At 59.1% G+C, this 57,671-nt stretch carries 52 protein-coding genes, 1 tRNA gene and 1 riboswitch (2 of these 54 running past the window's edge); of the genes, 42 read left to right on the top strand and 11 right to left on the bottom strand.

Annotation, left to right across the window (positions count from 1 at the left end):
- The 4 genes from OA90_RS02290 to OA90_RS02275 all read left to right on the top strand — a co-directional run.
- On the top strand, positions 1-576 hold the 3' portion of the coding sequence (locus OA90_RS02290; RefSeq protein WP_068406453.1) for a 5-formyltetrahydrofolate cyclo-ligase. It extends 3 nt beyond the left edge of the window; 576 of the gene's 579 nt are visible here — the last part of the coding sequence; the start codon falls outside the window, past its left edge; the stop codon is at positions 574-576.
- Positions 577-617: 41 nt separating this feature from the next.
- Positions 618-1,448: a TIGR00282 family metallophosphoesterase gene (locus OA90_RS02285; RefSeq protein ID WP_068406451.1), complete on the top strand. Its 831-nt coding sequence runs from the start codon at positions 618-620 to the stop codon at positions 1,446-1,448.
- A gap of 102 nt (positions 1,449-1,550) precedes the next feature.
- On the top strand, positions 1,551-2,297 hold the full coding sequence (locus tag OA90_RS02280) for a YebC/PmpR family DNA-binding transcriptional regulator (RefSeq protein ID WP_068406445.1): 747 nt from the start codon (positions 1,551-1,553) through the stop codon (positions 2,295-2,297).
- Between the two features lie 103 nt (positions 2,298-2,400).
- Positions 2,401-2,697, top strand: coding sequence for a MazG-like family protein (locus OA90_RS02275; RefSeq protein WP_068406443.1), 297 nt, complete (start codon positions 2,401-2,403; stop codon positions 2,695-2,697).
- On the opposite strand, the gene OA90_RS02270 is transcribed toward OA90_RS02275, so the two are convergent.
- Positions 2,686-3,447: a sulfite exporter TauE/SafE family protein gene (locus OA90_RS02270; RefSeq protein WP_068406440.1), complete on the bottom strand. Its 762-nt coding sequence runs from the start codon at positions 3,445-3,447 to the stop codon at positions 2,686-2,688. The two genes, OA90_RS02275 and OA90_RS02270, sit on opposite strands and share 12 nt — an antisense overlap.
- A 191-nt stretch (positions 3,448-3,638) precedes the next feature.
- On the opposite strand from OA90_RS02270, the gene ruvC reads away from it, so the two are divergent.
- The 4 genes from ruvC to ruvB are packed head-to-tail and all read left to right on the top strand — an operon-like array spanning position 3,639 to position 6,057.
- Positions 3,639-4,154 carry a crossover junction endodeoxyribonuclease RuvC gene (gene ruvC, locus OA90_RS02260; RefSeq protein ID WP_082836789.1) on the top strand — a complete coding sequence of 172 codons (516 nt, stop codon included), beginning with the start codon at positions 3,639-3,641 and terminating at the stop codon, positions 4,152-4,154.
- Positions 4,155-4,167: 13 nt separating this feature from the next.
- Positions 4,168-4,785 (top strand): Holliday junction branch migration protein RuvA, encoded by a 618-nt coding sequence (ruvA, locus tag OA90_RS02255; protein ID WP_068406436.1) that lies wholly within the window; start codon positions 4,168-4,170, stop codon positions 4,783-4,785.
- A complete protein-coding gene (locus tag OA90_RS02250) occupies positions 4,782-5,027 on the top strand; it encodes an endonuclease (protein ID WP_068406435.1) in 246 nt (81 codons plus the stop codon). The genes ruvA and OA90_RS02250 overlap by 4 nt, the downstream gene beginning before the upstream one ends.
- Entirely contained in the window at positions 5,017-6,057 is a 1,041-nt protein-coding gene (gene ruvB / locus OA90_RS02245) for a Holliday junction branch migration DNA helicase RuvB (RefSeq protein WP_068406429.1), read from the top strand. The genes OA90_RS02250 and ruvB overlap by 11 nt, the downstream gene beginning before the upstream one ends.
- Before the next feature lie 199 nt (positions 6,058-6,256).
- Here the strand turns inward: ruvB and OA90_RS02240 are convergent, their stop codons facing one another.
- A complete protein-coding gene (locus tag OA90_RS02240) occupies positions 6,257-7,951 on the bottom strand; it encodes a cache domain-containing protein (RefSeq protein ID WP_068406427.1) in 1,695 nt (564 codons plus the stop codon).
- A 574-nt stretch (positions 7,952-8,525) separates the two neighbouring features.
- Between OA90_RS02240 and OA90_RS02235 the strand changes: the two genes are divergently transcribed.
- From OA90_RS02235 to serA, 15 genes are all read left to right on the top strand, one after another.
- A complete protein-coding gene (locus OA90_RS02235) occupies positions 8,526-10,637 on the top strand; it encodes a methyl-accepting chemotaxis protein (protein WP_068406423.1) in 2,112 nt (703 codons plus the stop codon).
- 65 nt (positions 10,638-10,702) lie between these two features.
- Positions 10,703-11,095 (top strand): GFA family protein, encoded by a 393-nt coding sequence (locus tag OA90_RS02230; RefSeq protein ID WP_068406421.1) that lies wholly within the window; start codon positions 10,703-10,705, stop codon positions 11,093-11,095.
- An 84-nt stretch (positions 11,096-11,179) separates the two neighbouring features.
- Complete coding sequence (gene ybgC / locus OA90_RS02225) at positions 11,180-11,647, top strand: tol-pal system-associated acyl-CoA thioesterase (protein ID WP_068406414.1); 468 nt, start codon at positions 11,180-11,182, stop codon at positions 11,645-11,647.
- Between the two features lie 265 nt (positions 11,648-11,912).
- Positions 11,913-12,620, top strand: a complete 708-nt coding sequence (gene tolQ / locus OA90_RS02220) for a protein TolQ (RefSeq protein WP_068406412.1) — start codon at positions 11,913-11,915, stop codon at positions 12,618-12,620.
- 3 nt (positions 12,621-12,623) lie between these two features.
- A complete protein-coding gene (tolR, locus tag OA90_RS02215; RefSeq protein ID WP_068406409.1) occupies positions 12,624-13,073 on the top strand; it encodes a protein TolR in 450 nt (149 codons plus the stop codon).
- 6 nt (positions 13,074-13,079) lie between these two features.
- A complete protein-coding gene (locus OA90_RS02210; protein ID WP_068406406.1) occupies positions 13,080-14,036 on the top strand; it encodes a TonB C-terminal domain-containing protein in 957 nt (318 codons plus the stop codon).
- A 111-nt stretch (positions 14,037-14,147) separates the two neighbouring features.
- Positions 14,148-15,431: a Tol-Pal system beta propeller repeat protein TolB gene (tolB, locus tag OA90_RS02205; protein WP_199823571.1), complete on the top strand. Its 1,284-nt coding sequence runs from the start codon at positions 14,148-14,150 to the stop codon at positions 15,429-15,431.
- Between the two features lie 205 nt (positions 15,432-15,636).
- Positions 15,637-16,122, top strand: coding sequence for a peptidoglycan-associated lipoprotein Pal (gene pal / locus OA90_RS02200; RefSeq protein ID WP_068406403.1), 486 nt, complete (start codon positions 15,637-15,639; stop codon positions 16,120-16,122).
- A 273-nt stretch (positions 16,123-16,395) separates the two neighbouring features.
- On the top strand, positions 16,396-17,346 hold the full coding sequence (gene ybgF, locus OA90_RS02195; protein ID WP_068406394.1) for a tol-pal system protein YbgF: 951 nt from the start codon (positions 16,396-16,398) through the stop codon (positions 17,344-17,346).
- Positions 17,318-18,718 carry a tRNA lysidine(34) synthetase TilS gene (gene tilS / locus OA90_RS02190; RefSeq protein WP_068406393.1) on the top strand — a complete coding sequence of 467 codons (1,401 nt, stop codon included), beginning with the start codon at positions 17,318-17,320 and terminating at the stop codon, positions 18,716-18,718. Before ybgF ends, tilS begins: the two co-directional genes overlap by 29 nt.
- Before the next feature lie 168 nt (positions 18,719-18,886).
- On the top strand, positions 18,887-20,806 hold the full coding sequence (gene ftsH / locus OA90_RS02185; RefSeq protein ID WP_068406388.1) for an ATP-dependent zinc metalloprotease FtsH: 1,920 nt from the start codon (positions 18,887-18,889) through the stop codon (positions 20,804-20,806).
- A gap of 206 nt (positions 20,807-21,012) precedes the next feature.
- On the top strand, positions 21,013-22,356 hold the full coding sequence (gene glmM, locus OA90_RS02180; RefSeq protein WP_199823559.1) for a phosphoglucosamine mutase: 1,344 nt from the start codon (positions 21,013-21,015) through the stop codon (positions 22,354-22,356).
- A 211-nt stretch (positions 22,357-22,567) separates the two neighbouring features.
- Positions 22,568-23,389, top strand: coding sequence for an outer membrane protein (locus tag OA90_RS02175; RefSeq protein ID WP_068406380.1), 822 nt, complete (start codon positions 22,568-22,570; stop codon positions 23,387-23,389).
- A gap of 155 nt (positions 23,390-23,544) precedes the next feature.
- Entirely contained in the window at positions 23,545-24,723 is a 1,179-nt protein-coding gene (locus OA90_RS02170) for a phosphoserine transaminase (RefSeq protein WP_068406377.1), read from the top strand.
- A gap of 75 nt (positions 24,724-24,798) precedes the next feature.
- The gene (gene serA / locus OA90_RS02165; protein WP_068406374.1) at positions 24,799-26,385 is read left to right on the top strand and encodes a phosphoglycerate dehydrogenase; all 1,587 of its coding nucleotides are present in this window, start codon (positions 24,799-24,801) and stop codon (positions 26,383-26,385) included.
- Between the two features lie 102 nt (positions 26,386-26,487).
- Here the strand turns inward: serA and OA90_RS02160 are convergent, their stop codons facing one another.
- On the bottom strand, positions 26,488-27,378 hold the full coding sequence (locus OA90_RS02160; protein WP_068406371.1) for a DMT family transporter: 891 nt from the start codon (positions 27,376-27,378) through the stop codon (positions 26,488-26,490).
- A 353-nt stretch (positions 27,379-27,731) separates the two neighbouring features.
- Between OA90_RS02160 and OA90_RS02155 the strand changes: the two genes are divergently transcribed.
- From OA90_RS02155 to OA90_RS02140, 4 genes are all read left to right on the top strand, one after another.
- Positions 27,732-29,024: an adenylosuccinate synthase gene (locus OA90_RS02155; RefSeq protein WP_068406369.1), complete on the top strand. Its 1,293-nt coding sequence runs from the start codon at positions 27,732-27,734 to the stop codon at positions 29,022-29,024.
- A 414-nt stretch (positions 29,025-29,438) separates the two neighbouring features.
- Positions 29,439-31,196: a hypothetical protein gene (locus OA90_RS02150; RefSeq protein ID WP_068406367.1), complete on the top strand. Its 1,758-nt coding sequence runs from the start codon at positions 29,439-29,441 to the stop codon at positions 31,194-31,196.
- Positions 31,197-31,273: 77 nt separating this feature from the next.
- Positions 31,274-31,380: riboswitch (TPP riboswitch) on the top strand.
- Positions 31,381-31,527: 147 nt separating this feature from the next.
- Positions 31,528-32,283, top strand: a complete 756-nt coding sequence (locus OA90_RS02145) for an ABC transporter permease (protein ID WP_068406362.1) — start codon at positions 31,528-31,530, stop codon at positions 32,281-32,283.
- A gap of 22 nt (positions 32,284-32,305) precedes the next feature.
- Positions 32,306-33,247 (top strand): ABC transporter substrate-binding protein, encoded by a 942-nt coding sequence (locus tag OA90_RS02140; RefSeq protein ID WP_068406359.1) that lies wholly within the window; start codon positions 32,306-32,308, stop codon positions 33,245-33,247.
- 126 nt (positions 33,248-33,373) lie between these two features.
- Here the strand turns inward: OA90_RS02140 and rpoH are convergent, their stop codons facing one another.
- Complete coding sequence (rpoH, locus tag OA90_RS02135) at positions 33,374-34,258, bottom strand: RNA polymerase sigma factor RpoH (RefSeq protein WP_068406358.1); 885 nt, start codon at positions 34,256-34,258, stop codon at positions 33,374-33,376.
- A 174-nt stretch (positions 34,259-34,432) separates the two neighbouring features.
- On the bottom strand, positions 34,433-35,458 hold the full coding sequence (locus OA90_RS02130; protein WP_068406357.1) for an RluA family pseudouridine synthase: 1,026 nt from the start codon (positions 35,456-35,458) through the stop codon (positions 34,433-34,435).
- Between OA90_RS02130 and OA90_RS02125 the strand changes: the two genes are divergently transcribed.
- Positions 35,457-35,813, top strand: a complete 357-nt coding sequence (locus tag OA90_RS02125) for a hypothetical protein (protein ID WP_068406355.1) — start codon at positions 35,457-35,459, stop codon at positions 35,811-35,813. The genes OA90_RS02130 and OA90_RS02125 overlap by 2 nt on opposite strands.
- A gap of 157 nt (positions 35,814-35,970) precedes the next feature.
- A tRNA-Glu gene (locus OA90_RS02120) sits at positions 35,971-36,046 on the top strand.
- 152 nt (positions 36,047-36,198) lie between these two features.
- Here OA90_RS02120 and OA90_RS02115 read toward each other — a convergent pair.
- From OA90_RS02115 to OA90_RS02100, 4 genes are all read right to left on the bottom strand, one after another.
- Positions 36,199-36,801: a hypothetical protein gene (locus OA90_RS02115; RefSeq protein ID WP_156510353.1), complete on the bottom strand. Its 603-nt coding sequence runs from the start codon at positions 36,799-36,801 to the stop codon at positions 36,199-36,201.
- Between the two features lie 158 nt (positions 36,802-36,959).
- Positions 36,960-37,754, bottom strand: coding sequence for a DeoR/GlpR family DNA-binding transcription regulator (locus OA90_RS02110; RefSeq protein WP_068406350.1), 795 nt, complete (start codon positions 37,752-37,754; stop codon positions 36,960-36,962).
- Positions 37,755-37,836: 82 nt separating this feature from the next.
- A complete protein-coding gene (locus OA90_RS02105) occupies positions 37,837-39,198 on the bottom strand; it encodes a hypothetical protein (RefSeq protein WP_156510352.1) in 1,362 nt (453 codons plus the stop codon).
- Positions 39,199-39,503: 305 nt separating this feature from the next.
- The gene (locus OA90_RS02100) at positions 39,504-40,109 is read right to left on the bottom strand and encodes a DUF1134 domain-containing protein (RefSeq protein WP_082836786.1); all 606 of its coding nucleotides are present in this window, start codon (positions 40,107-40,109) and stop codon (positions 39,504-39,506) included.
- A gap of 156 nt (positions 40,110-40,265) precedes the next feature.
- Between OA90_RS02100 and OA90_RS02095 the strand changes: the two genes are divergently transcribed.
- The 8 genes from OA90_RS02095 (at position 40,266) to OA90_RS02060 (ending at position 48,997) form a co-directional block, all read left to right on the top strand.
- Positions 40,266-40,721, top strand: coding sequence for a YHS domain-containing (seleno)protein (locus OA90_RS02095; protein ID WP_068406339.1), 456 nt, complete (start codon positions 40,266-40,268; stop codon positions 40,719-40,721).
- Positions 40,722-41,166: 445 nt separating this feature from the next.
- Positions 41,167-41,811, top strand: a complete 645-nt coding sequence (locus tag OA90_RS02090) for a histidine phosphotransferase family protein (protein ID WP_068406336.1) — start codon at positions 41,167-41,169, stop codon at positions 41,809-41,811.
- 133 nt (positions 41,812-41,944) lie between these two features.
- A complete protein-coding gene (locus OA90_RS02085) occupies positions 41,945-44,740 on the top strand; it encodes a hybrid sensor histidine kinase/response regulator (RefSeq protein ID WP_068406333.1) in 2,796 nt (931 codons plus the stop codon).
- Positions 44,737-45,228 carry a chemotaxis protein CheW gene (locus OA90_RS02080; protein WP_156510351.1) on the top strand — a complete coding sequence of 164 codons (492 nt, stop codon included), beginning with the start codon at positions 44,737-44,739 and terminating at the stop codon, positions 45,226-45,228. The genes OA90_RS02085 and OA90_RS02080 overlap by 4 nt, the downstream gene beginning before the upstream one ends.
- Positions 45,229-45,265: 37 nt before the next feature.
- A complete protein-coding gene (locus OA90_RS02075) occupies positions 45,266-45,631 on the top strand; it encodes a response regulator (protein WP_068406330.1) in 366 nt (121 codons plus the stop codon).
- Positions 45,632-45,645: 14 nt separating this feature from the next.
- On the top strand, positions 45,646-46,866 hold the full coding sequence (locus tag OA90_RS02070) for a chemotaxis response regulator protein-glutamate methylesterase (protein WP_068406327.1): 1,221 nt from the start codon (positions 45,646-45,648) through the stop codon (positions 46,864-46,866).
- Positions 46,863-47,747: a protein-glutamate O-methyltransferase CheR gene (locus OA90_RS02065; protein ID WP_068406324.1), complete on the top strand. Its 885-nt coding sequence runs from the start codon at positions 46,863-46,865 to the stop codon at positions 47,745-47,747. The genes OA90_RS02070 and OA90_RS02065 overlap by 4 nt, the downstream gene beginning before the upstream one ends.
- A gap of 278 nt (positions 47,748-48,025) precedes the next feature.
- Positions 48,026-48,997, top strand: coding sequence for an MBL fold metallo-hydrolase (locus OA90_RS02060; protein ID WP_068406320.1), 972 nt, complete (start codon positions 48,026-48,028; stop codon positions 48,995-48,997).
- A gap of 112 nt (positions 48,998-49,109) precedes the next feature.
- Here the strand turns inward: OA90_RS02060 and ctrA are convergent, their stop codons facing one another.
- Positions 49,110-49,802 carry a cell cycle two-component system response regulator CtrA gene (gene ctrA, locus OA90_RS02055; RefSeq protein ID WP_068406317.1) on the bottom strand — a complete coding sequence of 231 codons (693 nt, stop codon included), beginning with the start codon at positions 49,800-49,802 and terminating at the stop codon, positions 49,110-49,112.
- 374 nt (positions 49,803-50,176) lie between these two features.
- Here ctrA and fliI point away from each other — a divergent pair, with 374 nt between their 5' ends.
- From fliI to OA90_RS02040, 3 genes are all read left to right on the top strand, one after another.
- Complete coding sequence (fliI, locus tag OA90_RS02050) at positions 50,177-51,502, top strand: flagellar protein export ATPase FliI (protein ID WP_068406311.1); 1,326 nt, start codon at positions 50,177-50,179, stop codon at positions 51,500-51,502.
- Between the two features lie 28 nt (positions 51,503-51,530).
- Positions 51,531-51,932 carry a flagellar export protein FliJ gene (gene fliJ / locus OA90_RS02045; RefSeq protein ID WP_068406308.1) on the top strand — a complete coding sequence of 134 codons (402 nt, stop codon included), beginning with the start codon at positions 51,531-51,533 and terminating at the stop codon, positions 51,930-51,932.
- Positions 51,933-52,157: 225 nt separating this feature from the next.
- A complete protein-coding gene (locus tag OA90_RS02040) occupies positions 52,158-52,643 on the top strand; it encodes a paraquat-inducible protein A (RefSeq protein ID WP_347876826.1) in 486 nt (161 codons plus the stop codon).
- A gap of 148 nt (positions 52,644-52,791) precedes the next feature.
- On the opposite strand, the gene OA90_RS02035 is transcribed toward OA90_RS02040, so the two are convergent.
- Positions 52,792-53,907 carry a DUF2336 domain-containing protein gene (locus OA90_RS02035; protein ID WP_068406306.1) on the bottom strand — a complete coding sequence of 372 codons (1,116 nt, stop codon included), beginning with the start codon at positions 53,905-53,907 and terminating at the stop codon, positions 52,792-52,794.
- 416 nt (positions 53,908-54,323) lie between these two features.
- Here OA90_RS02035 and OA90_RS02030 point away from each other — a divergent pair, with 416 nt between their 5' ends.
- Together OA90_RS02030 and glpD are read left to right on the top strand one after the other, a co-directional pair.
- Positions 54,324-56,651 carry a mechanosensitive ion channel domain-containing protein gene (locus tag OA90_RS02030; RefSeq protein ID WP_068406302.1) on the top strand — a complete coding sequence of 776 codons (2,328 nt, stop codon included), beginning with the start codon at positions 54,324-54,326 and terminating at the stop codon, positions 56,649-56,651.
- 172 nt (positions 56,652-56,823) lie between these two features.
- Positions 56,824-57,671 carry the 5' portion of a glycerol-3-phosphate dehydrogenase gene (glpD, locus tag OA90_RS02025; RefSeq protein WP_068406635.1) on the top strand. It continues 673 nt past the right edge of the window, so only the first 848 of its 1,521 coding nucleotides appear in the window; it begins with the start codon at positions 56,824-56,826; its stop codon lies beyond the right edge, outside the window.

Genomic DNA, 57,671 nt, shown 5'->3' with positions numbered 1-57,671 from the left:
AGAGTTTTGTCTTCGCTCGCCGCTGAAAAAGATGCCCTTCGCAAGGAAGCTCTCGCGCGCCGCGCTGCGCTGGGCGGCATAATCCGCATAGAGAAGAGCCTGTCTCTGGTGGATCATACCGACGAACTGCCGTTGCCGGATGCCGCCGTGGTGGCAGGCTTCTGGCCTATTCGCGATGAAGTGGATCCAAGGCCACTTATGGACCGCCTGCGCCAAAAAGGGCATCCGCTGTGCCTGCCGGTCGTTGCCGAACCGCATCTTGTCTTCAGAACGCTGGAACGCGGCGCGGACCTTGTGGATGCCGGTTTCGGCACGATGGGGCCGGGGCCAGATGCCGTGGCCGTGCGGCCTCAGGTGCTGCTGATGCCGCTTGCCGGTTTTGACGCGGTCGGCAACCGGATCGGCTACGGCAAGGGGCATTACGATACGGCCATCGCGGCGCTGGAAAAGACGGGGCTTCTTTTGTGTATCGGCCTTGCCTTCGCCGCGCAGGAGGTTGACCGCGTGCCCGCGGAAGAGCATGACAAGCCGTTGAATGGAATTTTGACCGAACAGGGCTACAGGGCGTTCGGCTGACCGGCCGGAAGGGCCGCGGCGGATCGTTCAATGAGGATTTGATGCGTATTCTGTTTCTGGGCGATCTCGTCGGCCGCGTCGGCCGAACCGCCGTTATTGAGAAATTGCCGAGTCTGGTGGAGGCCAACCAGCTCGATTTCGTGATTGTCAACGGAGAGAATTCCGCCTCCGGGTTCGGCATCACCGAAGCTATTCTTCAGGACGTTCTGGATGCCGGGGCCGACGTGGTCACGACGGGCAATCATGTCTGGGACCAGCGCGACACGCTTGTCTATATCGAGCGGCAGGACCGTCTGCTGCGGCCGGTCAACTACCCGGCCGGCACGCCGGGCCGGGGCGCGCATCTGTTCACCGCACGCAACGGTGCGCAGGTCATGGTCGCGAATGTGATGGGCCGGGTCTACATGGATGCCCTGGACGATCCGTTCGCCGTCATCGACAAGGTGGTCGACAGTTGTCCGCTCGGGCAGGTGGCCGACGCCGTCATCATCGACATGCACGCGGAGGCGACCAGCGAAAAACAGGCCATGGCTCATTTTCTCGATGGCCGGGTGAGCCTCGTTGTCGGAACGCATACCCACGTGCCGACCGCCGATCACCAGATCCTGGAGAACGGGACGGCCTATATGACCGATGCCGGCATGTGTGGTGCCTATGACAGCGTTCTGGGCATGGATAAGGAAGAACCGGTCAACCGGTTCCAGCGCAAGATTCCGGGTGGCCGCTTTACGCCGGCAACCGGCGAGCCGACCATAAGCGGCGTGGCCATTGAAACCGACGACCGGACCGGGCTGGCCGAGAGAATCGCTCCTGTCAGGATCGGCGGACGGCTGCAGCCGGTGCTCCCGGAATTCTGGCCGTCAGGCGGCTGAAAGCGCGGGCGCGCAATTCTCCGATCTGGATTTTCCCCGTCAAGTTGCCTATAAGCGGCGCAGTTTTTCATCGAAATCATCCGCAGAGAACCGGAAAGAGCCATGGCAGGCCATTCAAAATTCAAGAATATCATGCACCGCAAGGGACGCCAGGATGCGGCCCGGTCGAAGATGTTCTCCAAACTCTCCAAGGAAATCACTGTTGCCGCCAAGATGGGCGACCCTGACCCGGATGCAAATCCGCGCCTGCGCCTCGCCGTGCAGAACGCCAAGGGGCAGTCCATGCCCAAGGACAATATCCAGCGCGCGATCAACAAGTCACAGACGGGTGACGCCGACAACTACGAGGAAATCCGCTACGAGGGTTACGGCCCGGCGGGAGTTGCCGTCGTTGTCGAGGCCCTGACCGACAATCGCAACCGCACCGCCTCGAATGTTCGCTCCTATTTTACCAAATGCGGCGGTTCGCTGGGCGAAACCGGTTCAGTCTCCTTCATGTTCGACCGGGTCGGAGAAATTGTCTACAAGCCGGAGGCCGGTGAAGCCGACGCGGTGCTGGAAGCTGCGATCGAGGCCGGGGCGGAAGACGTCCAGTCCGACGAAAACGGTCACACGATCTACGCGGCCTTCGAGGATCTAAACGATGTTGCCGCGGCGCTGGAAGCAGCGCTGGGTGAGGCGGAGTCCACCAAGATCATCTGGAAACCGCAGAACCTGACACCGGTCGATACGGACAAGGCCCAGACCCTTTTGAAACTTATCGACATGCTGGAAGATGACGATGACGTCCAGAACGTCTATTCGAATTTCGATGTTGACGAGGACACCATGGCGGCATTGGCTTCCTGAGCGGTTTTGAGTTTATCTGGATTTGGAAACCCCGGCCCGGCCGGGGTTTTTGTTTGTAAGGGGTGGGGGCAACAACCTTGCCGCAAAAACCGGAGACGCTGCGATGTTCAATATCTTCGAACTCACCCGTAAAGATCCGAAAACCCTGCAGGAGCGTGCGTTGAAACTGGCAGAAGAAGCCGGGGAGCTGGCGCAGGCGGTTCTTTCGGCGACCGGCGCGCCGGGCAGCGGATACAAGAACCACTCGCTTGAAGACGTGCGCGAGGAAGCGGTGGATGCGGCAATCGTTTCCCTCAGCATTCTGGCGCAGGCGTCTTCCAGCCGTGCGGAGTTCGACGCCGAACTGGAGCGCCTGATGGAGCAGAAATGCGCCAAATGGCAGGAGAAGCTAGCGGAATAGCGGGTCCAGGGCGGGCATGCTGGTGAGCGCCGCCAGTGCGATCAGCACATAAGCCAGCTTCCGGTAGTGCTTCGGACTTGCCTTGCTGAAGCCTTTCGAGCCGGCATAGATCGCCAGCGCATAAACCGGGGTCGCCATGATCAGCAGGTGGAAGACCTGCAGGGTGAAGAAGCCGTTCACGATATAGGCGAAAAAGGTGCCGACGCTGGCAAGCGCGAGGAAGACGATCAGGTTGGCGCGCACGATCGCCGGTTCCCGGGCGCTGGAGAGCCAGAAGGCGACTACGGGTGGTCCGGACAGCTGTGAAACACCGCCGAGAACGCCGCTGACCGCGCCGACGCCGAGAGATACCGGCCAGGTGGCCTTGCGGTGGTAGCGCCATCCGGAGATCAGCAGCAGAAGCAGGCCGGTGACGATGGCGAAGATTGTCCAGCGCAGCACGAGAACGTCGGTGTTGGCGAGGAGCCATGCGCCGAAGTGGACGAACACCACCGCGCCGATCACTGCGGGAAGGACGGTCGACCAGTCGCACAGTCTCAGCGCGCGAACGACCAGCGGCAGGGCCACGATCCCGTCGATGAACAGGAACGAGGCGGCTGCGGTGGATGGTAGCATGACGCTGGCGGCTATGGGCATGAAGATCATCCCGGCACCGAACCCTGCAAAGCCACGCACGCATCCGGCGACGAAAAGGACGGCGGCGAGAAACATCAGCAAGCCGGGTGAAAATGAGCTGAAAATATCAAACATGGAAACTCTCGGTGCGCGCATCGGGGGCACGGCAGGCGGCAGAGCGCCATGTGGAAATGAAGAGAACCGATGGAGAAACCGTCGTCTCCCCGTCAAAAGGAGCGGATTCCGGTTCAAACTTGACAAGCATTCCGGTCGTAAGCTGCGCTTTGTCTGGCGTCAACGCAGAAGTTTTGTTACCGATTTGTTCCATGACACACACGATTCGTTTGCTGGGCATCGACCCGGGGCTGCGACGCACCGGCTGGGGCATCATTGAGGCGGCCGGCAACCGGCTGTCCTTCATCGGCTCCGGTACCGTCACCTCGGACAACAAGAAGAGCCTGGCGGAGCGCCTCGTGGAGCTTCACGAAGGGCTGAGCGACGTTGTGAGGCAGCACGAACCGGCTGAGGCCGCGGTCGAGCTTACCTTCGTCAACAAGGACGCGGGCGCGACGCTGAAACTGGGGCAGGCGCGCGGCATCGCCTTGCTGGTGCCTTCGCTTGCCGGCCTGCCGGTCGCCGAATACGCGCCCAATCTGGTGAAGAAGACCGTGGTCGGGACCGGCCATGCGGAAAAGGGTCAGATCCGGGCGATGGTGAAAGTTCTCATGCCGCGGGCTACATTCAATTCCGACGATGCGGCCGATGCGCTTGCGATTGCAATCTGTCACGCGCAGCATCGGGCAAGCACGGCCGCGCGGGTCGCGGCGATGGGGGCGGCATGACCGGGAAACTCAGATGATCGGGAAACTCAAGGGAACGATCGACAGCTACGGCGAAGATCATGTCATTCTGGATGTGCACGGGGTCGGCTATCAGGTTCATTGTCCGTCGCGCATCCTGCAGGGCCTGCCAAGAGCGGGTGAGGCCGCGGTTCTATTCATCGAAACGATCGTTCGCGAAGACATGATCCGGCTTTACGGATTTGGCGTCGAGGCGGAGCGGGAATGGTTCCGCATGCTGATGACGGTTCAGGGCGTCGGCGCCAAGGTGGCGCTCGGTGTTCTGGGTATCCTCAAGGCGGGGGAAGTGGCCAACGCCATCGCACTCGGCGACAAGGCAACGATTTCGCGGGCGCCGGGTGTCGGAAAACGGGTGGCCGAGCGTATTCTCGCGGAACTGAAGGACAAGGCGCCGGGTCTTGCCAGCGTCGACGAGGCGACGATCTCCGTGTCGCAGTCGGTTGCCGATAATGTCGCCGCGCGGCCTGTCGCCGAAGCCGTTTCCGCGCTGACGAACCTTGGATACGGCCAACCGCAGGCAAGCGCGGCCGTGGCCAAGGCGATGCAGTCGGCCGGAGAGAACGTCACCACGGAGCAGTTGATCCGTCTGGGCCTGAAGGAACTTGCCGGATGATTGTCGCTTTTTATGCCGTCCTTGCCGTTGGGTTCGTCGTTCTGGGTATCGGCGGGATCATGTTTCTCGATCACCGTTTCTCCCAGGCGGTCGGTGACAGGTCGTTTGCCATGAAAGGCCGGCGGCTGGAGACGGATGACCCCTTCGTGCGGCGCCAGTTCAGAAAGTATCACGCGATCAGGGTTGCTTATTGCGCGCTGCTTCTGGTGCTGCTGTTTACGGTCGTAAGCAATGTCGGATGACACTCGCATCGTAACACCCGAGATCCGGGGCGACGAGATCGACGGCACAATGCGCCCGCAGGTGCTGGATGATTTTGTTGGCCAGGCACAGGCGCGTGCGAATCTGAAGGTCTTCATCGGCGCGGCGAAAGCACGCGGTGAAGCGCTCGATCATGTATTGTTCGTCGGTCCGCCGGGACTGGGAAAGACGACGCTGGCTCAGATCATGGCGCGCGAACTCGGCGTGAACTTTCGGGCAACCTCGGGTCCTGTGATCGCCAAGGCCGGCGATCTGGCGGCGCTTCTAACCAACCTCGAAGAGCGCGATGTCCTGTTCATAGACGAGATTCATCGGCTCAGTCCGGCGGTCGAGGAAGTGCTCTACCCGGCCATGGAGGACTATCAGCTCGATCTGATCATCGGGGAAGGGCCCGCGGCCCGATCCGTGAAGATCGATCTGGCGAAATTCACGCTTGTCGCTGCGACCACCCGGCTCGGACTTCTGACGACCCCGCTCAGGGACAGGTTCGGGATACCCGTCCGCCTGCAGTTCTATACGGTTCCGGAGCTGGAACACATCGTCAAGCGCGGGGCGTCGATCCTGGGCCTGGGCATCGCCGAGGACGGGGCACATGAAATCGCGAAACGCTCGCGCGGAACACCGCGCATCGCCGGGCGCCTGCTGCGGCGGGTCCGCGATTTCGCGATTGTCGCCGGTATCGAGCGAGTGGACAGGGCTCTGGCGGACAAGGCGCTGCTGCAGCTCGAGGTGGATGGCGCGGGGCTGGACAGTCTGGACCGGCGTTATCTTACCCAGATCGCGGTCAATTTCGGTGGCGGACCCGTGGGCATCGAGACTATCGCCGCCGCTCTCTCAGAACCCAGGGACGCGATCGAGGAGATCGTTGAGCCGTATCTGATCCAGAACGGCTTCCTGCAGCGGACACCACGCGGCCGGATCCTGACGCCGATGGCCTTCGATCACATGGGCTTTGCGGTGCCGTCCAGGGCCGACACGCCGCAGATGGGCCTGTTTCTGGATCCGGAGTAAGACGCGAATCTGTTGTTTTTTGAGGTGCCTGAAACGCACGTACAGCCATCAGGACCCGCAGATGCTTGAAACCGCGCGTCCTCGTTCAAAGATCTAGACTTTTGTCTTGGGATTACAGGGATAGCAAAAGGCAGCCTGCCCAAAAAACGAGGCCGCCCGAAAAGGCGGCCTCATTGGGGTGTGATACTTCAGAGGGCGGTCAGGCAGCCTCTGCGGAGTTTTCCTTGATGCCCTTGAGGAAAGTCCCGACACTTGCGCTCAACTCATGGGCTTCCTTGTCCAGGCTTTGGGCTGCAGAGTAGACCATGTCCGCCGCCTCGTTGGTAATGCCGGCGGCGGAGGAAACGCCTCCGATGTTGTCGGTTACCTCTTGCGTACCGGCTGCAGCCTGCTGGATGTTGGAAGCAATCTCGTTGGTGGCAACGCCCTGCTGTTCGACCGCAGCCGAGATGTTGGTCGTGATCTCGTTGATCTTGCTAATGGTGCTTGTGATGGTGCCGATGGCTTCGACCGCGTGACTGGTTTCACCCTGAATGCTGGAAATCTGCGAGGAAATTTCCTCGGTGGCCTTGGAGGTCTGGGTCGCCAATTCCTTCACTTCGGCCGCGACCACCGCAAAGCCCTTGCCCGCCTCTCCGGCACGGGCAGCCTCGATGGTCGCATTCAGCGCCAGCAGGTTGGTCTGCTCGGCAATGGCCTGGATGAGCGTGACGACTTCGCCGATTTTCGCGGCCGCTTCGGAAAGCCCCTGGATGCGTTCGTTCGTCGAGGATGCCTGCTGCGCCGCCTGGGATGCGATCTCGCTGGAGGAGGACACCTGTCGGCTGATTTCGGCAACCGAAGTGGCAAGTTCTTCCGCGGCTGCGGCAACCGTTTCCGTATTGGCAGACGCGGTTGCAGCTGCGGAAGCAACCGCCTCGCTCTGGTTCGTGGTCTGCTGGGCGCCAGAGTTCAGGTTTGTGGAGGCATGTTGCAGACTTTCCACCGAATTGGTGATCGTGTTCAAAAGGCCGGTGATCTGGACGTCGAACTCCGAGGAAAGTCCCTGGATGTTGCTCGAGCGCCGCAAGTCCATTTGCTGGCGTTCGTTCTGGGTGCGCTCGAGCTCCCGGCGCGTGTTTTCGTTGGCAACGAAGGTTTCCATGGCTTCCGCCATTTCACCGATCTCATCCCCGCGACGCATTCCTGTAATCTCGACGTTGGTGTCGCCGTCCGCCAATACCTTCATGCTCAGGGTCAGGCCCTTCAGCGGAACAACGATGTTACGGATCGCGGCGATGGCGATCACGGTGGCGATCAGGCCACCTATGGCCAGGACGCCTATCATCGTGCTGACCTTGGACCAGAAGGCGGCAGACACATCGTCAACATAAACGCCAGTGGCCGTCACCCAACCCCAGGGCTCGAAGGCTTCCGACCAGGTGGACTTGGGGATCAGCGCGTCCTCGCCCTTGCGGTTCCACATGTACGTCACGACGCCGCCGCCGTTGCGGGCGGCGTCGATCATTTCGCGTACGTGGTACTTGCCGGTCTTGTCCTGCGAATTCCAGGCGCTCTTTCCTTCGCTGGCCTTGTTGGCGCTGACGATGCGTGTTCCTTCATAGTTCTGAATGAAGGCGTAGTTGTTCCCGTCGAATTGTATCGCACGCACAACGTTGCGCGCCCACTCCTGGGCTTCTTCCCTGCTCAGTTCCCCTGACGTCTCCAACTCATGGAAGTACTTCAGTACGGAGTTTGTGATCTCAACGACCGTCTGAGTTTTTGCAGTGCGTTCGCCGTAAAGGATCGTCCGTAGCGACCAGAGATCGTAAGTAATGATCGCAAGTGTGAATACGGCAAGGCTGATGACCGGAATCCAGATCTTGAAGCCAATACGAAATTTATCGAGAAGCATTTTCGAGGTCCTAATCAGGATGAATTTCTTGTATAATTGATTGATATTGTTAATTTAGTTTGAATGAGAAGATATTTGGGGGGCGTTTGGAAATCTACTTGTTTTTGCTTTCTCTCCGTTTGTTGAAAGTAAATCTCCGAAGGAATTTTCTGTATAATTTTGTCAAGTTCTGAAAAATAATTCTCTGCAGGTTTTCGTATTTCATTTAGTCGGTCAGAGAGAAATTGCACACGTTCTTTTCGCACTTGCACAATATCTTTGGTGCCTCGAGTTCACGAGCCTTTACTACTCCATGACCGGCAATTTCATATTGGCGGTACTACCTATACAGGCAAGGGCGAAGTCCGCATTTGGAAACGCCGGAAACTGATTTCCTGATGTGATTGATACCAGCCTCATCAAAGAGGGTCTTGTTTGTTGAAATTGGTATGCCTGTTCGATCTTCTGGAACAACCTGGAAGAACAAAGAGCGCCTTGGTGGAAGCTTGTAATTTTTGTCAGGTTCAAGGCCCTATATTAAGTATTTGTTTGTCAATGTGTCCGTATCGTCCCGCGATCTTTTTGGGGGGATTTTATGCGCAAGCGGCTGTCATCTAAACTGGCTCTCATGTTTTTTGCCGGCGCACTGGTTATGTGCGTGGCAATCGTGGCTGTCACATCCAAGGTTTCGCGCGATGTCGCCAACGGTCAGGCCGATAACGGCCTGACCAGTGCGACAAGGGCGAAACAGAAGGTGCTCGAACTGGCTCTGAACCAGGTGATCTACAGCGCCCGGTTCTTCGTCTCTCTCGATGAAGCCAAGGACAGTCTGATGAAGTCGATGGTCGGCTGGAAGAACCTGAAGGAGGGACAGACAGAAACCCTTCGACGGATCTTTGTCACCGACAATCCGCATGCGCCGCACGAGCGCCATTTGCTCAGTGAACCGGCTGAAACGAATTATTACGTGAACAACCACAAGGCCGTGCATCCAGTCTATCAGGACGTGATCGGTCAGGGTCTGTTTTCAGATGCCGCCCTGGCGAACCCGGAAGGGTTCATAACCTATACCTACGGTAAAGGTCACGAATTCGCCCATCATGTGGATGCACCCGAGATTGAGGGCCACCCGGTCCAAAACGCATTCGGCGCTCTGTATGCTGCTGCAAAAAACGAGACGCTGGCCGCAGGACAGATCTTTTCCTCCGGTTTCGTCACCGCAGAGGACGGGGCTGTTTCACTGGTTCTTGCGGCTCCCATATTCTATCTCGACCGCTTTTTCGGAGCGCTCGCGTTCTCGGCGGACATGAGCCACCTGGCTAAACTTCTGAACGAGCCGGCGGGCCTAGGCGAGAGCGAGCAGGTTTTCCTGGTCGATTCGACGGGCAAGCTGGTCCAGCTTGATGCCGCAGGACGCGCAAGCGCAACCTATTCACTGGCGGATATCAGCGCGGGAGACCATTTGATCCGGCTGGGCGGCGAGGACTACCGGTTTGCCGACACGGAAAGCACGTTTGAAAACAAAGCCTATGGTGTTGTCGAAGCCGTCCGGCAGACCGAACTCTCGGCCGCCGCGAACCGCATCACCTACGGCGCGGTTCTCTCCGGTTTCCTGTGCCTCGTCCCAATCGTCGGTCTCATCTGGTGGATCACCAGGCGCATGTTCTCTCCGATGGAACGCCTGTCGGTTGCCGCGCGCGCGATTGCCGACGGCGATCTGGAGGTCATGGTGGAAGCGACCGAGCGTCAGGACGAGATCGGCCGCATGGCGCGCTGCATTGAAGTCTTCAAGGAGAACTCCGTCGAGCGAGAGCGGCTGGCGGAAGAGCGCAAGGTCGGCCATATCGCCCGCGAGACCCGGGAAAAGAGGATCGATTCACTGATCGCGTCGTTCCGGGCTGAATCCCAGTCGGTGCTTGAACTGGTGGAAAGCAACATCGCCCGTGTCGAGGATGTTTCCGCTGCCCTCAGCCAGAGATCGGCTTCGGCGACCGATCACGGGCAGACTGCGGTGTCCACGTCCCAGAACGCCTCCTCCAATGTCCAGGCGGTTGCTTCCGCCACAGAAGAACTCAACGCCTCCATCGCGGAAATCTCCCGCCAGGTCGAGACGACCGCGTCCATCGTGGGACAGACGACTACGGCGGCGCAGAGTTCCAACGCCAAGATCTCCGGGCTTGCGGAAGCGGCCAAGAAGATCGGCCACGTCGTGTCGCTAATCTCTGAAATCGCCGAACAGACCAACCTCCTGGCTTTGAACGCGACCATCGAAGCTGCTCGCGCAGGTGAAGCGGGCCGTGGATTTGCCGTTGTTGCCTCGGAAGTGAAGTCCCTTGCCGGCCAGACCGCGAAGGCGACGGAAGAGATTTCGACTCAGGTCTCTGCCATTCAGGCCTCCACGACCGAAGCGGTGGAAGAAATCGCTCGCGTCTCGGGGTCCGTTGAAGAGGTCAATTCCTATACGGTGACGATTTCCGAAGCCGTTCAGCAGCAGGGTGCCGCAACGGGTGAAATCTCCCGCAATGTTTCGGAAGCGGCCGAGGGGACGCGCAGCGTTGCGACAACGGTCGCGTTGCTGAACGAGGGCGTTGCAGAAAACTCCGAGGCGGTCGGCGATGTGCTGACGGCAACCATCGAGATGAAACAGCAGGCGGAACAGCTTCGTGCCTCCGTCGAGACTTTCCTTGCCGAGGTTGCCGCAGCCTGAGTGTGAAGCCTCGCCCGGTTGTCCCGGTTGAGGCTGCTTGAGCTCTGGTTTAACGGAGGAACGGCATGGACCGGTTCACGGGTGGCTGCGTGTGCGGCAACGTCCGTCTTGTGGCGTCGGGACGTCCATACCGGGTCGGTCTGTGTCATTGTCTCGAGTGCCGCAAGCACCATGGGGCTCTTTTCCATGCTTCCGCGATATTCCCTCAGGAAGCGGTGACAATAGAAGGTGAAACCCGCGACTATGCCGGGCGGTTTTTCTGTCCCCGATGCGGCTCTTCCGTCTATGCGCGCACGGGAGACGAAATCGAAGTGAACCTGGGGTCCCTGGATGCCACGGACCAACTGATGCCAACCTACGAAAGCTGGACGATCCGCCGCGAAAGCTGGTTGCCACCGTTTCCGCTCATGAAACGATACGATCGCGACCGTGATGCCACGAGCCGCTTCGTGGAATAGGTCACTTGCGCCGTACACGCTAGGCGCGGGCGGTGGCAGGCGATAAGCTCCAGCCTTCATAAATGCAAAGAAAAGGACGCTGCGGTGACTGATTGGCCGGATCTTGCCGGACGCCTGGAAGAGGGCGGCCACGTGCTGCCCATTCGCGTCTATTATGAAGACACGGATTTCACCGGCATTGTCTATCACGGGGCTTACGTGCAGTTTTTCGAACGCGCGCGCACCGATTTTCTTCGCATGATCGGTATTCATCATTCGGAACTGGCGGGAGGAAACCATGGCGTTCCGCTTGCCTTCGCCGTACGGTCCATGACGCTCGATTTTCAAAAGCCCGCCCGTATCGACGATGTTCTTCTGGTTCGCAGCAGCGTTTCGGATGTCAGGGGCGCCCGGGTGAAGCTTGATCAGGTCGTCTTCCGGGGCGAAGACTTGCTGGTTTCGGCCGCAGTCACCGTCGCGGTGATCACCGCTCAGGGGCGTGCGACCCGAATGCCACCGATTCTTGCAGAAAAACTTCGTCTTCACGCGCCGGGTGAAACGTCTGTCGGATGAACACCTTGGGCAGGTTGTCCTCATCACGGCTGCGTGTTGCCGCGAAAATGAATCAAATGAGGTTTATGCGTTAAGCTCGCAGTAACCTTAATTGATTCCTTTAGAGATGGACTTGCTTTGATTGGTTAAGTCCCAGTTTTGACAAAATCAAACGTCAGAGAGGCGGCAGAACAACAGGAGCCGGTCCGTATTTCCGGTCCAATTCTGCAACTGCCGGAGATTTGAATGCACAACGGTTTCGTACCGCCAAGAGGTCATTGAGATTATGGAAACACTTGTCCAATCGACATTGACAGCTCCCGACAGCGGTATTTCGTTTTTCTCGCTGTTCTGGCAGGCGCATATCGTCGTCAAGATCGTCATGCTCGGCCTCCTCCTGGCATCGGTGTGGTGCTGGGCCATCATCGTCGATAAATTCATGCTCATCGGCCGCACCCGGCGGCAGATGAGCCGATTCGAGACGGTGTTCTGGTCCGGCCAGTCGCTCGAGGAGCTTTATGGTACGCTTCACAATCGGGTCAACCATTCCATGGCGGCCCTGTTCGTTGCGGCCATGCGCGAGTGGAAGCGAAGCCATGAAGGCGCGCGCCCTGCAATCGCCAGCTTGCAGCAACGTATCGACAGGGTGATGGATGTCACCATCCAGCGCGAAGCCGAACGGCTTGAAAGCCGGCTGCTCATACTGGCGACCGTCGGTGCGGCGGCACCCTTCATCGGTCTGTTCGGCACGGTCTGGGGCATCATGACGGCGTTTCAGGCGATCGCGGCTTCCGAGAGCACAAACCTTGCAGTTGTCGCACCGGGGATCGCGGAAGCGCTGTTTGCGACCGCGCTCGGTCTGCTGGCGGCGATCCCGGCCGTTATCGCCTACAACAAGTACTCCCACGATGTCGGCAAGGCGGTCTCCCGCATGGAAGGGTTCGCCGACGAGTTTTCAGCGATCCTGTCCCGCCAGATCGACGAGAGGGGCTGAACCATGGCCATGCAGGTCAGTTCAGGCCAGTCGGGCGGACGGCGCGGACGGCGCCGGCGGCGGAATGCGCCGATGAGCGAAATCAACGTGACGCCCTTCGTGGACGTCATGCTGGTTCTGCTGATCATCTTCATGGTGGCCGCACCGCTGCTGACCGTAGGTGTGCCGATCGACCTTCCGGAAACCCGCGCCAAGGCGCTTGAAGGGGATACGGAGCCGATAACGATCTCGGTGAACGCCGCCGGAGAGATCTTCATTCAGGATACACCGATCGGACTGGACGAAGTGGTGCCGAAGCTCGAGGCCATCGCATCCAACGGCTACGAGGAACGGATCTACGTGCGCGGCGATCAGGATGCCGACTACGGCACGGTGATGAAGCTTATGGGACGGATCAACGCGGCCGGGTTCAAACGCCTCGGTCTTGTCACTCTGGAAGAACGGGACTCGTAACGCGTCATGCGCGCAGGTCTCATCGCGTCTTTGGCCGGTCATACGGCCATCCTGCTCTGGGGCATTGCGGCCTTTCCGGACGCGGAGAGTTATTCTGTGCCCGCAGTGGATTCCCTCCCGGTCGATCTGGTGCCGATTGAAGAATTCACGCGGCTGAGGATCGGTGAGAAAACCGCCGAGATCCGGGAAGTCGCAGCGGTGGAACCCAGCAAGACACCTTCGGAAAAGCCGACCGAACCCGACGAGACGCCGGGCGAGAGCAACGTTCAGCAGCCGACGCCGCCGACCCCGGCTCCCACGCCCGCACCCGAGCCGACGCCTGCTCCCGAGCAGGTTGCGGAACCAGAACCTGAGCCTGAACCGGCACCCGCTCCGGAGCCTGAGCCCGCCGAGACGGCCGAACCGGTGCCCGCGGCTGAACCCGCGCCGGAACCGGAACCGCAGCAGGAAGCCGCGCCGGCCCCGCAACCGATCGTCACGAGCGTGGCTCCGCGGTCGAAACCTGCTGCGCCGAGAAGAACGCCCGAACCACCGGACGAAAACTTCGACAGCACACAGATCGCGGCTCTTCTGAACAAGGTCGAACCGGCGAAACAGTCCGGAGCGTCGTCGCAGCAGCCGGCCTCGCTCGGATCCAACAGGGGCCAGCAGGATGTGCGCATGAGCCAGTCGGAACTCGACGCGCTCAGAGGCCAGGTGGCGCAATGCTGGAGCCCGCCGGTCGGTGCGGTCGGTGCGGAAGATCTCAAGGTCAGGGTCCGCTTCAACCTTTCGCGCGCCGGAGACGTTTCAGGCAGTCCCGAGGTGCTCAATTCAAGCGGAAATCCGGCCTTCGGGGCGGCCGCGAGCAGTGCCGTACGCGCCGTCATGCGCTGCCAGCCATATTCCCTGCCGGTTGCGAAATACGACGCATGGCAGGAAGTCATCATAAACTTTGACCCGAGAGAGATGCTTGGGGGATAGTCCGGCTTGGCCGAACTGATTGTCGATAAGGGAGCTGTTGTGCTCATGCGTGGAATACTGAAAAAACTTTCTGTTCTCGCTGACCGGAGATCCGTCGGACTTGCCGTCCTGATGGTTTTGGCGACCGTCATCGCACCACGACCGGCATCGGCGCTTGTTGAAATCGATATAACCCAGGGAAACATCGAGCCGCTGCCGATTGCCCTGCCGTCATTTTCCGCCGACGGAGGCGACAGCAAGCTGGCTGCCGACATGACGTCGGTGATCTCAGCCGATCTGAAACGCTCCGGGCTGTTCAATCCTCTGGATCCGGCCAGTTTCATCCAGAAGAACATGAGCGTGAATTCCACACCGCGCTTCGGCGACTGGCGGCAGATTTCGGCGCAGGCGCTGGTCACGGGGACCGTCATCAAGCAGGCGGACGGGCGGCTGCGTGCCGAATTCCGCCTCTGGGACGTGTTCGCGCAGGAGCAGATGCTTGGACAGCAGTTCTACACGACGCCGGAAAACTGGCGCCGCCTGGCGCATATCATCTCGGACGCGATCTACGAGCGGCTGACCGGCGAAAAAGGCTATTTCGATACGCGCATCGTTTTCGTCGACGAAACCGGCCCCAAGGACAAAAGGGTCAAGCGTCTGGCGATCATGGATCAGGACGGCGCCAATGTCCGTTATCTGACGCGTGGCGAGGATCTGGTGCTTACTCCCCGGTTCTCGCCGACGAGCCAGGAAGTCACCTACATGTCCTATGGCGGTGCGGATCCGAGCGTCTATCTTCTCAACATCGAGACCGGACAGCGCGAAATCGTCGGTAACTTTCCCGGCATGACCTTCGCACCCCGGTTCTCACCGGACGGGCAAAGCGTCGTCATGAGCCTTCAACAGGGTGGCAACGCGAATATCTTCAAGATGGATCTCAGGTCCCGCCAGACCACGCGGCTGACCAATTCGGCCGCCATCGACACGAGCCCCTCCTTTTCACCGGACGCACGGCAGATCGTCTTCGAATCCGACCGGGGCGGCTCGCAGCAGCTCTATGTCATGAACGCGGGCGGAGGTGAGGCAAAGCGAATTTCGTTCGGCCCCGGCCGGTATTCGACGCCGGTCTGGTCACCGCGCGGCGACCTGATTGCCTTCACCAAACAGCATCAGGGGCGGTTCATGATCGGTGTCATGCGGCCGGACGGCAAGGGCGAGCGCATCCTGACCGAGGGATATCATAACGAGGGGCCGGCCTGGTCTCCCAACGGGCGGGTGCTGGTGTTCTTCCGCGATACGCCTGGCGCCAACGGTGGGCCGCAGGTCTGGACGGTCGACCTGACCGGATACAATGAACAGCGGGTTGAAACCCCGGCCTTCGCGTCGGATCCGTCCTGGTCGCCGCTGATCGACTGAGACATCATGCGGCCTGCCTTGCCTGATGTCATGGAAAGGCAGACCGCGCGGGACTTTCGATACAGGCTTGACAGACAGGCCGTGTTAGGAAGTTGTTAACCATGTTTGCAAAGACGGTTTTAACCAGGTTTGGCTAGAAAGCGTTTACCAAAGACCAGACGATCCATGAGGTCAGGTTGGCGGGGCTGGGGATTAGGAGACAGGAATGTTCAAACGAGAAAACGCCGTTCAGGGCGCGCGATGGATGGCCATCTGTTTCGCTGTTCTGTTTGTGGCGGCATGTGCCCAGACCAAACCGGACGGGCTTGCAGGTAATGTGAAGCCGGGCACAGGCCAGGACTTTGTGGTGAATGTCGGCGACCGTGTGTTCTTCGAAGAAGACCAGTCGGTGATAAATTCGCAGGCCCAGGCGACGCTTGCCAATCAGGCAAAATGGCTGAGCCGCTATTCGCAGTACACGATTACCGTGGAAGGCCATGCCGACGAGCGCGGCACGCGCCAGTACAACATTGCACTTGGCGCGCGACGCGCGCAGGCCGCGCGGGACTATCTCGTCTCCCAGGGTGTGAATGCATCGCGTATCAAGACGATTTCCTACGGCAAGGAACGTCCGGTGGCCGTGTGTAACGACAACAGCTGCTGGTCCCAGAACCGGCGTGCGGTGACGGTTCTCAACAACGCCACCAACTGATCGGATCGCCGATCTGAACCGAAGGCCGGACCCAGTGTCCGGCCTTTTTCATGCCATCTGAACGGCGGGGGGCATGAAAACGGGCCGAATTCTTCCGGCTCAATGCCGTCACTGCCAAAATTTAGCCGAAGTCCGGGCGCTCTGTGCCCTTGAGTACAGAGCCGGGCATGATACATACCGGAGGGTATGAGACGTCATGCACACGGATCTGCGTCGGTATTGGCTATTTGTCCGGTCCGTTGGTGCTCGGCATATCCCAGACCGGAGGAGCGAATGCGGAATTTAAGGGGACTGGCAGGTCTCGTCATGGCGGTGGTTTTCATCGCCGCTGCCACACCGTCCGAGGCGCAGCTGTTCGGACGCAAGAATGATGATTCATCTGTCCGGATCGGCCAGTTGGAAGAGCGTATCCGGGTGCTGACCGGGCAGATTGAGCAACTGGCCTACCAGATGCGGGAACTGCAGGACCAGATGCGCCGCATGCAGGAAGACAATGAATACCGTTTTCAGCAGCTTGAAGGCGGAACGCCGGGCAAACGGTCCGACGTGGCGCCGGGGAGCACCGCACCAGGGCTCTCCCCGGAGGGGACACCGGAAACGGGTACCCTGATTGCGCCGGGCGGCGGGTTCGCGACCCTCCCGTCAGGCGGATCGGGCGACAGCGACTGGTCGCAGGCCGGCGGCTATGAAGGCCCGACCGGGTTGCCGACCGACGGACCGATCGATCTGTCCGCCCTGGCGCAGGGACTGGAAAATCTGCCCGGCGCGGGTGGGGACTTTGCTCCCGATCCGGGTCTGGCGACCAATGACGACCAGATTGCAAGCGTTATTGGCAGCAGCGACCCCCGCACGGATTACGATCAGGCCTATTCCCTCGCGGTCAATGGCGATTATGCCGGTGCCGAACAGGGCTTCCGGACATTCCTGGAGAACTACCCGGAAGACGGTCTGTCGGCCAATGCCCAGTACTGGCTGGGGGAAAGCCTGCTTGCACAGCAGAATTTCCGCGAAGCCGCGGATGCGTTTCTGAAGACCTATACGGACCATCCCGGCAATTCGAAGAGCCCGGACAGTCTCCTGAAACTCGGCGTGTCGCTGCGCGGCCTCGGCGAGGCGGATGCCGCCTGCGCGACTTTCTCCGAACTCCTCAACAAATATCCGAATGCCGCCCCCGCCGTTTTGTCGCAGGCACGGGATGAGCGCCGCCGTGCACAATGTACCTGACGGGCCAGTCGAGCCGCCGGTTGAGCATTCAGCGCTCCCGGACGAAGATATCGATTTTCTTTTCAGCGGTCTGAAACCCTTTTCAAAGCTCACTCTTGCCGTCTCGGGCGGAGCGGATTCCTCAAGTCTTCTTGTTCTTTTCAGCGAATGGATGAGACGTGCGTCCTGGCGGGGCGATGCGGACGTTGTCTGTGTCGATCACGGGCTGCGCCCGGAAAGTGCCGCTGAAGCGGATTTTGTTGCCGCAATGGCCGCCGGTCGGGGCCTGCCTGCGAAAATCCTCCGTTGGGAAGGTGAAAAACCCGTCAGCAATGTCCAGGAGGAAGCGCGCCGGGCGCGTTATCGCCTGATCGCCGGTCATATGCGGCAGTCGGGCGCCCAGGCTCTTGTGCTGGCACATCATCTGGACGATCAGGCCGAAACCTTTCTGGACCGGCTGACGCGCGGCAGCGGGCTTGCCGGACTGGGCGCCATGGCGGACGACGAGGCGGGCGGTCCGCACGGGTTGCGGTTGTTGCGCCCGCTTCTGAGTGTGCCGAAGAGCCGCCTTGAGGCAAGTCTGAGGCAGCGCGGGCAGACCTGGTGTTCCGATCCTTCCAACCTCGACCTCAAATACAAACGAAGCCGCCTGCGGGCCATCATGTCGCTGCTGGACGAAGAAGGTCTCAGCGCCAGCCGGATCGCGCAGACGGCAGGGCATTTGCGCCGCGCGGGCGAAGCTCTTGAGACAACGCTTCAGACGCTGGTGCAACAACATGTCACCGAGCATCCGGCAGGTCCGCTCAGGATGAGCCGGGACGCCTATCGGGCAACCGCGAAAGATCTGCGGCTGCGGCTGCTGATCCGATTGGCGTCAGGCGCTGCCGGGAGCCGGGTCCGGATCAGGTTCCGCAAACTGGACGCTCTGGATCTGGTGCTGAGTGCCGGAAACGATTGCCGGCAGACGCTTGCAGGGGCGATTTTTGACGCGGACAGCAGCACGATCCGGGTCTGGAAGGAAGTGGGCCGGACAGCTCCCGAAACGCTAACCGTCGCGGCTGCCCCTGGTGTCTGGGACAATCGTTACCGGTATTGGCGGCCCTCCGATATGTCCTCGCCGGATGTTGAGGGCAAGCTGCATCTGGGGCCGCTCTGCCGCGCACCTGTTCAGGCCAGGGATGTTTTCTGGCCCGACGGCTGGCCGAAGGAGGCCTTCGACTGTTCACCGGTCGTTTGGACGGCGGAGGGCATCATCGGTACATCTTCTCTTTCGACGTATCTGCCGGTCGGCAATTCTGACGAGGGTATTGCACTGAATTTGGAAAGAACATCGTTCCTGCACAATTTGCAGGCTGAATATCTGTATGGTGGAGGCCCGGAAGAGGAAATCTAGAGTTTTCCTCAGGTTCAACATCTGTTAGAGCTCCGAACTTAACAAATTAGTCAGTGCATCTGCGCAACTATGGCGCACCGCCTTGGCAGCGGGCCTTGGGCGACCTATCTTCGCTTGAAGGAAAATAACCGCGTGAGTTATGTCGCGTCGGGCGGTTAAGGGAACAAAATGAACGCACATTTTCGCAATTTCGCCCTTTGGGTGATCATCGCCTTGCTGTTGATCGCACTGTTTCAACTGTTTCAAAGTCCCGCGCAGCATGGCGCGACGAATGAAATAGCTTATTCGGACTTCATGAAGCAGGTCGATAATGGTGAAGTCAGATCGGTCGTCATTCAGGAACAGAAGATCTCCGGCAACTACAACAGTGGCGGTGCTTTCCAGACCTATGCACCGGACGGCGCGCAATATGTCGACGAACTCCGTGGAAAGGGTGTGTTGATCAAGGCAACGCCTCCTTCAGAGAGTTCTCCGTTGCTTGGAGCCTTGTTCTCCTGGTTGCCGATGTTGATCATTCTCGGCATCTGGATCTTCGTGATGCGTCAGATGCAGGGATCCGGCGGCAAGGCCATGGGTTTCGGTAAGTCCAAGGCCAAGTTGCTGACCGAGGCACATGGCCGGGTGACGTTCGAAGACGTCGCAGGTATCGACGAAGCCAAGGAAGATCTGCAGGAGATCGTCGAATTCCTGCGCGATCCGCAGAAGTTCCAGCGCCTCGGCGGCCGCATTCCGCGCGGTGTTCTGCTGGTTGGCCCTCCGGGCACCGGTAAAACGCTGACGGCGAGGGCCGTTGCAGGTGAGGCGAACGTTCCGTTCTTCACCATTTCGGGTTCCGACTTCGTTGAAATGTTCGTTGGTGTGGGCGCGTCCCGTGTTCGCGACATGTTCGAACAGGCGAAGAAAAACTCGCCCTGCATCATCTTCATCGACGAAATCGATGCTGTCGGCCGTCATCGCGGCGCCGGTCTCGGCGGCGGCAATGACGAGCGCGAACAGACGTTGAACCAGTTGCTGGTCGAGATGGACGGGTTCGAACCGAATGAAGGCGTGATCATCATCGCCGCGACGAACCGTCCGGACGTGCTCGATCCCGCGCTTCTGCGTCCTGGCCGTTTTGATCGTCAGATCGTGGTGCCGAACCCGGATATCACCGGTCGCGAAAAGATCCTGAAAGTGCACATGCGCAAGGTGCCGCTGGCGCCGGATGTGGATATCAGAACGCTTGCACGCGGCACACCGGGCTTTTCCGGTGCGGACCTGATGAACCTTGTCAACGAGGCCGCCCTGCTTGCCGCCCGCCGCTCCAAGCGGCTGGTGACCATGGCCGAATTCGAGGACGCCAAGGACAAGGTGATGATGGGTGCGGAACGCCGCACGCTGGTCATGACCGAGGAAGAAAAGAAGCTTACGGCCTACCATGAGGCCGGCCATGCGCTGGTCGCGCTGCATCAGGAAGCTTCCGACCCGATCCACAAGGCAACCATCATTCCGCGCGGCCGTGCGCTGGGTATGGTCATGCGCCTGCCGGAAAAGGACCAGGTGTCCCTGACCCGTGCCAAGTGCAAGGCCGATCTTGCCGTTGCCATGGGTGGCCGTGTGGCCGAGGAGATGATCTTCGGTTACGAGAAGGTCACTTCCGGAGCGTCCGGCGATATCCAGATGGCCACCAAGCTTGCCCGCGCCATGGCGACCCAGTTCGGCATGTCCGACAAGCTGGGGCCGCTGCTTTACGGCGAGAATCAGGAAGAGGTGTTCCTCGGCCATTCGGTCGCCAAGAACCAGAGCGTCTCCGACGAAACCCAGAAGATCGTCGACGCGGAAATCAAGTCCTTCGTCAATCAGGGTTATGAGACCGCGAAGAAAATTCTGGGCGATTTCGAGGACGAGCTCCACACAATCGCCAAGGGTCTCCTGGAATACGAGACGCTTTCGGGCGATGAGATCAAGGGGCTACTGGTCGGCAATCCGCCGGTTCGCGATACGGATGACGACCAGCCGGTCGGACGGTCCTCCGCTGTGCCGACCGCCGGCGCGAAACGCGGTGGCGACGAGCCGAGCGGCGGCATGGAACCGCAACCGCAGTCCTGATTGCGTCCCGGCGATCAACGCAATGACTTCAAATGCCCGGCGCAAGCCGGGCATTTTTATTCCGGCCTTTGCGGATTGTCAGTGAATGGTAACAATTGCTCACATATTTTGAAGCACAGGCAGTGCGAACTGCGCTAAATATGCGCTTGATCGACCAGCTTTGGTGCGAGTTCGCACAAATAAAGACAATTCAACGGACATGATTGATGCGTAAGTTTTTCGGGACCGACGGTATTCGCGGCCAGGCCAATACATATCCCATGACGGCGGAGATGGCTCTGAAGGTCGGTATGGCTGCCGGTCTGGTGTTCAAGAACGGCGGACACCGCCACCGGGTGGTCATCGGCAAGGATACGCGTCTTTCCGGATACATGCTTGAGAACGCACTGGTGGCCGGGTTTACGTCCGTCGGCATAGATGTGTTCCTGCTCGGGCCGATGCCCACGCCGGCGGTCGCCATGCTTACCCGGTCGCTCAGGTCCGATCTCGGCGTGATGATTTCCGCCTCGCACAATCCTTTTCAGGACAACGGCATCAAGTTCTTCGGACCGGACGGTTTCAAGCTCAGCGACGAGATCGAGAAGACCATCGAGAAGCTGATCGAAGCCGACCTGACGTCCCGCCTTCCGGAAGCAAGCGACCTTGGCCGGGCAAAGCGGATCGACGGCGCTCAGCAGCGCTATATCGAATTCGCCAAGCGCACCCTGCCGCGCGAAATGAGCCTTGAAGGTTTGCGCGTGGTCATCGATTGCGCCAATGGCGCGGCTTACAAGGTGGCTCCCGAAGCTTTGTGGGAGCTTGGCGCGGACGTGATCACGATGGGGGTCTCGCCGGACGGCTTCAACATCAACAAGGAATGCGGTTCCACGTCCACCGATGCGCTGTCGGAAAAGGTGCATGAGGTCAGGGCGGATATAGGTATCGCACTCGACGGCGATGCGGACCGCGTCATCATCGTCGATGAGAACGGAGCCGTTGTCGACGGTGACCAGTTGATGGCCGTGGTGGCGCAATCCTGGCAGGCGAGCAACCGTTTGTCAGGTCAGGGAATCGTTGCGACCGTAATGTCGAACCTCGGGCTGGAGCGGTATCTTGAAAGCCTTGGCCTCAACCTCGCCCGTACACGGGTGGGGGACCGCTATGTGGTCGAACACATGCGCGCCAACGGCTATAACGTCGGGGGAGAACAGTCGGGACATATCGTCCTGTCCGATTTTGCCACCACCGGTGACGGTCTGATCGCCGCTCTGCAGGTGCTTGCCTGCGTGAAGGACCAGAACAGGCCGGTTTCAGAAGTCTGCCGCCGGTTCGAGCCTGTGCCCCAGGTGCTCAAGAACGTGCGTTACAGCGGCGGTACGCCGCTGGAGAAGGACCTCGTCAAGTCTGCCATTGAAGATGGTGAGGCGCGTCTGGGCAAATCCGGCCGTCTTGTGATCCGCGCCTCCGGGACCGAACCTCTTATCCGGGTGATGGCGGAAGGCGACGATGCGGAGCTTGTCAAGCAGGTGGTCAACGATATCGTCGGTGTCGTGGCTTCCGCTGCGGCCTGATATCCAGGCCCTGAAATCCAAGTATCTCGAGTTGAGAGCAAATTTTAATCTTTTGTAAATAAACCACCGCCAATTAAGGTTGCGTTAAGGTAAAAAATCACGGTTAAAGAACAAAGTTAAGTCACCTTTAATGAATTCTCGTCAGTATGTCCTTGAGTTTGATGTGTCCGGCATATGTTGAAGCGGGCGCTCACTGGAAGAGGACGAGGACATGGACAATTCTTTTAAGCGTTTGTCTTTGACCGGCTTTGCTGTTGCACTTTCCACTGCGGGTTATGCTGCGGATTTGCCGGCCCCGGTCATTGAGCACATTCCGCAAATCCCGGTAGCGGCGGGCGGCTTATATCTGCGCGGCGATATCGGTTACAAGATTTACGGCGATCCAAGCGGTAGCTTCAACGATCCGGTTATCGGGGATCTGCGCTTTGAACGCGAATCGATAGACAACGCATGGATGATCGGCGTTGGTGTCGGTTACCAATTTAATGACTATTTCCGGTCCGATGTCACGATTGACTATGAGACTGCGGCGAGCGTCAAGGGTTATGCAGTCTGCGGTACCTGTTCGGGTGGATACTCGGAAGAAGGCACTGACATCGACATCTGGACTGTAATGCTGAATGGCTATGTTGATCTCGGGACCTGGAACAGGATCACGCCTTACGTTGGCGCGGGTATCGGTGCGTCCTACGTGACAACTAACAACACCTACTCGATCAACCCGGGTGGCAGCGGACGCAGCAACTATGACGGCAAGCACAGCGAGTGGAATTTCGCGTGGGCTTTGATGGCAGGTGCGTCCTATGCCGTAACCGACAATTGGTCTCTTGATGCCGGTTACCAGTATCGTGATCTGGGTGATGCAGCGACAGTGAAACTTCATGATGCAGGCTCCGGAGAGACTCGCGTTGAGTGGGAGGATCTGACCGCTCACGAAATTCGGCTTGGTGTCCGCTATACCTTCAATTCCATGAGGACTGCGGCCGCTCCGGTCTATTACGAGCCGCAAGGGCCGATCACGAGCAACTTCTGATCCTCTGCCAAAGCACAATTGCAAAGGCCGGTCATTGGACCGGCCTTTGTCGTTTCAAGGCCGATTTGATTTGACCGGCGTCAAGGATCGTCTTATTCCCACAGGTGGGCCACCCCTCCCCAACGAGGGGCTACTATCTGTGAGGGTAGACGGATATGACAGATCTCACCGCAAAGCCGGACGTGCGTCCGGCCAATCCCAATTTTTCTTCAGGTCCCTGCGCCAAGCGTCCCGGATGGGCGCTCGAGAACCTCGGCGAAGCGCCTCTGGGCCGGTCCCACCGTGCGAAACCTGGCAAGGCGAAGCTCGCCGAAGCCATTGAGCTGACCCGCAAGGTGCTTCAGGTGCCGGACGACTACCGGGTCGGCATCGTTCCTGCTTCCGACACCGGGGCCGTCGAAATGGCACTTTGGTCGTTGCTCGGCGCGCGCGGCGTCGACATGCTGGCCTGGGAAAGCTTCGGCTCCGGCTGGGTCACCGATGTGATCAAGCAGTTGAAGCTGGACAACGCCCGCGTGCTGGAAGCTCCCTACGGTGAGCTGCCGGATCTTTCCCAGGTCGATTTTTCAAACGATGTCGTCTTCACCTGGAACGGCACCACGTCCGGCGTACGCGTGCCGGATGGTGCCTGGATCCCGGCGGATCGGGACGGCCTGACGATCTGCGACGCGACGTCCGCGGCTTTCGCGCAGGATCTTCCCTTCGACAAGCTCGATGTGGTGACGTTCTCCTGGCAGAAGGTGCTGGGTGGAGAAGCCGCGCATGGTGTCCTGATCCTGAGTCCGCGCGCCGTTGAGCGGCTGGAGAGCTACAGCCCCGCCTGGCCGCTGCCGAAAATCTTCCGCCTGACCAAGGGCGGCAAGCTGATCGAAGGCGTGTTCAAGGGCGAGACGATCAACACGCCCTCCATGCTTTGTGTCGAGGACTACCTCGACGCGCTGAAATGGGCGGATGGCCTCGGTGGCCTTTCCGGCCTGCGCGCCCGGGCGGATGCCAACCTGAAGGTTCTTGCCGACTGGGTGGAGACATCGGACTGGGTGGATTTTCTCGCTGTCGATGCGGCGACCCGGTCCAACACCTCCGTCTGCCTGAAAGTCACCGACCCGGGTGTGCGGGCTCTTGGCGCGGCGGAACAGGCCGCTTTCGCGAAGTCGATTGCCGGTGCGCTGGATGCGGAGGGTGTCGCCTATGACATCGGCGCCTATCGTGATGCCCCGTCCGGATTGCGCATCTGGGCCGGAGCGACGATCGATACGGCCGACCTCAAAGCCCTGACCTTGTGGCTCGACTGGGCCTTCAGGGCCGAAAAATCGAAACTGGCTCAGGCCGCCTGAGCATTTCCCCTTAATGACGACACCACCGGGCGGGACACCGCCCGGATTGTTTCTCGTATTTCAGGAGATGCCCAGATGGCTCCCAAGGTATTGATTTCAGACAAACTGTCTCCGGCCGCGGTGCAGATCTTCAAGGATCGCGGTATCGAGGCGGATTTCCTGCCCGATGTCGGCAAGGACAAGGAAAAGCTGCTGGAAATCATCGGCCAGTACGATGGTCTGGCTATTCGCTCCGCCACCAAGGTGACGGAAAAGATCATCGCCGCTGCCGGCAAGCTGAAGGTGATCGGTCGGGCCGGCATCGGCGTCGACAACGTCGATATCCCCAAAGCGACTGCCCGCGGCATCATCGTGATGAACACGCCGTTCGGCAATGCCATCACCACGGCGGAGCACGCGATTTCCATGATGATGTCGGTCACCCGCCAGATTCCCGCGGCCGACGCCTCTACCCAGGCCGGAAAGTGGGAAAAGTCGCGTTTCATGGGCCGTGAAATCACCGGCAAGACGCTGGGGCTGGTTGGCTGCGGAAACATTGGCTCCATCGTCGCGGACAGAGCTATCGGTCTGAAGATGAAGGTTATCGCCTTCGATCCCTTCCTGACGCCGGAACGGGCGCTGGCCCTCGGGGTTGAGAAAGTGGAACTGGACGAGCTTCTCAGCCGATCCGATGTCATCACGCTGCATACGCCACTGACCGACAAGACCCGCAATATCATCAATGCGGATGCCATTGCGAAGATGCGCAAGGGCTCCTATCTGATCAATTGCGCTCGCGGCGGTCTTGCCGACGAGGCGGCCGTGAGGGCCGCGCTCGACGCGGGCCAACTGGCCGGTGCCGCCTTCGACGTGTTTGTCGACGAGCCGGCGAAGGACAACTTGCTCTTCGGTGCACCGAACTTCGTTTCCACGCCGCATCTCGGCGCTTCGACCTCCGAAGCCCAGGAAAATGTCGCCCTGCAGGTTGCCGAACAGATGTGCGACTATCTTGTCGATGGCGCCGTCCGCAACGCGCTCAACATGCCGTCGATCTCGGCGGAGGAAGCCCCGAAGCTTTCGCCTTTCGTGCGGCTTGCCGAACAGCTCGGTTCCTTTGCCGGGCAACTGACGGAAACCGGGATCGAAGGTGTGCGGCTGGAGTATGCCGGCGCTGTGGCGGAGATGAATGTCCAGGCGCTGACGGCGGCGGCGATCACCGGGCTGCTGACACCGCTTCTCCAGACGGTCAACATGGTCTCCGCGCCTATTCTGGCAAAGGAACGCGGCATCAAGGTTGAGGAAACCCGGCGGGAAAAGCAGGGAGCCTACGAGACCTATATCCGGCTTACGGTGTTTACGGAGCGCCAGGAAAGGTCCGTTGCGGGGACGGTCTTCGGAGATGGCAAGCCGCGGATCATTCAGGTGAAGGGCATCAACATGGAAGCCGAACTCGGCCACCACATGCTCTATATCACCAACGAGGACAAACCCGGCTTCATCGGGCATCTGGGCATGGAACTCGGTTCGAGCGGCGTCAACATCGCCACCTTCAATCTCGGCCGGTCGGCTCCGGGCGAGGACGCGATCTGCCTCGTCGAAGTGGACGGACAGGTTCCGAACGAGGTCATGGCCCGGCTGGAAGCAGTGTCTCACGTCAAGCAGGTAAAGTCGCTGACGTTCTGACGCTAGAAGAGAGATGTAACAGGGTTTTCCGATTTCACCCCGGCATCTCAGGAAGGGCCCCCGGAGAGACAATTATCTCTGCGGGGGGCCTTTCTGTTCCTTTCACGCCTGAACCTTGCGCCGCAGGATGCGGCCGTCCAGAACGATGAGGCCCACCAGCAATACGGCGAAGCCGGCGAGTTGGATGGCGTCGAGCTTTTCTCCCAGAATGAGCCATCCCAGAAACAGGGCGCTTGCCGGGACGAGCAGCGTGACAAGAGAGGCATTGGTGGCGCCGGCCTCTGCCAAGAGCTGGAAATAGATCAGATAGGCAATGGCCGTTGCCACCAGGCCGAGGGCCGCGACGTTCATCCAGACGACAGGGCAGACTTCGACCGGAGACCAGCCGGAGCTTGTGAGAAGCGCAACGGGCAGCATGATCGCGCTGGAGCCCAGGAGCTGCCCGGTCGCGGAGACTTGCGGCGGCAGGGATTTGAACCGCCGGGCAAAGGTGGCGGCGCACGCATAGGACACAGCTGCCCCCAGGCAACAGAGCTGAGCCCAGACCGGATCCGTCGCAAGGCCGGAGAGACTGCCCGACAGCATGACCGCGACACCCGCGATGCCCAGCACCACGCCGGCAATCCGATGCGCCTGAAGCGTTTCCTGTTTCACCAGTACCCCTGCCACAAGCACGGTGAAGATGGGGGTGGTGGCATTGAGGATCGATGCCAGGCCCGCGCCGATCACGGTCTGTCCGAGGAACAGGAGCGAGAAGGGGATGGCGTTGTTCAGCAGTCCCATGACGAGGAAGGGCACCACAAGGCGGAGTTCCAGCCGTGCCAGGAGGTTCCGGTGCCAGAGGTAGACAAGCAGGGCGGCGCAGGCGATGGAGACCCTGAAGAAGACCAGCACAAAAGGCGGAATCTCGGCTACGGCCACCTTGGCGAACAGGAAGGATCCTCCCCAGATGACGCCGAGAACACTCAACAAAATCCAGTTTCGCAAAGTCATCTGATGATCTCGCAGGCCGATGAATGATAACCCGGCCTATCACGCAGATCCCTGACGGCCTACCCGAAATGCGATTTGTCGCGTCTCGCGGTTCTTCCTGCCGTCGCAGCTGAAAAGCGCAATCTTGCAGAAGCGCTACGGGGTGTCTCGAAAACGCCAGGGAGAGTAATATGAATGCGGCCCGGAAAAGATTTGGCCGCAGCGTCATAATTTCCCCTCCGAGACTCGCGTGAGCCCGGAATCCTGTCTATAGTCCGCGCCGTTTGCCCCGGTCCGTTTGCCGGGGCTTGGCATGTTGGCATCCGGGTTGCGGCCCGGGGTTCGGAAAGCTGCTTCAGGAGAGCAAAGATTAGATGGCGAATGTGGTTGTTGTCGGTTCGCAATGGGGTGACGAGGGCAAAGGCAAGATTGTCGACTGGCTGTCGGAACAGGCAGATGTCATCGTAAGGTTCCAGGGCGGGCACAACGCAGGGCATACGCTGGTCATTGACGGCGTGAGCTACAAGCTTTCCCTTCTGCCGTCCGGCGTGGCGCGGGAAGGCAAGCTGTCGATCATCGGCAATGGCGTCGTCCTCGATCCGCATGCGCTTGCCGAGGAAGTCGAACGCCTCGGGCAGCAGGGTGTCGTCGTCACTCCCGACAGCCTGCGTGTTGCCGAAAATGTCACGCTGATCCTGTCGCTGCATCGCGAACTGGACGCCTTGCGTGAGAATTCCAACACCGGCACGCGGATCGGGACGACCAAACGCGGCATCGGACCCGCCTATGAAGACAAGGTCGGCCGCAGGGCCATCCGGCTGATGGACCTGAAAAACCTGACGACCCTGCCGGCAAAGATCGACCGTCTGCTAACCCATCACAACGCACTGCGCCGCGGTCTTGGCCAGGACGAGATTTCCGCCCAGGCGATTTATGACGAACTGGCCAGTGTCGCGGACAAGGTTCTGCCCTACATGGACAAGGTCTGGTACCTGCTGGACGATCTGCGCCGCCAGGGCAAGCGGATCCTGTTCGAAGGAGCGCAAGGTGCGCTTCTGGATATCGACCATGGCACCTACCCCTTCGTGACATCTTCCAACACGGTAGCCGGACAGGCCGCCACGGGGTGTGGTCTCGGTCCCAACTCGATCGGCTATGTGCTCGGCATCACCAAGGCCTATACGACGCGCGTCGGGGAGGGGCCCTTTCCGACGGAACAACAGAATGAAGTCGGTGAGTTTCTCGGAACCCGCGGTCATGAATTCGGCACGGTCACCGGCCGTCGCCGGCGTTGTGGCTGGTTCGACGCGGTCCTGGTGCGCCAGACCGTCAGCACATCCGGCATCAGCGGTATCGCACTGACCAAGCTGGACGTCCTCGACGGTCTGGATGAGATCAAGATCTGCATCGGCTACGAGCTGGATGGCGAACGGATCGACTACCTGCCGGCCTCGCAGGGCGCGCAGGAGCGGGTGGTTCCGATCTACGAAAGCCTGCCGGGCTGGAAGGAATCGACCGAAGGAGCACGGACCTGGGCCGATCTGCCGGCACAGGCGATCAAATATGTGCGCCATGTCGAGGAACTGATCGGTGCGCCGGTCGCGATCCTGTCGACCAGTCCGGAGCGAGATGACACAATTCTTGTGCAGAATCCTTTCCAGGATTGAGATCGCTGTCGGTAACTGCCCATTATTAAGGGAGGGTTGGGGCATTTCATGTTCGCTACAATGTGGACAGGATGATCCAACCCTTTAAAATTGATCGACTTTCCGCTTTCATGTGAGGTGCCAATGACAGCGGGTCGATCCGGAGCGTTGCGAATCACCAAGTGCTCCACCAAGTCGTCTCACGTGCGCGTTCGTGCGTTGAGCCTGTTGTTACGTATTAGGAAGAAGGTACTGTAGGGTTCGTATGGGAGCGGGATATTTGAAGAAATAGCATCGGTCTTCAAAAACTTGCTATAAGCCTGACAATAATCTGAGAACTCCGGCGCCTGGAAATTCGGAAGTCCGAAAAAACAGCGCAACGGAAATTCAGGCCCGCACATATGAGATCCCGGCAGTTCGCCGGTAGGCAGGAAGATGGCTGATTACTATTCAATTCTGAAGAAAACGATCGCGTCCTTGCCGGAAAGCAACGGCGCGGCCCGCAGAAGCGTATACAGCCGGGCGCGCACCGCCATTGTCAATCAGTTGAAAGCCTACGAACCGCCGCTTTCTCCTTCCGAAATCACGGCGGAACAGTTGCGCCTGGAAGAATCGATCCGCAAGGTCGAGGCGGAAGCCGCCCGCGAAAGTCTCGGCCTCGGGCCTGCGGTCCCCAAAACGGGAACTCCGGCTGCACAGCCAGCTGCCCCGGCGGCGGCGCCTGTCGACCAGGCGGCCGACCCGGCAACGTCTGAGGCGGCCGCGCAAGCCGCCCCGGTCGAGCATGCTCCTGCCCCGGCGCCTCCCGAGGCGGAAATGCCTTCGCCGCTGAAAGATACCCTGTCGGAAGCGCAGTCTCTTGGAACCGCGGCCAATCAGGCTGTTCAGAATGCGAAGGACGCTGTCGATCCGGCACAGGATCAGCAGAGCCTTCAAAGTGCCTCTTCGGAGCGGAAAGAACCGGCCTTCGATGACCGGTCTGCGGCGGATGAGGGACTTTTCGAACCGGCCGGCAATGACGAGCAGTCAGCTTATGACGGCGTGGATGAGGCACCTTCCAAAGGCCGGGAGGGAACGAGCGGCCGCACCAGGCGGGGTCGGCCAAGTGCCTCGGCTGCACTGCGGGAAGGTGGGGGCAGTCGCACCATTCCTTTCGCGATTGCCGGTGTTGTGTTTTTGCTGCTCGTCGGAGCGGGCGTGTATTTTTTCCTTCCTTCCGACAACAAGCTTGCCGACGGTGGCACCGGGACGGCCACCGCTCCGGCCGAAACCGCATCCGCGCCAGCGGTTGCTACGGAAGAACAGATCGCGGCTCCCGCGGAAACTCCGGAAGATGTGGACACCTCCAAAAACACGGACAGGCTGCTGAACGGCGGTGAAGCGGAAGTGGTCGCGCCGGATGCGCGCACCGTCACTACCACGACAATCAACCCAGAGGAACCATCTGCCTCTGGGGCTGACGGAACTCCGGTCGCGGGCAATGTGGAAAGCGAACCGGCCTCGGTCGCGCCGCTTGCGCCCGAAACGCCTTTGAACCCGATTGATACGCCCGCGATCGTCGGTGAACCCGCAGCGGTTCCGCAGGACAATCTGGCTGCGATTGCCCCTGAAGAGGCAACCCCCTCCGAAGCCACCGAAGGTCTCGATCCCGGTGTTCAGAGATCCATCCTCTACGAGGAGGGTGAAGAGGCCGGCGGCGCGGGCACAGCAGCGCAGGGTGCCGTGGTCTGGAGTGTTGAAGAAGAGACGGATCTCGACGGCAGGGCTCAAGCTGTCTTGAGTGCATCGGTGGAAATTCCCGAGCGGGATGTGAAAGTCGATATCCGGATCAAGCCGAATGACGACACCTCTCTTCCGGCAAGTCATCTTGTGGAAATAAAATACGAATTTCCGGAGACTTTCGCCGCGGGCGACGTCGTCAACGTTCCAGGCCTTGTCATGAAACCAACAGAAGAAGCGCGGGGCGATGCTTTGATCGGTGCGTCCGTCAAGGTTTCTCCCGGGTTCTTCTGGATCGCGCTTTCCAGTTTGCCGAACGAACAGCAACGCAATCTGGCTCTGTTGCGGGAACGTGGTTGGATCGATATCCCGATGCTCTACGAAAACGGCAAGCGCGGTATCCTGACCCTTGAAAAAGGTAGCGACGGGGAAGAAGCCGTCGAAAAGGCTGTTTCTGCCTGGCAGGCCGGCTGACCGACACGCAGCCCGCATAATCTTCAAAAGCTGACACGTGACGGCTTGCCTTTTTCAATTGAAGAAGGCATGTTCCGTCTTGGTCCGAGGGGTGCTCCGGTGACCGGAGCTGAGATGGTGTTGAGCCGAACCCTTAGAACCTGATCCGGGTCATGCCGGCGAAGGGACGGAATCCTTAGCCTTATCCCGGATCTCCAATGTCAATTTCGGCTTGTCCGAAGACGGGAGATCCTATGCGTTGTTGCCTGCCATTGCGGCGGCTTCTGTGTGTGCAGAGACCGCTCGCCAGTATGATCGCCCCGGAACGGCTCCCCATGGCCGGAGGGGTGTGATGAAGGCATTTCTGGCTGTCTTGCTGAAGTTTTTCACAGGTGTTGCCGTGACATTCGGCATCTGGGCGCTGCTGGTTGCCGTGCTGCAGCCGCCGTCCTTCATGCTGCCTGCTCCTGCCGAGGTCTTGCTGGCTTTTCCCGAACACGCCGGTTTCCTGCTGCATCATGCAGGCATCACCGCCTATGAGACCGTGCTCGGCTTTACGCTCGGGGTCATGTCAGGCGCCCTGCTGGCTCTGTCCGTCTGGCTGTTTCCGCTGGCCGGCCGGGTGATCATGCCGCCCGTTCTCGTCACCCAGGCATTGCCGGTTTTCGCCATCGCTCCGGTTCTGGTGCTCTGGCTCGGATTCGGCATGTCCTCCAAGATCGTCATGGCCATTCTGGTGATCTTCTTCACGGTCACTTCAACGGTCTACGACGGCCTGAGGCGGCTCGATACCGGGCTTGCCGACCTGGCCCGGCTCTACAGGGTGCCCCGGCACCGCGAGCTTTGGGTCTTTCGGATCCCCGCAGCCCTGCCGGCCTTCGCTTCCGGGCTTCGTGTCGCCGCCGTTTTCGCTCCCATGGGAGCCGTCATCGGTGAATGGGCAGGCGCCAAGGGCGGGCTGGCCTTCATCATGCTGCAGGCCAATGCCCGCGGGAACGCGGACATGCTGTTCGCAGCGGTCATCCTGCTCGCCCTGATGGTGCTGGCCATGCGCTACGCCGTCGAACAACTCACCCGAATTCTGGTTCCCTGGCAGGTCGAAGACTGACCGCCTCACTTTGGAGGATTGAATGAAAAAAACGCTCCTTTCCCTGACCCTTACCGCCGGATTGCTCGCAAGCGCACCGGTACAGGCAGCCGAGAAACTGACCGTTCTTCTGGACTGGTTCACCAATCCGGACCACGCGCCGGTGATCACCGCGCAAACGAAGGGTTTTTTCGAAGCTGAAGGCCTGGAAGTGGAACTGATCGAACCGGCGGACCCGGCCATGCCTCCGAAACTCGTGGCGGCAGGGCAGGGGGATATCGCCGTCTCCTATCAGCCGACGCTGCATGCGCATATCGAGGAAGGCTTGCCGCTGTCCTGGATAGGGACGCTTGTCGCGACGCCTCTTAACAGTCTGATCGTTCTCAAAGACGGGCCGATCAAGGAACTGTCGGACCTGAAGGGCAAGACCGTCGGCTTTTCCGTTTCCGGGTTCGAGGACGCCATGCTTGGCCAGATGCTGAAATCGGTCGACCTGACGATGGACGACATCGAGCTCATCAACGTAAACTTTGCCCTTTCCCCGGCGCTGATGTCCGGTCAGGTCGATGCGGTGATCGGTGGATACCGCAATTTCGAACTGACCCAGATCGAGATCGAGGGCAGGGAAGGAAAGGCGTTCTTCCCCGAAGAGAATGGCGTTCCGGCATTCGACGAGCTGATCTATGTGGTGAACAAGGACCAGACGGACGATCCGCGCTTTGCGAAGTTCCTGGCGGCGGTCGAGGCAGCGACCATCTATCTGACCAACCATCCGGACGACGCGTGGGATGCCTTCATCGAAGCCTATCCGCATCTCAATGACGAACTCAACAAGCGCGCCTGGGCAGACACGCTACCGCGCTTTGCCAAACGCCCCGCGGCCCTCGACGCGGGCCGCTACCAGCGGTTCGCGGAATTCATGGCCGAAGCGGGTCTGATCAGCAAGGTGGTTCCCGTGGAGACCTACGCGGTGGAGATCAGGTAGTTTTCGCTCTGTCTGGCCGCATTTGAGTTTGCTGCCCATAACCAGAGCGGAGATGATCCGCGCCTTGCAAACAAAACGCCGGAGCAATTGCCCCGGCGTTTTTGTGTTTCCGTTCTCGAAGTCCGTTCAGGCAGCTGGCTGTTCCATGGACCGGGCACTGTTGCGCACGGCTTTCTGGACCTTCTCGAAGGCGCGAACCTCGATCTGGCGGACGCGTTCGCGGCTGACGCCGAATTCGCCGGACAGATCCTCGAGGGTCATCGGGTCCTCCGACAGGCGGCGGGCCTCGAAGATACGGCGCTCGCGGTCGTTCAGGACATCCATGGCATCGCTCAGCAGCCTGCGGCGCATGTCCAGTTCTTCCTGATTCGCGAGCAGGGTTTCCTGGCTCTCGCTTTCATCCACAAGCCAATCCTGCCATTCACCGGCGTCGGCTTCGGCGCGCACCGGTGCGTTCAGGCTGGCATCGCCGCCAAGGCGGCGGTTCATGGAGATGACTTCTTCCTCGGAAACGCCGAGGCGGGTGGCGATTTCAGCCACCTGATCGGGTTTCAGATCTCCCTCATCCAACGCCTGGATCTTGCCTTTCAGCCGGCGCAGGTTGAAGAAAAGACGTTTCTGGTTCGCGGTCGTACCCATTTTGACGAGCGACCAGGAACGCAGGATGTATTCTTGGATCGCGGCCTTGATCCACCACATTGCATAGGTGGCGAGCCGGAAGCCCTTGTCGGGTTCGAAGCGCTTGACCGCCTGCATCAGACCGACGTTGCCTTCGGAGACGACTTCGCCGATCGGCAGCCCGTAGCCACGGTAACCCATGGCGATCTTTGCGACGAGACGTAGATGTGAATTGACGAGACGCTCCGCCGCGGCCGGATCCTCATGCTCCTTGTAGCGCTTGGCGAGCATGTACTCTTCCTGCGGCTGAAGCATCGGGAATTTACGGATCTCATCCAGATAACGGCTGAGCCCGCCTTCACCGGCGGTGAGCATCGGTACATTCTGGGCCATGGAAGCACCCCCTTTCGTCAGTCGCGTCCGTTTTTCCCGACTGCTCCGCAGATCCACGCAAGCAAGCCATTGAAGGAAAAAGATGGACGCAGGTTCGTGTCCTTTCAGGCACACAAGAACCCTTAATATAGGTGGGAATTAGCCGATTGCATGGCAGCAAAACGAAAACGCTTGCTAAAATTCTCTCAAACCCGACAAAAGTTTTGCGAAATCATCCGGGTAAACGCTCTCGAAACGCAAAGTTTTGCCGTTGACCGGGTGTTCGAAGGCCAGCAGGCCGGCGTGCAGCGCCTGCCTGCGAAATCCGTCGATGAGACCCTTGAGGGGCTCGTCCAGGCGGTTGGATTTGGTCTTGTAACCCGAGCCATAATCGCTGTCGCCGATCAGCGGATGGCCGATATGGGCCATGTGAACGCGGATCTGATGCGTGCGGCCGGTTTCCAGGCGGCACTCCATCAGCGAGGCGAGGGGTGGCTGGTCGGCCCGGGCGAAGCGTTCCTTGACCTGCCAATGGGTGATGGCGTTGCGGCCACCGGTCTTCATCACCGCGATTTTCTGCCGATTGGTGTGCGAACGGGCGAGATTGGCGTCGATCGTGCCTTTCAGATTGAACGGCGCACCCCAGACGAGGGCGGAATAAGCCCGCTCGAGGGGGCCGCTGCGGCCGTGGTCGGCAAACTGGGCCGCAAGCCCCTGATGCGCCTGGTCGCTCTTGGCAACGACGAGCAGGCCCGATGTGTCCTTGTCGATCCTGTGGACAATGCCCGGGCGCCGGATGCCGCCGATGCCCGACAGGCTGTCTCCGCAATGATGGATCAGCGCGTTGACGAGAGTGCCGGTCCAGTTGCCTGCTCCCGGATGGACCACCAGTCCGGCGGGCTTGTCGATGACGATCAGGTGTTCGTCCTCGAAAACCACTGAAATCGGAATATCCTCGCCCTTGGGTTCGGGATCTTCAGGTTCCGGCAATTTGAGCGTAAGCGCGTCACCTTCATTGACCCGGTATTTCGGCTCAACTACTTTCGCGCCGCCGACGGTAACGTCCCCTGATTTGATCAGGGTCTGTATTCTGTTCCGGCTAAGGGCGTCCAGACTGGCCGCCAGGACCGCATCCAGCCGCTTTCCGGCATCGGCTGCATCAACCGTCACGCTGAAATCCGCGTCCAGACCGGCCGGATCTTCATGGGAAATATCTGTCATGTCACAACCTGATTATCGGGGCGAAGGGCCGGATGAGGCACCGCTCGATCCGGCTGCCCTCCGCGTCCAGGCCAAACTGAAGCGCCTGTTGCTCGGATCGTCCCTGGTGATGGTCGCCGGGTTTGTCGCTGTCTTTGCAGCAATCGTTTACAAGATCAACACTTATGAAGCCGATCCGTCCGGGGCGGCGTTTGCGGAAACACTCTCCGTAGCCCCGGGAACAGAGATTCTTCAGGCAACCCTGTCAGACGGAATGTTGCTTGTTCTGGCGCGTGAAGAGGGCAGAAACGTGCTGCTGCGCTTCGATTCCGTATCGGGAAAACAACTTGGCCGTACCGTGTTCGTTGCAAGGTAAGTAACAGCGAACCGGCTTCGGCCGGGAAAACGCAAAAAAGAGGTTGCGCCGTTCGCTGCGCCGCCTTATACGCACCTCCTCGGCTTGAGGCAGTGTCCTCAAAATCGTCAGAGCGTCCTGTGTGAGTTCACTCGCAGGCTGGATGTTCGAGTACCGCGCGCCCATCGTCTAGCGGTCTAGGACGCCGCCCTTTCACGGCGGAAACACGGGTTCGAGTCCCGTTGGGCGTACCATACTGCTGCCTCGGACATGAGAGCGCCGTTCCCGGCCGCGGCTGCTGCGGACACATCATCGAAATGAAGACCGTCCAAGAGTGCCGTGAACGTATCGTTCTGCGCAAATGGTTTGAGGCATATGGCTCTGGCTCGACGCGGACCATGCCCTCTCAACGGCTTATGCTGCAGCACCCGTATGCTGGCGCTCCCGACGCACTCAGCCCGAGCAGCAATGCTTCATAGTCATATGTCAGGTCTGACATCCCGTCGGAGCACGCTTCGGTGTAACGGACGATGACCGTCAGGGAATAAGCGCCGTCAGCACTGCCCAGATAGTGTCCCCAAAGGTCTGACCGTCCAATGCCGGGCGCAAGGCGCAAGTAGTCAAGCTCGATTGGGCTTTCCAGGTCCGGTGAAAGGAACGTGCTGGCGTTTTCGTCGATTGCAACGTTCCAGAACGGTTCCGTTCCAGCGCATTGCAACGCTTCGGGACGCTCCAGCAGCATGTTTGCGGGTTTCAGGTAACGCGCGTTCACCCATCCCACGGTGCCGTTGTACTTGATTTCACGCCACTTCGCGTCGCCGATTGCCACCGAAATTCCCGTAACCATGACATCAGAGGCGTCGTGCGGAATTGTTCCAATGATGGCAGAGCTGCCGACATCCAGTGTCTGATCGATATCTTCCCGGATATTGAGGACACTGTGCGCGTTTAGTCCCGATACGGAATGAGGTTGCGACCATGCGGGCGGGGCGACCAGATGTGTTGCCAAGATGGCCGCCAGGAAGATGGCTGCCAGCAAGAGCTTGCGGAAACCTTTTTCCCGAAAAGATCTCCGGAATTGCCGATGGCTTTCAAGGCGCATCTCTTGACCTTTCGATCCCGAATTGCCAGCCGAAGAAGCAGCGTGCTCGCCATTTCCCATACCAGCTATCGCTGGTCATGTGCCGGTTTTTCGGCGTCCTGCCGCCCGGTCTGGATCAGCTCCACTTCCGCTTCGGCGGCTATCTGCACGAAACCGGGATTGGGGCAGTGGTCGGTGACGAATGTATCGACCTGGGAGAGATGGGCGACCCGGACAGGCGCCGTGCGTTCGAACTTGGTGCTGTCGGCGGCCAGGATCACGTGGCGGGCATTGTCCATGATCGTCTTGGTGACCTTCACCTCGCGGTAGTCATAATCGAGCAAGGAGCCGTCCGGATCGATGGCCGAAGAGCCGATGACGGCAAAATCAACCTTGAACTGGCGCATGAAATCGACGGCTGCTTCGCCGACGATGCCACCGTCCGAGTGTCTGAGGACGCCGCCGGCTATCACCACCTCGATCTGCGTATAGCCGCGCATCAGACTGGCGACATTGATGTTGTTGGTGATGACCATCAATCCGCGGTGCTGCAGTAGCGCCTGGGCGACGGCCTCTGTCGTGGTGCCGATGTTGATGAAGATGGATGCGTTGTCGGGAATAAGCGCGGCGACGCTCTCGCCGATATCTGCCTTTTCCTTGCTGGATATGATCCTGCGCGCTTCATAGCCGACGTTCTCGATGCCGGAAGACAGCAGCGCTCCACCATGAGTTCTGGCCAGCAGACGCCTGTCGCACAGCTCATTCAGATCCTTGCGAATAGTCTGCGGGCTGACGTCGAACCGCCGTGCAAGATCGTCGACGCTGACGCGGCCCATTTGCCGGGCCAGTTCCAGAATCGCATTGTGGCGTTCGATCAACATCTATCTCTGGCTCATCAGCATCAGGCTGTCATCGCGTCCGCAAGCTTCTTTGTATCTTTCGCCTCTGGTTCCAGAGCGTCGATCAAGCCACGTCTTTCTTGCTCTGTTTCGAGGATTTGGCTTTACCGCCCGCTTCCGGGCCGTGTCTTGGAGCGCTTGTTGCTGGAGCGGGGACTCCTGGCTGATCTGCCGCCGCTTCAGGCGGCGTATCCTTGCCGCGCTGGGATGCGACGATGCGGCTGACAAGTGCCTGAGCGGCAGAAGCTATCTCCGCGGTTTTTGCTGGTGACTGGCTTTCGGCAGGTTTTCCAGCCTGGGCGGGCTGAGACCCGTCGGCATCCGGCTTGCTGCCGTTGACGCCGACACTGGACGAGGTGGTGATTGTGTAGGTTTGCGCCGGTTTTGTGAGGCTGCCGGACTGAGGTGCGGCCTGCTGCGGCTTGGTGGTTACCGGATCGCTTCCGGTGGCTTCGGAAGCAGGAGCAACCGAAACAGCCTGTGCGGCGGAAAGCCTGGAAGCGAGCGCCCGGAAGTCCTTGCGCAGATCGACAAGCGCCGGGACCGCAGCGAGATCTTTCTGAAGCTTGGCCATCTGGCCGGACATGCGCTCCAGGGACCTTTCTCTTGCTCTCAGTTCGGCCTGCTGACGCAAGTTCTCGCCGGTGACCTTCTCAATTTGCGCACTCAAGCGTTTCTGCTGTTCCGTTTCGCTGACATTTGCGGATTCCAGCAACATCGACAGCCGGGTCACCTCCGCTTGCGCGGAAACATATTGCGATTCCATATCGACAAGCTGGCCCTCAAGTTCGCCGAGGCGGGACTTGGCGGCCTTGTCGCGGGAGGCTTCCAGTTCACCGGCAACGGTGGGTTCATATCTCGACAGCTTTGCCTTCAAGGTGGCGACCTCGGCCTCCAGGCCGGTGATGGTTGTAAGGGCCATGGTGTCGGCCGCCGGGAGCCAGTCGGTGTCGTCCTTTTCGGAAGCGGTCTTTTCTTCCGGTGTTTCGACCCAGCTCTCCGCCAGGGCTTTTTCGGCATTGGACAGTTCGAGTTTGAGCCTTTTCACTTCTTCCGTGAGCAAGTCGGTTGCCTGCCGGTCGCCCTGCATCGCCGCGATCTGCGTCTCAAGCTCTGCAATCCGCGAGGCATGGGCTTTCGTCTGAGTTTCGATTTCCAGCTTCACGCTGGAGGCTTCCAGCTGAAATCTCGCGGCTTTTTCCCGTTCCGCGTCCAGCTGGCGTTCAACGCGGCGGAACTCGACCGCGTGTCTTGCTCTTTCCTGATCCTGTGCCGCCCTGACTTCGGCGTAGCTCGAGGGGTTCACGGCGCGCAAGGCTTCTTCGGTGAGGCGGGCTGCCCGGCGATAAAAGGCAGGCAGGATTGCGAGGCCGATCAGACCGGCCGTGCAAAACCCGAGTGCCACATACATCGCTGCTTCGATCAAGTCAGGCTCCTGCTCGCGTTTTCAAACGCCACCCTTCCATCATTAGACGACAGGACGCCTGTCGCCAAGTATACTCAAATCAAAGTGTTAAACGTGGTGTATATGGTCCGCCGTGTCTGTGACCCAGAGCACTTTATACAGTGTGGGGAAATACCCTGGGGCGTAAACTCATAAATTAAGACGAAATGGCATGGGAAATGGCGAAACCCCTTTAGGACGCGTGCGATGAGCGGGCTTCGTGCCCGGTCAGGCACGCTGACGACACGGGGTGAAGCCATTTTCATCTCCATTTACGAGTTTACGCCCTAGAACGGATTCCACGTCGGTTTTTCGGTAAATTTCAAATATCCCATATTCACGCCGAGGCGCGCGCCGACGCCGGCCCGGACCGGGACCAGAACCATCTCGTCTCTCAAAAGCACCGTCATGCCGACGCCGCCGACAAGGTACGCGGACCCGTTGAGCCCGGCGAACCGTGCATAGATCGAATTCACCGAGGGAAGATTGTAGACCAGCATCATGACGCGGGCACCGTCGGCGCCGAAATCCCAACCGACGGAGGGGCCTTGCCAGAACACCTTATGAGTTCCGGCATTGCGGGTATAAAGATGGCCTTCACCGTAGCGCGCGCCGGCCACGAAAGCGCCCGCGCCTTCTTCGCCGAGAATGTAGCCGTTCGGCTCGCCGTAACTTGAAAAGGCCTTTTCCACGACCGAAGCCAGTCCGCCGGACACGGATCCGAAGAATTTGTGCCCGGTCTTCATGATCTCGTCTTCGCCGTAGGTCTGGTCAGGCGGGATCGGTTCGTTACCGGAGGTCTGGGCGAGTGCCTGTTGGACGCCGGTCTGGAAAACCAGGCACAGAAGCACCGCGGAAATCAGGGACGCCACTCGGAGGGAACCTTGCGCCATTCGAAAAATCTCCTCGTCACAAACCCGACCGCGCTCAAAATTGCCGTTTGGCGAAGCCGCGATGCTAAACTGACGTTACCTCATGCTGATTCGCATGTGTCCATGCACCTTACATAAGCCGAATCGATGAAAAGCTGGCCTGAAAAAAAGACATGGATGTGTCTTTCCCTGGTATTGACGCTTCATCTGTGTGTTTTTGCAGGTGACAGTCTTGCCCGTCCCCAGGTTTTTGTCCCCGACACGATCAGCGGATATGCGATCGGCGGGCATGACCCGCTGAGTTATTTCGTCGACAATCGCCCGCGCCAGGGGAACCGCCGTTACGAGTTCAAATGGGGCGGTGCCGAATGGATCTTCGTCAACGAAGGCAATCTCGCCGCCTTTAAACGCGATCCGGAGGCCTATGCACCGCTTTTTGCCGGATGTGGCGGCTATGCGCTGTCCGAAGGGTTCGCGTCAGCCGGCAACCCGTTCATTTACGCGATCGTGGAGAACAAGCTCGTGTTCTTCCACTCCGTCGTCAACCGGTTCCTGTTTCTGGTCAACGGCACGCAGCTGATGAAAGCTGCCGAAGAAAACGCGCAAAAGGTCGGCTGCGTTCCTGTGCCTTAGGGAAAGGACTGATGAAATTTTGTTTTCAGGCCGTTCAGAAAAGATTTGGATCCAATGCGTGAAAGCGCAGGAAACCTGTCAGGTTTTCTGGAAATTGCACCGGCGGAGGCAGCCGCGTTCTGAACGATCCGAAGGACACCAACGCGGCGGCGAAGAGCCGCGTCGAAGCATTTGCGCCGTGCAGAAGCAAGGTTCTTCAGGCTTTTCCTCACCCGTCTTTACCGGGGTGACGCCTGAAAGTGCAATTTTCTGAGGCCGTACCCTGGGCCAGTCCATCAGACGTCAGGACAACTGTCTTTCGACGCCGCAGCGACAACTTTCATCTGGAAGATCCCGCGCGCCCCGTAACCGCGCCTTGGCACGGGCTTGCCGGATGTGTAAATCTTTAGCTGAATATCGCGAATCATGTCCTTGCCGGGATTTTCAAGAAGAGCTTCATACCGTCATGTCCGCACTTAAAGAGCTATCGTCCCTGGACCTTGCCGCACTGGTGGCAAGCCGCGTTTGCCACGACATCATCAGCCCTGTCGGCGCAATCACCAATGGACTGGAGGTTCTCGACGAAGAGGGCTCCGAGGACATGCACGAGTTTGCGATGGACCTGATCCGCAAGAGCGCGCGTCAGGCCTCGGCGAAACTGCAGTTCGCGCGGCTGGCTTTCGGAGCCGCCGGTTCGGCGGGCGCGGAAATCGATCTCGGCGACGCGCAGGTTGTTGCAACCGGATTCATGGAAAATGAGAAATCCGACCTGACCTGGCAAATCGACCGGCATCTCATGCCAAAGAACTACGTCAAGCTTCTGCTCAATCTGATCCTGATCGCCAATCAATGCGTTCCGCGCGGCGGAGAGATCAAGGTGACCATGGATGGCGAGCCGAAGGCGCCGTCGTTCACGCTCCATGCAAGCGGTCTCAACCCGCGCATACCGCTCGGGATGAAGGAAACTTTGAGCGGAGAAGAACCGGAAAGAGTTGATGCGCATTCCGTGCAGCCGATCTACACGTTGCTGCTTGCGCGTGAATCCAGCATGGTATTAACGATAGACAAACAAGAAGAATTGGTAAAAATTACAGCGTTTTTGACAGAATAGAGATGTTGAATAAAAGTTTCGACGTGTTTCAGCGTATCTTAACTGTTTGCCCCCAACCTGCTCTCATGGACTTCTCGGTCCAGACATCCTTTTCGGGATGCGGAACCAGTAACAAGTCGGGTGAGAGCGGGCAATGGATGACCTCCTCAGGGAATTTATTACCGAGACCAATGAAAGTCTCGATGTTGTTGACGTAGAGCTCGTAAAGTTCGAGCAGGAACCCAACAACGCTACGATTCTAGATAACATTTTCCGTCTGGTGCATACGATCAAGGGCACCTGCGGATTCCTGGGCCTTCCAAGGCTTGAAGGGATTGCACATGCTGCGGAAACGCTCATGGGCAAGTTTCGTGACGGCGCGCCCGTCACTCAGGAAGCCGTGTCGCTCATTCTGATCTCGATCGACCAGATCAAGGCCATTCTCGGTGAGCTTGAGGCCGGTGAAGGTGACGAACCTGCCGGTGATGACAGCGAACTGATCTCCAAGCTCGAAGCGATGTCAGCCAAGGCGGATGCCGCTATGGCCGGCGAAAGCGCCGAAGCGGAGGTTGCTGAAGCAGCTCCGGCGGAAGCTGAAGCTCCTGCTGCTGCCGAACAGGAAATCGAACGGGCCCTGCGTCCCGGTGAGGTTTCGCTCGACGAACTGGAGCGGGCGTTCCGCGAAACGGAAATCGAAGTCGAAACTGCCGAAGAGGAAGTTTCTCAAGCGCCGGAAGCTGCCGCAGAGGCTGAAAAGCCTGAGCCGGTGGAAGAACCCGCGCCTGAGCCTGCTGCTGAAGTGAAGAGCGAAGCGAAGGCTCCGGCGCCGAAAAAACCCGACAGCGAGAACACCGAGAAGAAGGCCTCCGGCGGCGGAGTTTCCAACAAGAGCATTCGCGTCGCGGTCGATACACTCGAACATCTGATGACGATGGTGTCCGAGCTGGTTCTGACCCGCAACCAGCTTCTGGAAATCGTGCGCCGTCACGAAGACAGCGAATTCAAGGTACCGCTTCAGCGCCTTTCCAATGTAACTGCCGAGTTGCAGGAAGGCGTCATGGCGACCCGGATGCAGCCGATCGGCAATGCGTGGCAGAAGCTGCCGCGTATCGTTCGTGACCTCAGCCAGGAACTTGAGAAGCCGATCGAACTTGAAATGATCGGTGCGGATACCGAACTGGACCGCCAGGTCCTTGAGATGATCAAGGATCCGCTCACCCACATGGTCCGGAACTCCGCCGACCATGGGCTTGAAGGTCCCGAGGCGCGTCGCGCTGCCGGCAAGGCAGACAAGGGTACGATCACCCTCGCCGCGTATCACGAAGGTGGCCACATCATCATCGAAGTCCGCGACGATGGCGCAGGCATCGATGTCGAGAAGGTGAAGTCAAAGGTTGTGGAGCGTGGCCTGGCCACGGAAGCCGACGTCGAGAAGATGACGGACGCCCAGATCCACAAGTTCATCTTTGCGGCCGGCTTCTCCACTGCCGCCCAGGTGACCAGCGTGTCCGGCCGCGGTGTCGGCATGGACGTGGTGCGGAACAATATCGAACTGATCGGCGGTACGGTCGATCTGCGCTCGGCGCCGGGCAAGGGTTCGAGCTTCATCATCAAGATCCCGCTGACGCTGGCCATCGTTTCGACGCTGATCGTCGAAGCCGGCGGCGACCGGTTCGCGATCCCCCAGCTTTCGGTTGTCGAACTGGTGCGTGTTCAGACCAATTCGGAACACAGGATCGAGCGGATCAAGAACACTCCGGTCCTGCGCCTGCGCAACAAACTGCTGCCGCTGGTGCCCCTCTCCCAACTGCTCGGTATCTACGAAGGCGAGCACGAGGAAGAGGCAATCGAATCGGACAACGGTTTCATTGTCGTCATGCAGGTCGGCAGCCAGACATTCGGTGTTGTCGTAGACGGTGTCTTCCATACGGAAGAAATCGTGGTCAAGCCGATGTCGACCATGCTGCGCAATCTCGGCATGTTCTCCGGAAACACCATTTTGGGTGACGGCTCGGTTATCATGATCATCGATCCGAACGGCATTGCCAGTGCCATGGCGAGCCACGCATCCAGCTCGGTCGCGGAAAACGAGGAAGACGAACAGGAAAGTCTGCAGGGCAAGGCGACTTCCGGACAAAGTTCGATCTCGCTTCTGCTGTTCCGCGCAGGTGCACCGGAACCGAAAGCCGTGCCGCTTTCGCTGGTCACGCGCCTGGAGGAATTCGAGGTATCGAAAATCGAGCGGTCCAACGGACGCGATCTCGTCCAGTACCGCGGAGCGCTCATGCCGCTCGTCTATGTCAACGAGGGCGACCGCCACAAAATCGAAGGCACGCAGCCCATGCTGGTCTTCTCCGATGCCGGTCGTTCAATGGGCCTCGTGGTCGACGAGATCGTCGATATCGTCGAGGACCGCATGAATATCGAAGTCGGGTCGGAACGGCCCGGTGTTCTCGGCTCTGCCATCGTCAAGGAACGGGCGACCGAAATCATCGATCTGGGCTTCTATCTGCCTCAGGCATTCGAAGACTGGTTCATGCGCAAGGAAATGGACATCGCGTCCCTGACGAAAAAGGTACTCTTCGTCGACGACTCGTCCTTCTTCCGCAACATGCTGACGCCGGTGCTGAAAGCCGCCGGTTACGACGTGACCACCTGTATCGGTCCGCAGCAGGCTCTGGACCTTCTGGAAAACGGCGACACGTTCCATGCGATCGTCAGCGACATCGAAATGCCGGAGATCAACGGGTTCGAGTTCTGTGAATCGCTGCGCCGCGATCCGCGGTTCCGCCAAATTCCGATCCTCGCGCTGTCATCGATGGTCACACCCGCTTCGATCGAACGTGGCCGCCAGGCGGGCTTTGACGACTATGTCGCGAAGTTCGACCGTCCGGGCCTGATCGCCGCTCTGAAAGATGTCTTCTCCGGTGAAATGGGAGCTGCAGCATGAATGTGATGGAACACAAACTCAACGCGGATCAAAATGCTGCCGATGACATGATCCAGTATGTGACTGTCGTGATCGGAGGCCAGCTCTTCGGCCTCCCGATCTCCCAGGTCCATGACGTGTTCGTGCCCGAAAGCGTGACCCGCGTGCCGATGTCCGCTCCTGAAGTTCAGGGCGTGTTGAACTTGCGCGGACGCATCGTCACCGCGATCAACATGCGGCGCCGTCTCCACCTGCCTCCTCTGAAGGACGGGCAGATGATGGCTGTCGGAATTGAATACAAGCAAGAGAGCTACGGTCTGGTCATCGATACTGTCGGAGAAGTTCTGACATTGTCGTCCTCTTCGGAAGAGCCAAACCCGTCAAACCTGGATCGCCGCTGGGCGGAAATTTCAGGCGGTGTGCATCGTCTGGATGGCAAGCTGATGGTGATTCTGGACGTCGACCGCCTTCTCGGTTCCATGTTCACAGAACCCATGGTTGCGGCATAAGCAGGCCGGAAGCGGCCCTCGATTGGAGTTACGCCTGATGAAACAGTGCCTTGTAGTCGATGACTCAAGCGTTATCCGTAAGGTCGCCCGTCGGATCCTTGAGGATCTGCAGTTCGAGATCACCGAAGCCGAAGACGGCCAGCAGGCTCTCGATGAATGCAGGAAAACCATGCCCGACGCGATCCTTCTGGACTGGAACATGCCGGTCATGGACGGTCTGGAATTTCTGACCAGCCTGAGGGCCGAAGACGGAGGTGAAAGCCCCGTCGTCGTTTTCTGCACGACAGAAAACGACGTGGCGCACATCGCCCGGGCCATTCGGGCAGGTGCCAACGAATACATCATGAAACCCTTCGACCGGGAAATCGTCGAAGCCAAGTTTCAGGAAGTTGGTCTTATCTAGTCTCCAGTTGGGCGATCTCAATGGCATTTGCGCAAAGAATTTCTGCCGGCGCCAGCATCGGCAGCGATCCTATCAAGGTGATGGTGGTCGATGACGCCGTGGTGATCCGCGGCCTGCTGACACGGTGGCTTGGAGAGGACAAGGATCTCAAGGTTGTCGGGTCGCACAGAAACGGCAAACTGGCGGTGGAAGATATCGAAAAAAGCGATCCGGATGTGGTCGTGCTCGATATCGAAATGCCGGAAATGGACGGCATGACCGCGTTGCCGCTTATGCTGGCCAAGAAACGCGACCTCATCGTTATCATGGCGTCGACGCTGACCCGCCGGAATGCGGAAGTCAGCCTAAAGGCCCTGTCTCTGGGTGCGTCCGATTATGTGCCCAAGCCGGAATCCACTTCCGAGGTGACGACATCGGTCGATTTCCGTCGCGAACTCGTGGAAAAGGTCAAGGCGCTCGGAGCACGGGCCCAGCGGATGCGGGGCCCGGTACGCACGATGCGCGCCGCAACCAGCGCAGGGCAGGTCTCGCATCCGGCAGCGCCGGTCACACCGCGGCCGACGACAGATACGCGGGCAAGCTTCCGTGGCGCCGCACAGCCGGCTGCCGCCGCAGCGAAGACGCTCCAGACACGGCCCTATTCTTCGGCCCGGCCGAGGATACTGGCCATTGGCTCGTCAACCGGCGGACCTCAGGCTCTGCAGGAAGTGATGAAGGAAGTAGGTACGTCAATGAATGAAGTGCCGGTTGTCGTCACGCAGCATATGCCGCCGACTTTCACCGCGATTCTTGCCGAGCACCTCGGCAAAGCTGCCCTGCGTCCTTCGAAGGAAGGCGAGGACGGTGACGTTCTTCAGGCGGGCACCATCTATGTGGCGCCTGGCGGCAAGCACATGATCCTGGAAAAAGACGGCGGCGATGTGAAGATTCGCTTGACCGACGGAGCTCCGGTGAACTTCTGCAAACCTGCCGTCGATCCGCTGTTCGACAGCGTGGCCAAAGCTTACGGGTCCGCGTGTCTCGGGGTCATTCTGACCGGAATGGGTCACGACGGTGCGGAGGGTGTCAAAACCATCACCAAAGGTGGTGGCAGCGTCATCACGCAAGACGAGGCAACCAGCGTCGTCTGGGGTATGCCTGGTGCAGCCGCGCAAACAGGAATGTGCAGCGATATACTGCCATTGAAAGATATCGGGCCGAAAATCGGACGCGTATTGAAGGGGAATACGAGATGACCCCTGTTGAGTTCGACTTTCTGAGAAACTTTCTGAAGACCCGCTCCGGTCTGGTGCTGTCGCTTGACAAGCAGTATCTGGTGGAAAGCCGGCTTCTGCCGGTTGCGCGCAATTCGAAGCTGGAAACCCTGAGCGCGGTCATACAGGCCCTCAAGCGCGGCGGGAACCGGCAGCTCGAAACGGACGTGATCGAGGCAATGACGACAAATGAGTCGTTCTTCTTTCGCGACAAGACGCCGTTCGACAACTTCCGGGACACCATGCTTCCGGCGCTTCTGCAAAGCCGTTCCAGCTTCAAGCAGCTCAAGATCTGGTGCGCGGCTGCGTCCAGCGGTCAGGAGCCCTATTCACTCGGGATCTGCCTGAAGGAAGAGGCAGCCAAGATGCCGGGCTGGAGGACGCGGATCCTGGGGACCGACCTTTCCCTTGAAGTGCTGGAAAAGGCGAAAGCCGGTTTATACAGCCAGTTCGAGGTACAGCGCGGTCTGCCGATCCAGCTGCTGCTGAAATATTTCGAACAGAAGGGCGAGATGTGGCAGATCGATGCCGGTTTGCGGTCAATGATCGAGTGGAAAAAGCTCAATCTGCTGGACAGCTTCTCCCAATTGGGTGAGTTCGACATCGTATTCTGCCGCAACGTACTGATCTATTTCGATCAGGCCACCAAGTCGGATATCCTGGCGCGGTTAGCGAAATCGGTTCCGGAGGATGGATATCTGGTCCTGGGGGCGGCTGAGACAGTCGTCGGTCTGACCGAGGCGTTCAAGCCGGTTCCGGGCAAGCGTGGTCTGTTCCAGAAGAAAGCGGCGGCCCAGTCGGCAACCGGATCGGGTTCTGGCGTGCGGTTGGTTGCCGGTGGTGCGGTCGGACTGCGGAGGTAGTCCCTTCGCTCCCGAGAAAAAGACAAAAGGCGGCTGGTGCCGCCTTTTTTTATTTTCACGCGATCGTGACCAGGTAGCCTGTCGCCGTCTTCTCGGGTAAGCTATTCTGATCATTCGTGAAAATCTCGCGTTCGGCTATCTCTGATTGCACCGGCTGCTGCCCCACTTGCCTGTCGAGCCAGGCTTTCCATCTTCTTGAGGATACGTTTCGGTTCTTTGAAAGCACGGGTTTCTTCCAGAGAGCCGGGGAAGCATCCGCATGAGCAGAAAGTGGGAAAATGAGCGAGATAAGAGTTGAACTGACACGCCGCGCGGCGCTCCTGGGGGCTGGTGGCGCGATTGCCGGGGCAGGCATGGCGGCAACCTTGCCAGCACATGCGGCCGCGCCGAAGCAGGAAGCTCTTTCAGCGCCGGTGGCGCGCTATCCGGTTGGCGATTTCGAGGTGAACACGCTTCTGGATGGCGCGGTGATCCTTCAGGACCCGCAGAAAACCTTCGCCATGAATGTTGAGGCCGATACGTTCTCGGCCGCGTCCGCGGAGAACTTCATCCCAAGTGATTCGTTTCAGATCAGCTTCACGCCGACGCTTATCAATACGGGCAGCGAATTGATCCTGTTCGACACCGGCAACGGCGAAGGTGCGCGTCCCGGACGCGGCAACATGCGCGCCGCGCTGGAAAGTGCCGGGTATACGCCCGAACAGGTCGATGTGGTGGTGCTGACGCACATGCACCCCGATCACATCGGAGGGCTCATGGAAGGCGGCGCACCCGCTTTTGCCAACGCGCGCTACGTGACCGGCCAGAAGGAATACGATTTCTGGGCGGCGATGGATGCGGAAGCCAATGGTGTCACCAAGCTGATGGCATCGCATGTCAAACCGCTGGCCGAGAAGATGACCTTCCTGAATGACGGCGGTGCTGTCACTTCGGGAATAACGGCGATGTCCGCGTCAGGCCATACGCCCGGTCACATGATCTATATGATCGAAAGCGGCGGCAAGCAGCTTGTCCTGACAGCCGATACCGCGAACCATTTTGTCTGGTCGCTGGCCTATCCGGACTGGGAAGTCAGGTTCGACATGGACAAGGAGGCCGCGGCCTCCACACGCAGATCGGTCTTCGGCATGCTGGCCGGCGACAAGCTTCCGTTCGTCGGCTATCACATGCCGTTCCCGGCCGTCGGATATGTGGCGCAGGAAGGCGACGGTTTTCGCTACGTGCCTGCCACCTATCAGCTGAATCTGTGACCCTGGCGGCCATGTGCTGAAAGCCGGTCATGCCGGCAACAAAACCATAACGGCAACAAAAAACCCCGGGCAAAGCCGGGGTTTTTCAATTCTTGCCGGATGAATTTCAGGCTCAGGCAGCCGCTTCGACTTCCGGCTCGCGAAGCACATATCCGCGTCCCCACACCGTTTCGATGTAGTTCTTGCCGGAGGTGGCCGCAGCCAGTTTCTTGCGCAGTTTGCAGATGAAGACGTCGATGATCTTCAATTCTGGCTCGTCCATTCCGCCGTAGAGATGGTTCAGGAACATCTCCTTGGTCAAGGTGGTGCCCTTGCGCAGCGAAAGCAGCTCAAGCATCTGGTATTCCTTGCCGGTCAGATGAACACGCTGGCCGCCAACTTCGACGGTCTTGGTGTCCAGGTTGACCTTGAGGTCGCCGGTAATGATGACCGACTGGGCATGCCCCTTGGAACGACGGACAATTGCGTGAATACGCGCGACCAGTTCGTCCTTGTGGAACGGCTTGGTCATGTAATCGTCCGCGCCGAAGCCGAGCCCCCGCACCTTGTCTTCAATGCCCGCGTTCCCGGAAAGGATCAGGATCGGTGTCTTGACCTTTGAGACGCGAAGTGTCCGAAGAACCTCATACCCGGACATGTCCGGCAGGTTCAAATCCAACATGATGATGTCATAATCGTACAGTTTGCCGAGGTCGATACCTTCCTCGCCAAGATCTGTCGTGTAGACGTTGAAGTTCTCGGACTTCAGCATCAGTTCGATGCTCTGCGCTGTCGCGCTATCATCCTCAATCAACAGTACACGCATTGCCAATCCCCTTATTCTGCCTTTTCTGGGCAAGTCGCAACGGCTCTGTCGGTGTGCGCTACGAAGGACTGCTTGTTAACCCCGACTCAAAGCTATCGGGTAATGGTTAACAAAATATGATTCGTAGCGGCAAGCGCCGAATGGAGTAATCTGTGAACAACAGTCAACTTGTTGAATCCCCAGAAAAAACACTGATTCACAAATCTTAATGTTGCACTTTAAGAAACGGATCCAACTGACTCCGTTCAGATTCCTTTCGACTTAACCGTTGTGACTTCGAAATGGCTCTCGCTTGTCGGCCTTCCAAAGGTTAAGATTAACCAGAGTCGTAAACGATCGGTTACCAAAACCGTTAACAGGGGAGGGAATCTTAATTGAAGGCGCTTTTTGCCGAGATTGATTCGCTTTTGCCTACCGAAATTTACGGTCGGGTGACCGCCGTGAAGGGACTTCTTGTGGAAATCGCCGGGCCGATTCACGAAATGAGTGTCGGTTCGCGCCTTTTGATCGACAGCGGCGAGGGCAATCCGAAAGTCCCGGCCGAAGTGGTCGGCTTCCGCGAGGGTCATGCGCTTTGCATGCCGTTTTCCGGGCTTGAAGGTGTCCGGATGGGCTGCAAGGCGGTGATCAGCGCCCGTGAAAGTGTGATGCATCCCGACGATGCCTGGCTTGGCCGGGTCGTTAACGCACTTGGTGAACCGATTGATGGTAAAGGACCTCTTTCAAATGGCGGAGTGCCTCGCAAATTGCGAAGTCCGCCGCCGCCCGCCTCCGAACGCAAACGGGTCGGACCGCCGCTCGATCTCGGCGTAAGGGCGCTGAACAGCTTCGTAACCTGCTGCGAAGGCCAGCGCATGGGCATCTTCGCGGGCTCCGGTGTCGGCAAGTCCGTGCTGATGTCCATGCTGGCACGCAACACGCGCTGCGACATCGCCGTGATCGGCCTGATCGGAGAGCGGGGCAGGGAAGTCCAGGAATTCATCGAGGACGATCTTGGCGAGGAGGGGCTGGCGCGATCGGTGGTCGTGGTCGCCACATCCGACGAGAGTGTTCTCATGCGCCGTCAGGCGGCCTATCTGACGATGACGGTCGCCGAGCACTTCCGCGACGAGGGCAACAATGTCCTGTGCATGATGGATTCGGTTACCCGATTCGCCATGGCGCAGCGCGAGATCGGCCTGTCGATCGGCGAACCGCCCACGTCGAAGGGTTATACTCCGACCGTTTTCACCGAATTGCCGCGCTTGCTGGAACGAGCCGGCCCCGGTGTGGAAGGCACAGGTTCGATCACCGGCCTGTTCACTGTGCTCGTGGAAGGTGACAATCACAACGAACCGGTTGCCGATGCGGTTCGCGGGATCCTGGACGGGCATGTGGTGATGGAGCGGGCGATTGCGGAACGCGGGCGCTATCCCGCAATCAACGTGCTGAAATCGGTTTCAAGAACCATGCCCCGCTGCGTGCCGCCGGAACAGCTTCCGGTTCTGCGCAAGGCAAAGCAGTTGCTGTCGACCTATACGGATATGGAAGAGCTGATCCGCCTCGGGGCGTACCGGAAGGGATCGGACCCGATGGTCGATGAAGCCATTCACCGGTTCGAGCTGATAGACGATTTCCTCAATCAGGGAAAAGACGAGGCAACGAGTCTTTCTGAAGGATATCTTCAACTCGCCAACCTTTTGGAAATGACTCTGGACTAGACTGCCCTTGCAAGGGGAGTATTGAGTAATGAAAACCCGAGACAGTTTGATCCGTTTGAAGCGGTTTCAGGTTGATGAAAAGCGGCGACAGCTTGCTCAGATCGAGAGCATGATTGCCGAGTTCAATCGCATGGCCGATGAACTTGACGAGCAGATCCACTCCGAGCAGGACCGTGTCGGTATTACCGATGTCACGCATTTTGCCTATCCGACATTCGCCAAGGCGGCGGCGGACAGGCGCGACAACCTGCGCAATTCCGCGCATGAACTGGACGATCAGCTTCAACGCGCTCAGGATGAGCTGAGTGAAGCGATTGAAGAGCTTAAGAAATTCGAGCAGCTGGAAGAGCGCGATCAGCAGCGTGAACGCACTGCCCAGGAAGTTGCCGAGCAGGATCAGCTGGACGAAGTCGCCTCGCGGCTGCGATAGAGCATTCGCGGGCAACGCCCCTGTTCCCGCATGCCGATAGATGGTCCGTCCACCTTCCTCGCCGAAGGCCGAACAATTTTGCCCGACCGCTCGACGCAGCGGCCGGGTTTGTGCTTTTCAAGCGGAATGCTATAGGGAAAGGACGGTCGCCGATGCGCGTGACCGTCGCTTGTCTCGCCAGCCTGAATGCAGGTTACCTGATTTCAAAATGCCGGAGCACTCCGTATGCGGCCGCCGGGGCGCTGGATGTTCTGCCGAAACACGGCACTTTTCATGCGGTTTTTTCTGGCTCTGCTCCTCCCTGTTTCGACCTTTTCCTTCGCCCTGGGGCTTACGCAGCCGCTGATGCTGTTCGAACGGCTGTATTTTCTCGAAGACCGTCCGTCTCTGGTTGAAATGATTGTCAGCCTTTGGCGTGAAGACGAGACCGTGCTTGCCGCGGTCGTGGCGCTGTTTTCCATCGGGTTTCCGGCGGCCAAGATAATGCTCACCCATGTTGCTGTCATGACTGGCGGAAAGAGTCGTTCGCTGTCGCTGCTGTCCATGGTCAGCAAGTGGTCGATGCTGGATGTGATGCTGGTGGCGCTGGTTCTGTTCGCCGCAAAAACCAGTGGTCTGGCCTCGGCGACCATCCTGCCGGGGTTATGGTTTTATGCGGCAGCAACATTGACGACGGCGGTGGCGGCGAGTTTATGCGCGCGTGCCCGTTAAAGCATGTCGCATTAAATTGAATTCAGGAAGCCGCGCGAGCGTATTTGCAACGCAAACGCAGTCCCGGGCGTCTTCGTGAATCCATGAAGCCGCTTAAACGCGACACGCGCTGGATTGTGAACCGAGCGATTATTGCTGCCGGGTCGGTCTAATCCGCCAGCTCCGGGATGGCGGCCTGCTGGAGCGGTTTGGGCTTTTTCGCCCCGCGGTTCGCCTGAAAGTCACCGCAGCGGGATTGTCTGACCGAAGCGGTGCTTTCCAGATGTTTTTTGTAGGCAAATGTCCATTCCGGACCGTGAGTTGCCGGGATTCTCAAATAGTTGCAGCGGATCTTTGAAAACAGGGCAAAGGTAGACGGTTCCAATCCCGTTTTGGCCGCGGTCTTGAGGACCAGATCCGGCTTTCCGTTGAAAACGGCTTCCTTGAGGAGCTTTGCAGAAGTTCTTCCACGCGCGCTGAGCAATTCCATGGCGCGTTCAAAGCGGCCGTCCTGCAGGAGCAGGATCATGAGTTCATTGACTGTAATGCCCGCACGATCGGCATCCTTCCAGAGCTTGCCGACGTCGGAGTTTGCCAAGGCGTCGCCGAAATCGTTGCGCAATGATTTCAGCCTGGCGATCTGGTTGATTTGTTCCTGCGTCAGGGATCCCTCGATGAGGTCGTGCAGATGCTTCCTGGCCTCATCGTTTACGAGAGGCAGCAATGCACGGCAGGCGGCAGGGGACAAATCGGGCCTCAACGCCAGATCTTCCCGCAGCACCTGGTCTTCTTCCGCGAGCCTGGCGTAAAGCAGCAACGTTTCGCGGGACAGTCGGATGTCGCGATTGCCGGCCAGAATGCGGTTTACCGTCCTGTCGTTTCTGGCGGCAAGAGAATCGGAGACTTCGGGGGGAAGATCTTTGCGATGTGCGATTGCCTGCAGGTGGGTCGTGCTGAACCGATCTGCGAAATCAAGAAGGTCTTCCTGTGTGAAAGCAGCGCAATCCGACAATACGGGCATCGCCACTGTGATGTCATCCTCAGCGATCCGGCACGCGAGATCACGGGGCATGTTGGTCAGTGCAGCCAGTTTGCTGGCGAGCGTTGTCCGGTCTGACAGGGAGCCGGTGTCGTAGAGCTTCAGGATAACTTCCGCGAATATCGCGAGCTCCTGCTCCGTCCGCTGATCTAGATCGGAAAACACAAGTTCACTCACCTCGGCAAACAGGTGTTTGCGAGATTCTATTGTCCCGACTTGGGCAAGTTTTAGTATGGAACCCGCCATTTATCCTCCATTACAGGCACATTGTGATAAATATTGTTAGCAATACGTTACCTGCAGTGAGTTTCGTACAAATAACAGCTCATTTATGGAACTGATAATCTGCAATATTGTCAAAAATGCGTACTTTTGATCTCAATTGCTGAAAAATTTGCTATTTCGGGATGTGTCTTGCCCTGGTACCGATGGGGGTTGATCTCGTATCCATGGTGCTGGTTCAACTTTGGTTTTGGCTTGACGCAGCTGCATGAAGTCGATCCGGCCCCCTTGAGGTGCAACGCTCCGGGTGGACCTGCCTCCTCAAGACAATTCATACCCAATTATAGGTCGAGCGGGCTTTCCTTATCGGATGGTTCTTCCTTATTGTCTGGACCGTGTCGAGAGATGTTCACGCTGCTCAGAAACGGATTGAATTTGAAATGAGACGTTTGCGCCCAAGCCTTGCCGCCTTGTTCGGGCTGCTGCTCTTTTGCGTGGTGCCGGCCGTGGCCCAGAACGCCGATGCCCAGCAATCCAGTTCCACGGATGTCGAGCAGGCAAGCGATGCGCTCATCAAGGTCTTGAACGATCCGAAAAGCCGGGCAGCTCTGATCGAACTTCTCAAACAGAACGCAGGCGAGAGCAACACGGAGACACAGGAAACGTCGACCCCGGGCGGCTCGATCCTGCCGACACTGAGCGGCGGGGATAAGCAGGAGGCGCCGCCTGCTCAATCCGACCAAAGCGGGAGTTCAGGTTCGGGCGAGAATTTCGCCCTCAAAATCGGAGAATACACGCGCGACCTCGTCGATGACGCGGGTGTTGTACTCAACCAGTCCGCCAGGCCCCTTCGTGGGCTGGTTCGGATCGGGCGCGGCGAAATTCCGATCAAGTGGGAGCAGTTGAAACCGATAGCCGTTCAGGTTCTTGTCGTGCTGCTGGCGGCTTATGCCGGTCTGCTCCTAAGCAAGGCCGCGATGAGGCTGCTCTATCCGAGGATATCCGCCATCGCAGAAAAGCGCGGCGGGCTGATGCGCAGTTTCCTTCTCATCGTGACGTCGGCGCTGGATGTGATGGCGGTTGGACTGGGCTGGGCGGTGGGCAATGCGGTCGCGCTCGCCGGGTATGGTGGCCTGCAGGCTGGTGTCACCTTGCAGGAAAGTCTGGCGCTGAATGCATTTTTCATCGCAGAGCTTGCGAATGTCGCCCTGCGGTTCATTTTCGTGCCTGCGCATCGGAAACTGCGCCTTCTGCCGTTCACGGACGCAGCCTCGCGTTACTGGAGCAGCCGTCTGCATCTGTTTGTGTACTGGATCGTCTACGGCCTGTTCCTTGTGGTGCCGGTTGCCAATATCGCCGCCTCCTTCGTTCTGGGCAACGCGTTGCGTTTTCTGGCGGTGTTCCTGGGCACGCTCTATCTTTTCGTCCTCGTGCACCGGAACCGGCAGTTTGTCTGCCAGGGAGTGAGCGACTATGCGCAAACCATGCAGAGCGCGCTGGCAAGCCGCTTTCTGGCAGTCGGCGGCCGCATCTGGCATTTCGCCGCCTACGGCTATCTTGCCGCGGTATTCATAATCTGGGTGACACGCCCCTTCGATGCCACGTCCATAATTCTGAATGCCACCGGTCAGTCCATCTTGGCCATTGCCACCGGTATCCTGGTTTCGCTGGTTCTCACCAGCGCCATCAAGGATGGCATCCCGCTTCCGGAGGGCATGCAGACAAGCCTGCCGGCGCTGCACAGACGATTGAACGCTTTCGTTCCCAGGATTCTGAAGTTCATTCGGTTGGCGGTTTTCCTCGTAACGGTTCTGGCTCTCCTGGAAATCTGGGGCATCCTGAGTGTGATCGACTGGGTTGCGAGCGAGAGCGGTTTCCAGTTGCTGAGCGGCTACGGTTCGGCGCTTCTTGTGGTGCTGGTGGGCTTCCTGATCTGGCTGGCGGTCATGTCCTGGGTCGACCTGCGCCTGCAGGAACGGTCAGGACGCCTCGTGACCGCCCGCGAAAGAACCCTCTTTCAACTGTTCCGCAACGCTTCCACGGTTGTCATCATGGTGATGGTGGCGCTTCTGGCCTTGTCCGAAATCGGTGTGAACATCGGGCCGCTGATCGCCGGTGCCGGTGTCGTCGGTCTGGCGATTTCCTTCGGGGCGCAAACGCTGGTGAAGGACATCATCACCGGCGCTTTCATTCAGATCGAAAACGCCATCAACGAAGGCGACGTGGTGACGGTTGCCGGCATCACGGGTACGGTGGAAGGGATCACGGTCCGTTCCGTGCGTATCCGGGATCTCGACGGCACCACCCACATCATTCCGTTCTCCTCCGTCGAGATGGTCTCGAATTTCATGCGCGGCTTCTCCTATCACGTCGCGCTGATCGGCGTTTCCTACGACACGGAAATCCCCAACGCCAAGGAAGCCATGACGGAAGCCTTCCGGCGTCTGAAGGCGACTGACTACAGCCCGAAGATCTTCGGGGAACTGGAGATGCACGGCGTGACGAACTTCGGCGCGAGTTCGATCGATATCCGCGCCCGCATCAAGACGACGCCGGGCGACCAGTGGTCGGTCGGCCGGGCCTATAACGAATTCGTCAAACAGGTTTTTGACGAACGGGGTATCGAAATTCCGTTCCCGCAAGTCACCTATCATGCAGCAACTCCGCCCTTCGCGGGAGAGGTCAAGGGATCCAGACATCAAGGCAAGCTCGAAGCCTCCAAGGATGAGCCCGCGGACGATGCGCCTTCCCAGGATGCCCCTAATTAACAGGCTGCACTGCGAGCGGAACCAGCGTCGAGTTTCAATGGCTCCAGCTCGCGGCGGGATCGGGGCGGTGTATCCTCATACGCCTGAAAATGGTGATTGAATTTCGAGGTGTTTCGCTTTAGTTTCATTTCATGCTGAAATCGCATATGTGCGCAAGCCGGAGACGGAGACCATGGCGGCTGATTACGACCTGTTGATCATTGGCGGAGGCATTAACGGAACGGGGATCGCCCGGGATGCAGTGGGCCGCGGTGCATCGGTCATGCTTGTTGAAATGGGCGACCTTGCCGGAGCGACATCCTCGGCGTCGACGAAACTCATTCACGGCGGTCTGCGCTATCTGGAGTATTACGAGTTCGGTCTTGTCCGCAAGGCGCTGAAAGAGCGCGAAGTGCTGTTGCGCGCGCTGCCGCATATCGCCTGGCCGCTGCGCTTCATCCTGCCGCATCACAGGGATCTGCGCCCGGCCTGGCTGTTGCGTCTCGGCCTTTTTCTTTACGATCATCTGGGTGGCCGGGAATTGCTGCCGGCGACAAAAACCGTGCAACTCGACAGTGGTATCTATTCACGGGGCCTCAAGCCACTGTTCAAAAAGGGATTTGAATACTCCGACTGCTGGGTGGACGACGCGCGCCTGGTGGTATTGAACGCGCTGGACGCTTCCGACCGGGGGGCAAAGGTACTCACGCGGACCAAGTGTATCGCCGCGCACAGGGAAGGTGATCTCTGGAAAGTCGTCCTGAAGGATCTTGCCACGGGCGAAGAGACGACGGTGAGCGCGCGCGTGCTTGTCAATGCGGCCGGTCCCTGGGTCGCGGAAATGTTGCAGGGCATCGCCGGGGCAAGGAGCGAATCCAGGGTGCGCCTGGTCAAGGGCAGTCACATCATCGTGCCGAGCCGGTTTGACCATGATCGCTGCTTCATTTTCCAGAATGGCGATGGCCGGATTGTCTTTGCGATCCCCTACGAGGAAAAGTTCACACTGATCGGTACCACCGATATCGACTATCACGGGGACCT

This window comes from Labrenzia sp. OB1 (genome assembly GCF_001624695.1).
Classification (GTDB): domain Bacteria; phylum Pseudomonadota; class Alphaproteobacteria; order Rhizobiales; family Stappiaceae; genus Roseibium.
This window is presented reverse-complemented; position numbering and strand designations above follow the sequence as displayed.

Bases quoted from the DNA above. Each gene is read 5' to 3' on its own strand.
- ybgF (WP_068406394.1), top strand. From the start codon at position 16,396: ATGCGGAATTTAAGGGGACTGGCAGGTCTCGTCATGGCGGTGGTTTTC.
- pal (WP_068406403.1), top strand. From the start codon at position 15,637: ATGTTCAAACGAGAAAACGCCGTTCAGGGCGCGCGATGGATGGCCATC.
- OA90_RS02250 (WP_068406435.1), top strand. From the start codon at position 4,782: ATGATTGTCGCTTTTTATGCCGTCCTTGCCGTTGGGTTCGTCGTTCTG.
- tilS (WP_068406393.1), top strand. From the start codon at position 17,318: ATGAGCGCCGCCGTGCACAATGTACCTGACGGGCCAGTCGAGCCGCCG.
- OA90_RS02130 (WP_068406357.1), bottom strand. From the start codon at position 35,458: ATGACAGATATTTCCCATGAAGATCCGGCCGGTCTGGACGCGGATTTC.
- ruvA (WP_068406436.1), top strand. From the start codon at position 4,168: ATGATCGGGAAACTCAAGGGAACGATCGACAGCTACGGCGAAGATCAT.
- OA90_RS02140 (WP_068406359.1), top strand. From the start codon at position 32,306: ATGAAAAAAACGCTCCTTTCCCTGACCCTTACCGCCGGATTGCTCGCA.
- ruvB (WP_068406429.1), top strand. From the start codon at position 5,017: ATGTCGGATGACACTCGCATCGTAACACCCGAGATCCGGGGCGACGAG.
- OA90_RS02075 (WP_068406330.1), top strand. From the start codon at position 45,266: ATGAAACAGTGCCTTGTAGTCGATGACTCAAGCGTTATCCGTAAGGTC.
- OA90_RS02035 (WP_068406306.1), bottom strand. From the start codon at position 53,907: ATGGCGGGTTCCATACTAAAACTTGCCCAAGTCGGGACAATAGAATCT.
- OA90_RS02275 (WP_068406443.1), top strand. From the start codon at position 2,401: ATGTTCAATATCTTCGAACTCACCCGTAAAGATCCGAAAACCCTGCAG.
- fliJ (WP_068406308.1), top strand. From the start codon at position 51,531: ATGAAAACCCGAGACAGTTTGATCCGTTTGAAGCGGTTTCAGGTTGAT.
- tolQ (WP_068406412.1), top strand. From the start codon at position 11,913: ATGGAAACACTTGTCCAATCGACATTGACAGCTCCCGACAGCGGTATT.
- OA90_RS02175 (WP_068406380.1), top strand. From the start codon at position 22,568: ATGGACAATTCTTTTAAGCGTTTGTCTTTGACCGGCTTTGCTGTTGCA.
- OA90_RS02125 (WP_068406355.1), top strand. From the start codon at position 35,457: ATGTCACAACCTGATTATCGGGGCGAAGGGCCGGATGAGGCACCGCTC.
- OA90_RS02110 (WP_068406350.1), bottom strand. From the start codon at position 37,754: ATGTTGATCGAACGCCACAATGCGATTCTGGAACTGGCCCGGCAAATG.
- OA90_RS02040 (WP_347876826.1), top strand. From the start codon at position 52,158: ATGCGGCCGCCGGGGCGCTGGATGTTCTGCCGAAACACGGCACTTTTC.
- rpoH (WP_068406358.1), bottom strand. From the start codon at position 34,258: ATGGCCCAGAATGTACCGATGCTCACCGCCGGTGAAGGCGGGCTCAGC.
- OA90_RS02280 (WP_068406445.1), top strand. From the start codon at position 1,551: ATGGCAGGCCATTCAAAATTCAAGAATATCATGCACCGCAAGGGACGC.
- OA90_RS02085 (WP_068406333.1), top strand. From the start codon at position 41,945: ATGGATGACCTCCTCAGGGAATTTATTACCGAGACCAATGAAAGTCTC.
- serA (WP_068406374.1), top strand. From the start codon at position 24,799: ATGGCTCCCAAGGTATTGATTTCAGACAAACTGTCTCCGGCCGCGGTG.
- OA90_RS02065 (WP_068406324.1), top strand. From the start codon at position 46,863: ATGACCCCTGTTGAGTTCGACTTTCTGAGAAACTTTCTGAAGACCCGC.
- OA90_RS02150 (WP_068406367.1), top strand. From the start codon at position 29,439: ATGGCTGATTACTATTCAATTCTGAAGAAAACGATCGCGTCCTTGCCG.
- ctrA (WP_068406317.1), bottom strand. From the start codon at position 49,802: ATGCGTGTACTGTTGATTGAGGATGATAGCGCGACAGCGCAGAGCATC.
- OA90_RS02240 (WP_068406427.1), bottom strand. From the start codon at position 7,951: ATGCTTCTCGATAAATTTCGTATTGGCTTCAAGATCTGGATTCCGGTC.
- OA90_RS02230 (WP_068406421.1), top strand. From the start codon at position 10,703: ATGGACCGGTTCACGGGTGGCTGCGTGTGCGGCAACGTCCGTCTTGTG.
- OA90_RS02170 (WP_068406377.1), top strand. From the start codon at position 23,545: ATGACAGATCTCACCGCAAAGCCGGACGTGCGTCCGGCCAATCCCAAT.
- OA90_RS02155 (WP_068406369.1), top strand. From the start codon at position 27,732: ATGGCGAATGTGGTTGTTGTCGGTTCGCAATGGGGTGACGAGGGCAAA.
- ftsH (WP_068406388.1), top strand. From the start codon at position 18,887: ATGAACGCACATTTTCGCAATTTCGCCCTTTGGGTGATCATCGCCTTG.
- OA90_RS02285 (WP_068406451.1), top strand. From the start codon at position 618: ATGCGTATTCTGTTTCTGGGCGATCTCGTCGGCCGCGTCGGCCGAACC.
- OA90_RS02095 (WP_068406339.1), top strand. From the start codon at position 40,266: ATGTGTCTTTCCCTGGTATTGACGCTTCATCTGTGTGTTTTTGCAGGT.
- OA90_RS02235 (WP_068406423.1), top strand. From the start codon at position 8,526: ATGCGCAAGCGGCTGTCATCTAAACTGGCTCTCATGTTTTTTGCCGGC.
- OA90_RS02090 (WP_068406336.1), top strand. From the start codon at position 41,167: ATGTCCGCACTTAAAGAGCTATCGTCCCTGGACCTTGCCGCACTGGTG.
- OA90_RS02080 (WP_156510351.1), top strand. From the start codon at position 44,737: ATGAATGTGATGGAACACAAACTCAACGCGGATCAAAATGCTGCCGAT.
- OA90_RS02060 (WP_068406320.1), top strand. From the start codon at position 48,026: ATGAGCGAGATAAGAGTTGAACTGACACGCCGCGCGGCGCTCCTGGGG.
- tolR (WP_068406409.1), top strand. From the start codon at position 12,624: ATGGCCATGCAGGTCAGTTCAGGCCAGTCGGGCGGACGGCGCGGACGG.
- OA90_RS02145 (WP_068406362.1), top strand. From the start codon at position 31,528: ATGAAGGCATTTCTGGCTGTCTTGCTGAAGTTTTTCACAGGTGTTGCC.
- OA90_RS02160 (WP_068406371.1), bottom strand. From the start codon at position 27,378: ATGACTTTGCGAAACTGGATTTTGTTGAGTGTTCTCGGCGTCATCTGG.
- OA90_RS02210 (WP_068406406.1), top strand. From the start codon at position 13,080: ATGCGCGCAGGTCTCATCGCGTCTTTGGCCGGTCATACGGCCATCCTG.
- tolB (WP_199823571.1), top strand. From the start codon at position 14,148: ATGGTTTTGGCGACCGTCATCGCACCACGACCGGCATCGGCGCTTGTT.
- ruvC (WP_082836789.1), top strand. From the start codon at position 3,639: ATGACACACACGATTCGTTTGCTGGGCATCGACCCGGGGCTGCGACGC.
- OA90_RS02270 (WP_068406440.1), bottom strand. From the start codon at position 3,447: ATGTTTGATATTTTCAGCTCATTTTCACCCGGCTTGCTGATGTTTCTC.
- OA90_RS02030 (WP_068406302.1), top strand. From the start codon at position 54,324: ATGAGACGTTTGCGCCCAAGCCTTGCCGCCTTGTTCGGGCTGCTGCTC.
- glmM (WP_199823559.1), top strand. From the start codon at position 21,013: ATGCGTAAGTTTTTCGGGACCGACGGTATTCGCGGCCAGGCCAATACA.
- OA90_RS02100 (WP_082836786.1), bottom strand. From the start codon at position 40,109: ATGGCGCAAGGTTCCCTCCGAGTGGCGTCCCTGATTTCCGCGGTGCTT.